This window comes from Tsukamurella paurometabola (assembly GCF_900631615.1).
GTDB lineage: Bacteria > Actinomycetota > Actinomycetes > Mycobacteriales > Mycobacteriaceae > Tsukamurella > Tsukamurella paurometabola_A.
Genome location: NZ_LR131273.1, coordinates 3,692,780 through 3,749,929, shown reverse-complemented (window position 1 = coordinate 3,749,929; position 57,150 = coordinate 3,692,780). Strand labels below are relative to the sequence as shown.

Annotated in this window: 51 protein-coding genes, 1 pseudogene and 2 riboswitches (2 of these 54 only partly in view); of the genes and pseudogenes, 34 read left to right on the top strand and 18 right to left on the bottom strand. The window is 72.4% G+C overall.

The features are described 5' to 3' along the window. Together ELY19_RS18730 and ELY19_RS18725 are read left to right on the top strand one after the other, a co-directional pair. Positions 1-601, top strand: partial view of an MFS transporter gene (locus ELY19_RS18730; protein WP_126197567.1) — the 3' end only. Its footprint begins 773 nt before the window's first position; the window shows 601 of its 1,374 coding nt (coding positions 774-1,374); its start codon lies off the left edge, out of view; its stop codon occupies positions 599-601. Then, complete coding sequence (locus ELY19_RS18725) at positions 591-1,007, top strand: MarR family winged helix-turn-helix transcriptional regulator (RefSeq protein ID WP_126197566.1); 417 nt, start codon at positions 591-593, stop codon at positions 1,005-1,007. The genes ELY19_RS18730 and ELY19_RS18725 overlap by 11 nt, the downstream gene beginning before the upstream one ends. Here ELY19_RS18725 and ELY19_RS18720 read toward each other — a convergent pair. Next, complete coding sequence (locus ELY19_RS18720; RefSeq protein ID WP_164711649.1) at positions 948-2,462, bottom strand: DUF4407 domain-containing protein; 1,515 nt, start codon at positions 2,460-2,462, stop codon at positions 948-950. The two genes, ELY19_RS18725 and ELY19_RS18720, sit on opposite strands and share 60 nt — an antisense overlap. A gap of 172 nt (positions 2,463-2,634) precedes the next feature. On the opposite strand from ELY19_RS18720, the pseudogene ELY19_RS18715 reads away from it, so the two are divergent. The 4 genes and pseudogenes from ELY19_RS18715 to ELY19_RS18700 all read left to right on the top strand — a co-directional run bounded on the left by ELY19_RS18715 (position 2,635) and on the right by ELY19_RS18700 (position 5,133). Beyond that, positions 2,635-2,924, top strand: a pseudogene (locus ELY19_RS18715) (YiaA/YiaB family inner membrane protein). A 66-nt stretch (positions 2,925-2,990) separates the two neighbouring features. Continuing rightward, a complete protein-coding gene (locus ELY19_RS18710) occupies positions 2,991-3,629 on the top strand; it encodes a TetR/AcrR family transcriptional regulator (protein WP_126197564.1) in 639 nt (212 codons plus the stop codon). Further along, on the top strand, positions 3,626-4,852 hold the full coding sequence (locus ELY19_RS18705) for a glycosyltransferase (protein ID WP_126197563.1): 1,227 nt from the start codon (positions 3,626-3,628) through the stop codon (positions 4,850-4,852). The genes ELY19_RS18710 and ELY19_RS18705 overlap by 4 nt, the downstream gene beginning before the upstream one ends. Positions 4,853-4,863: 11 nt before the next feature. Beyond that, the gene (locus ELY19_RS18700) at positions 4,864-5,133 is read left to right on the top strand and encodes a F0F1 ATP synthase subunit C (protein WP_126197562.1); all 270 of its coding nucleotides are present in this window, start codon (positions 4,864-4,866) and stop codon (positions 5,131-5,133) included. A 39-nt stretch (positions 5,134-5,172) separates the two neighbouring features. On the opposite strand, the gene ELY19_RS18695 is transcribed toward ELY19_RS18700, so the two are convergent. From ELY19_RS18695 to ELY19_RS18670, 6 genes are read right to left on the bottom strand one after another with little or no spacing between them, the layout of a single operon-like run. Beyond that, positions 5,173-6,021, bottom strand: a complete 849-nt coding sequence (locus ELY19_RS18695) for a hypothetical protein (protein ID WP_126197561.1) — start codon at positions 6,019-6,021, stop codon at positions 5,173-5,175. Between the two features lie 38 nt (positions 6,022-6,059). Next, a complete protein-coding gene (gene recD / locus ELY19_RS18690; RefSeq protein ID WP_126197560.1) occupies positions 6,060-7,877 on the bottom strand; it encodes an exodeoxyribonuclease V subunit alpha in 1,818 nt (605 codons plus the stop codon). After that, positions 7,874-11,224, bottom strand: a complete 3,351-nt coding sequence (locus ELY19_RS18685) for a UvrD-helicase domain-containing protein (RefSeq protein ID WP_126197559.1) — start codon at positions 11,222-11,224, stop codon at positions 7,874-7,876. The genes recD and ELY19_RS18685 overlap by 4 nt, the downstream gene beginning before the upstream one ends. Continuing rightward, the gene (gene recC / locus ELY19_RS18680; RefSeq protein WP_126197558.1) at positions 11,224-14,553 is read right to left on the bottom strand and encodes an exodeoxyribonuclease V subunit gamma; all 3,330 of its coding nucleotides are present in this window, start codon (positions 14,551-14,553) and stop codon (positions 11,224-11,226) included. The genes ELY19_RS18685 and recC overlap by 1 nt, the downstream gene beginning before the upstream one ends. 31 nt (positions 14,554-14,584) lie before the next feature. Further along, a complete protein-coding gene (locus tag ELY19_RS18675; RefSeq protein ID WP_126197557.1) occupies positions 14,585-15,391 on the bottom strand; it encodes an HAD family hydrolase in 807 nt (268 codons plus the stop codon). Between the two features lie 24 nt (positions 15,392-15,415). Then, positions 15,416-15,850 (bottom strand): type II toxin-antitoxin system Rv0910 family toxin, encoded by a 435-nt coding sequence (locus tag ELY19_RS18670; RefSeq protein WP_126197556.1) that lies wholly within the window; start codon positions 15,848-15,850, stop codon positions 15,416-15,418. An 83-nt stretch (positions 15,851-15,933) separates the two neighbouring features. Here ELY19_RS18670 and ELY19_RS18665 point away from each other — a divergent pair, with 83 nt between their 5' ends. Together ELY19_RS18665 and ELY19_RS18660 are read left to right on the top strand one after the other, a co-directional pair. Further along, complete coding sequence (locus ELY19_RS18665; RefSeq protein WP_126197555.1) at positions 15,934-16,782, top strand: DMT family transporter; 849 nt, start codon at positions 15,934-15,936, stop codon at positions 16,780-16,782. 19 nt (positions 16,783-16,801) lie between these two features. Next, a complete protein-coding gene (locus ELY19_RS18660) occupies positions 16,802-17,314 on the top strand; it encodes a DUF1990 domain-containing protein (RefSeq protein ID WP_126197554.1) in 513 nt (170 codons plus the stop codon). Here ELY19_RS18660 and ELY19_RS18655 read toward each other — a convergent pair. Continuing rightward, complete coding sequence (locus ELY19_RS18655; protein ID WP_126197553.1) at positions 17,311-17,745, bottom strand: acyl-CoA thioesterase; 435 nt, start codon at positions 17,743-17,745, stop codon at positions 17,311-17,313. The genes ELY19_RS18660 and ELY19_RS18655 overlap by 4 nt on opposite strands. A gap of 49 nt (positions 17,746-17,794) precedes the next feature. Between ELY19_RS18655 and modA the strand changes: the two genes are divergently transcribed. The 3 genes from modA to ELY19_RS18640 are packed head-to-tail and all read left to right on the top strand — an operon-like array spanning position 17,795 to position 20,354. Further along, a complete protein-coding gene (gene modA, locus ELY19_RS18650; protein WP_126197552.1) occupies positions 17,795-18,574 on the top strand; it encodes a molybdate ABC transporter substrate-binding protein in 780 nt (259 codons plus the stop codon). Then, positions 18,571-19,371: an ABC transporter permease gene (locus ELY19_RS18645; RefSeq protein ID WP_164711732.1), complete on the top strand. Its 801-nt coding sequence runs from the start codon at positions 18,571-18,573 to the stop codon at positions 19,369-19,371. Before modA ends, ELY19_RS18645 begins: the two co-directional genes overlap by 4 nt. Then, the gene (locus ELY19_RS18640) at positions 19,359-20,354 is read left to right on the top strand and encodes a sulfate/molybdate ABC transporter ATP-binding protein (RefSeq protein ID WP_197715929.1); all 996 of its coding nucleotides are present in this window, start codon (positions 19,359-19,361) and stop codon (positions 20,352-20,354) included. Before ELY19_RS18645 ends, ELY19_RS18640 begins: the two co-directional genes overlap by 13 nt. On the opposite strand, the gene ELY19_RS18635 is transcribed toward ELY19_RS18640, so the two are convergent. Continuing rightward, entirely contained in the window at positions 20,320-21,030 is a 711-nt protein-coding gene (locus ELY19_RS18635; protein ID WP_197715928.1) for a PadR family transcriptional regulator, read from the bottom strand. The two genes, ELY19_RS18640 and ELY19_RS18635, sit on opposite strands and share 35 nt — an antisense overlap. Before the next feature lie 165 nt (positions 21,031-21,195). After that, positions 21,196-22,068, bottom strand: coding sequence for an ATP-grasp domain-containing protein (locus ELY19_RS18630; RefSeq protein ID WP_126197550.1), 873 nt, complete (start codon positions 22,066-22,068; stop codon positions 21,196-21,198). 92 nt (positions 22,069-22,160) lie between these two features. Here ELY19_RS18630 and ELY19_RS18625 point away from each other — a divergent pair, with 92 nt between their 5' ends. Further along, positions 22,161-22,679, top strand: a complete 519-nt coding sequence (locus tag ELY19_RS18625; protein WP_126197549.1) for a GNAT family N-acetyltransferase — start codon at positions 22,161-22,163, stop codon at positions 22,677-22,679. Here the strand turns inward: ELY19_RS18625 and ELY19_RS18620 are convergent. Continuing rightward, positions 22,579-23,598: an EamA family transporter gene (locus tag ELY19_RS18620; RefSeq protein ID WP_126197548.1), complete on the bottom strand. Its 1,020-nt coding sequence runs from the start codon at positions 23,596-23,598 to the stop codon at positions 22,579-22,581. The genes ELY19_RS18625 and ELY19_RS18620 overlap by 101 nt on opposite strands. 84 nt (positions 23,599-23,682) lie before the next feature. Here ELY19_RS18620 and ELY19_RS18615 point away from each other — a divergent pair, with 84 nt between their 5' ends. The 3 genes from ELY19_RS18615 (at position 23,683) to ELY19_RS18605 (ending at position 26,956) form a co-directional block, all read left to right on the top strand. After that, a complete protein-coding gene (locus ELY19_RS18615; protein WP_126197547.1) occupies positions 23,683-24,252 on the top strand; it encodes a CGNR zinc finger domain-containing protein in 570 nt (189 codons plus the stop codon). A 71-nt stretch (positions 24,253-24,323) separates the two neighbouring features. Further along, positions 24,324-25,784 (top strand): NAD(P)/FAD-dependent oxidoreductase, encoded by a 1,461-nt coding sequence (locus tag ELY19_RS18610; RefSeq protein WP_126197546.1) that lies wholly within the window; start codon positions 24,324-24,326, stop codon positions 25,782-25,784. Positions 25,785-25,879: 95 nt separating this feature from the next. Beyond that, entirely contained in the window at positions 25,880-26,956 is a 1,077-nt protein-coding gene (locus ELY19_RS18605; protein ID WP_126197545.1) for a DUF2330 domain-containing protein, read from the top strand. Positions 26,957-26,982: 26 nt separating this feature from the next. Here ELY19_RS18605 and ELY19_RS18600 read toward each other — a convergent pair whose 3' ends face one another. Beyond that, positions 26,983-27,408, bottom strand: coding sequence for a PaaI family thioesterase (locus ELY19_RS18600; RefSeq protein ID WP_126197544.1), 426 nt, complete (start codon positions 27,406-27,408; stop codon positions 26,983-26,985). A gap of 112 nt (positions 27,409-27,520) precedes the next feature. On the opposite strand from ELY19_RS18600, the gene ELY19_RS18595 reads away from it, so the two are divergent. The 11 genes from ELY19_RS18595 (at position 27,521) to ELY19_RS18545 (ending at position 37,846) form a co-directional block, all read left to right on the top strand. Then, on the top strand, positions 27,521-27,748 hold the full coding sequence (locus ELY19_RS18595) for a PspC domain-containing protein (protein WP_126197543.1): 228 nt from the start codon (positions 27,521-27,523) through the stop codon (positions 27,746-27,748). Positions 27,749-27,996: 248 nt separating this feature from the next. Then, on the top strand, positions 27,997-28,383 hold the full coding sequence (locus ELY19_RS18590) for a BlaI/MecI/CopY family transcriptional regulator (protein ID WP_126197542.1): 387 nt from the start codon (positions 27,997-27,999) through the stop codon (positions 28,381-28,383). 21 nt (positions 28,384-28,404) lie between these two features. Next, a complete protein-coding gene (locus ELY19_RS18585) occupies positions 28,405-29,346 on the top strand; it encodes a M56 family metallopeptidase (protein WP_126197541.1) in 942 nt (313 codons plus the stop codon). A gap of 54 nt (positions 29,347-29,400) precedes the next feature. Continuing rightward, positions 29,401-29,901: a TM2 domain-containing protein gene (locus tag ELY19_RS18580; RefSeq protein WP_126197540.1), complete on the top strand. Its 501-nt coding sequence runs from the start codon at positions 29,401-29,403 to the stop codon at positions 29,899-29,901. A gap of 65 nt (positions 29,902-29,966) precedes the next feature. After that, the gene (gene guaB1, locus ELY19_RS18575) at positions 29,967-31,406 is read left to right on the top strand and encodes a GMP reductase (RefSeq protein ID WP_126197539.1); all 1,440 of its coding nucleotides are present in this window, start codon (positions 29,967-29,969) and stop codon (positions 31,404-31,406) included. A 139-nt stretch (positions 31,407-31,545) separates the two neighbouring features. Then, a complete protein-coding gene (locus tag ELY19_RS18570; RefSeq protein ID WP_126197538.1) occupies positions 31,546-32,889 on the top strand; it encodes a hemolysin family protein in 1,344 nt (447 codons plus the stop codon). Beyond that, positions 32,882-33,955: a hemolysin family protein gene (locus ELY19_RS18565; RefSeq protein WP_126197537.1), complete on the top strand. Its 1,074-nt coding sequence runs from the start codon at positions 32,882-32,884 to the stop codon at positions 33,953-33,955. The genes ELY19_RS18570 and ELY19_RS18565 overlap by 8 nt, the downstream gene beginning before the upstream one ends. 11 nt (positions 33,956-33,966) lie before the next feature. Continuing rightward, positions 33,967-34,860, top strand: coding sequence for a 3-methyladenine DNA glycosylase (locus tag ELY19_RS18560; protein ID WP_126198927.1), 894 nt, complete (start codon positions 33,967-33,969; stop codon positions 34,858-34,860). Further along, a riboswitch (cobalamin riboswitch) is annotated at positions 34,858-34,993 on the top strand. It overlaps the preceding gene by 3 nt. A gap of 36 nt (positions 34,994-35,029) precedes the next feature. Next, positions 35,030-36,070: a FecCD family ABC transporter permease gene (locus tag ELY19_RS18555; protein WP_456045526.1), complete on the top strand. Its 1,041-nt coding sequence runs from the start codon at positions 35,030-35,032 to the stop codon at positions 36,068-36,070. Further along, entirely contained in the window at positions 36,070-36,846 is a 777-nt protein-coding gene (locus tag ELY19_RS18550) for an ABC transporter ATP-binding protein (protein WP_126197536.1), read from the top strand. Before ELY19_RS18555 ends, ELY19_RS18550 begins: the two co-directional genes overlap by 1 nt. Before the next feature lies 1 nt (position 36,847). Beyond that, a complete protein-coding gene (locus ELY19_RS18545; protein ID WP_126197535.1) occupies positions 36,848-37,846 on the top strand; it encodes an ABC transporter substrate-binding protein in 999 nt (332 codons plus the stop codon). 58 nt (positions 37,847-37,904) lie between these two features. Here ELY19_RS18545 and ELY19_RS18540 read toward each other — a convergent pair whose 3' ends face one another. Next, complete coding sequence (locus tag ELY19_RS18540) at positions 37,905-38,726, bottom strand: LppX_LprAFG lipoprotein (protein WP_126197534.1); 822 nt, start codon at positions 38,724-38,726, stop codon at positions 37,905-37,907. Between the two features lie 458 nt (positions 38,727-39,184). On the opposite strand from ELY19_RS18540, the gene ELY19_RS18535 reads away from it, so the two are divergent. The 7 genes from ELY19_RS18535 to ELY19_RS18505 all read left to right on the top strand — a co-directional run bounded on the left by ELY19_RS18535 (position 39,185) and on the right by ELY19_RS18505 (position 48,231). Beyond that, the gene (locus ELY19_RS18535) at positions 39,185-40,615 is read left to right on the top strand and encodes a fatty acid desaturase (RefSeq protein WP_126198925.1); all 1,431 of its coding nucleotides are present in this window, start codon (positions 39,185-39,187) and stop codon (positions 40,613-40,615) included. An 11-nt stretch (positions 40,616-40,626) separates the two neighbouring features. Continuing rightward, positions 40,627-41,844, top strand: a complete 1,218-nt coding sequence (locus tag ELY19_RS18530; protein WP_126197533.1) for a type III polyketide synthase — start codon at positions 40,627-40,629, stop codon at positions 41,842-41,844. Between the two features lie 7 nt (positions 41,845-41,851). Then, the gene (locus ELY19_RS18525; protein ID WP_126197532.1) at positions 41,852-43,576 is read left to right on the top strand and encodes an ATP-binding cassette domain-containing protein; all 1,725 of its coding nucleotides are present in this window, start codon (positions 41,852-41,854) and stop codon (positions 43,574-43,576) included. A 40-nt stretch (positions 43,577-43,616) separates the two neighbouring features. Further along, entirely contained in the window at positions 43,617-45,782 is a 2,166-nt protein-coding gene (locus ELY19_RS18520; protein ID WP_126197531.1) for a malate synthase G, read from the top strand. 32 nt (positions 45,783-45,814) lie between these two features. Continuing rightward, positions 45,815-46,606 (top strand): spermidine synthase, encoded by a 792-nt coding sequence (locus ELY19_RS18515; RefSeq protein ID WP_227966954.1) that lies wholly within the window; start codon positions 45,815-45,817, stop codon positions 46,604-46,606. A 10-nt stretch (positions 46,607-46,616) separates the two neighbouring features. Beyond that, entirely contained in the window at positions 46,617-47,720 is a 1,104-nt protein-coding gene (locus tag ELY19_RS18510) for a type 2 periplasmic-binding domain-containing protein (protein ID WP_126197529.1), read from the top strand. Between the two features lie 124 nt (positions 47,721-47,844). Then, positions 47,845-48,231 carry a DUF2510 domain-containing protein gene (locus ELY19_RS18505; RefSeq protein ID WP_126197528.1) on the top strand — a complete coding sequence of 129 codons (387 nt, stop codon included), beginning with the start codon at positions 47,845-47,847 and terminating at the stop codon, positions 48,229-48,231. Positions 48,232-48,239: 8 nt separating this feature from the next. Here ELY19_RS18505 and ELY19_RS18500 read toward each other — a convergent pair whose 3' ends face one another. Further along, positions 48,240-50,411: an HNH endonuclease signature motif containing protein gene (locus tag ELY19_RS18500; RefSeq protein ID WP_164711648.1), complete on the bottom strand. Its 2,172-nt coding sequence runs from the start codon at positions 50,409-50,411 to the stop codon at positions 48,240-48,242. A gap of 246 nt (positions 50,412-50,657) precedes the next feature. Between ELY19_RS18500 and ELY19_RS18495 the strand changes: the two genes are divergently transcribed. Beyond that, positions 50,658-50,894 carry an antitoxin gene (locus ELY19_RS18495; protein ID WP_126197526.1) on the top strand — a complete coding sequence of 79 codons (237 nt, stop codon included), beginning with the start codon at positions 50,658-50,660 and terminating at the stop codon, positions 50,892-50,894. Between the two features lie 65 nt (positions 50,895-50,959). On the opposite strand, the gene ELY19_RS18490 is transcribed toward ELY19_RS18495, so the two are convergent. The 4 genes from ELY19_RS18490 to ELY19_RS18475 form a co-directional block, all read right to left on the bottom strand. Continuing rightward, the gene (locus ELY19_RS18490; protein ID WP_126197525.1) at positions 50,960-52,273 is read right to left on the bottom strand and encodes a hypothetical protein; all 1,314 of its coding nucleotides are present in this window, start codon (positions 52,271-52,273) and stop codon (positions 50,960-50,962) included. A gap of 108 nt (positions 52,274-52,381) precedes the next feature. After that, entirely contained in the window at positions 52,382-55,210 is a 2,829-nt protein-coding gene (gene gcvP / locus ELY19_RS18485) for an aminomethyl-transferring glycine dehydrogenase (protein WP_126197524.1), read from the bottom strand. 74 nt (positions 55,211-55,284) lie between these two features. Then, positions 55,285-55,392, bottom strand: a riboswitch (glycine riboswitch). Between the two features lie 50 nt (positions 55,393-55,442). Beyond that, positions 55,443-56,630: a macrolide family glycosyltransferase gene (locus ELY19_RS18480; protein ID WP_227966952.1), complete on the bottom strand. Its 1,188-nt coding sequence runs from the start codon at positions 56,628-56,630 to the stop codon at positions 55,443-55,445. Positions 56,631-56,671: 41 nt separating this feature from the next. After that, positions 56,672-57,150: the 3' portion of a MerR family transcriptional regulator gene (locus tag ELY19_RS18475; protein ID WP_126197523.1), read on the bottom strand. It continues 136 nt past the right edge of the window; only the last 479 of its 615 coding nucleotides appear in the window; the start codon falls outside the window, past its right edge — the gene reads right to left on this strand; it ends in the stop codon at positions 56,672-56,674.

The window sequence follows — 57,150 nt, the reverse complement described above, 5'->3', positions numbered from 1 at the left end:
CCCGTTCGCGGCGGCCACCCTCACCGCCGTCTCCGCGTTCGCGGGATTCGGCGCCTTCCTGTTCACGATGTCGCTGTACCTGCAGAACACGCGGCACTTCTCCGCCGTGCAGACGGGGCTGATGTTCCTGCCCATGGCGCTGTCCGTGCTCGTCGCCTCCCCCGTGTCCGGGCGACTCGTGGCACGGTTCGGGCCGCGCCCGTCGCTGCTCGGCGCGGGTCTGCTGATGACGTGCGCCGCACTCGCGCTGACCACCGTCGACGCGGGCACGCCCGTACCCGAACTGGGGATCGTGTTCGCGGTCTTCGGCATCGGCTTCGGACTCGTCAACGCGCCCATCACGAACTCCGCGGTCAGCGGAATGCCACTGGACCGGGCCGGCGCCGCGGCCGCCGTCGCCAGCACGAGCCGGCAGCTCGGCGTCAGCCTGGGCGTGGCGCTCTCGGGGCTCATCGCAGGCGCCCCGCTGTGGTGGTCCGTCGCGGGCTTCGCCCTGGTCGTCGTGGCGCTCGCCGTCGTGTCGACGGGTGCGCGCGCCGAACGCTCGCGCGCGCGGATCGCCCCGCTGCTCGCGTCGAAGGAGACGGCCGATGTCCACTGAGACCCCGGACGAGGTGTGGAGCCTGCTGGTGCACGCCGTCATCGACAGTCGCTCGGACTGGCGCCGCGCGGTCGCCGAGCGCACCGGCCTCCCCTTCAGCCGGCTCCGCGTCCTCAAGCGGCTCCACCGCTACGGGCCGCTCACCCTCAAGGAGGTGGCCGCGCTGGCCGACATGGACGCGCCGGCGGCCACCGTCGCCGTCAACGACCTCCAGGCGCGCGGGCACGTCGAGCGGTCCGTCTCCCCCGCGGACCGGCGGGTCAAGGTCGTGACGATCACCGACGCCGGCCGCGCCGTCGTCGACGCCATGGCGTCGGTCGAGGACCCGGCGCCGCCGGCCATCCGGTCACTGGCTCCTGCGGAGCTGGCCCGGCTGGCCGAGCTCGCGCGCTCCCTGGCCGGGTAGCGCGTCGACGCTCTCGTGCGCCACGTCGAGCGGCTCCTCGGCGGCCGGCGCGGTCGCATCCCGCTGGACGGCATCGCCCGACGGTGCCGGCACGCTCTGCTCGACGGTGCCGACGACCACCTTGCGCGTGCGGCGCATCGCGAAGGTGACCTCCTCGACCTCCTCGTACGACTGCTGCACCGTCCGGGTCGCACCGCCGGGCAGGACGCGCGCGACGATCGGCGGCATCAGCGGCCGGACGAAACCCGCGATCGTGCGCGCGGCCCCGTCGATGACGGGCGGCACGAACGGGTTCGGCTTGTGCTCGGCCGCGCGGGCCGGCACCGCCGGGGCCGCCTCGGCGACCCGCGCGGGCAGGGTGTTCTCGTCGCTCACGGCGGGCTCCTCGGCGGGCTCGGGGGTCTCGTCGGTCGCGCCGACGACGGGCAGCGGCCCGGTCGGCGTCTCGTCGGCCGGGGGCTGGCCGGGGGCGCGCAGGCTCGCCGCCTCCGCGGCGGCGGCGATGGGCAGGAAGTCGTCGTGCACGGCCGGGATCTCCTGTCGGTAGAGTCGCGCGGTCACCGCGACCGGTTCGAATCCGGCGGCCTCCAGCGCCGCGGCGCCGGCCGCCGCGCCGTGGGCCGGAAGCATCTCGGTGGGCGGGTCGTCCGCGAGGGCGAGCTCGACCCGGCGCTCGTGCTCGCGGCGCTCGATGGCCAGCCGGGCCGCGGAGGCGAGTCGCTCGCTCTCCAGGTCGCGACGGTGCCGGATGTCGCGAGCGGTCTCCCCGCGCCACAGGCGCAGCAGCAGGGGTAGGAGCGCGATCAGGATGGACACCAGGTCGATCCCGATCCGGAGTGCCGCGGCCGAGAGCGACTGCGCCGTCACGCCGTTCAGCGCGATCCAGCGTGCGCCCACGCCGTCGTCGACGCGCGCCGCCGTCGTCCGGGCGGCGGCGACCTCGGTCCGCGCGGACGCGATGCGCGCGTCGCGGCCGGGCGCGTCCTTCGCTCGCGCCGCGGTCGCACGGTCGAGGTCCGCCTGGGCGGAGGCGAGCCGCTCGTTGGCGGACCGGCTCTCGGGGCCGCGGCCGGGCACACCGGTGATCGACGTCTGCGGACAGGCGGGGCCGGGACGATACTCACAGCGGGCGACGACCAGCGCCTGGTCGCGCCGGCCGGAAGCCTCGGCGACCGCCGCGTCGAGCGCGGCGCGGTCGGCGCGGGCGGCGTCGAGCTCCGCCTGCGCGGCGCGGACCTCGGGGGCCGCGACAGCACCCCGGTCGGCGTCCGTCCGCAGCCGATCCTCGATCGCGCCGTTCAGCGCGAGCATCGACACGAGCTCCCCCACGACGAGTCCCACCACGACGCAGACCAGGAAACGGCTCGGCAGCGCTGCGCGACGGCCAGGAGCGGCGACGGTCACGCAGACCGCGGCGCCGACCAGGAAGGCGAGCACAGCGAGAGCCGGGATCATCGTCGTGCCGCCTCCCTCTGCGATAGAACTCCGTCGAACTCCTCTCACAGAGAATCGCAGCCGGGAACCCCTCGCGCCCAATCGTGTGGCCGCTTTCACAGGATCAACTACCTCCTCGGGTCGGGTAGTTCTACTCATCCGCCACCGCCACGCGGGGCGGCACGCTGACACCATGAACACGATCACCCCGTCGCCCAAGCCGACCACCGCATTCTTCGTCCAGTCCGCGATCGCCTTCGCCGTCTCCTCCGGAAGCCTCCTCATCGGCGCCTTCTACCTGCCCGTCGACACGTGGCAGCGCGGCTTCCTCCTGGTGGGGCCCTGTTCCTCATCACCAGCACCTTCAACCTCGCGAAGGTCATCCGCGACCAGCAGGAGGCGAACAGCGTCCGCGTGCGCGTCGACGAGGCGCGGATCGACAAGCTGATGGCCGAGCACGACCCCCTCCGAGGCGTCGCCTGACGTCCGCACCGGGACCGATCACGGAGGAGCTGGACATCTCTAGACCGGTCGGTCTATGTTTAGACCATGCGGTCTAGAGATACGTTCACATCCGAGCAGCGCCGCGCCCAGCTCGTCGACGCGGCCATCACCGTCATCGCCGAGAACGGCTATCCGGCGGCGTCGGTCGCGAAGATCGCCGACCACGTCGGCATCGCGAAGTCCGTTGCGCTCTACCACTTCCGCACCAAGGACGAGCTCGTCGCCGCCGTCACGACGGCGGTTTTCACCGCGGCGGCCGGGTACATCGTGCCCGCGATCGCCGCGGCGGAGACGGCCGCCGGCAAGCTCACCGCCTACATCCGCAGCAACGCCGCCTTCCTCGCCGAGCACCGGGCGGAGACCGTCGCGCTGCGCGAGATCGCGACCACCTACCGCTCGGCCGAGGGCCGCCGGTTCGACGACGCCGTCACCGCGGACGCCGCCGCGAACCCGCCGCAGGGCGACCTCGCGCTGCTCGATCCCGCCGCGATCTTCGCGCTGGGCGTCGAGACCGGCGAGTTCCGCGCGGACCTCGACCCCGTCCGGGCGGGTTCCGCCCTGCGCGGCGCCCTCGACGGCGCCGCCACCGACCTCGCGCGCCTGACGGCGATCGGCGTCGCCTACGACCCGGTCGCGTACGGCGAGACCCTGGTCGAGATCTTCACCCGCGGGGTGCGGGCGTGAGGACCGCGATCCTGGCCTTCGGCACCCGCGGCGACGTCGCCCCGCTCACCGGCCTCGCCCGGCGGCTCCGGTCAGACGGGCACGACGTGGTCCTCGCAGCACAGGAACCGTACCGGGCCGAGATCACCGGAGCGGGCGGCGCATACGCACCGCTGCCCGGGGACATCCGCGAGGCGACGCTCGCCTCGCCCACCGCGCAGGCCCTTGTCGACGGCACGAGGATGCGCCCGTCGAAGGACACCCTCGAGGAGATGCGCGAGGAACTGCGCGGAGTGGGGCAGGCCATGGCCGCGGCCGGCGACGGCAGCGACCTCGTGCTGCTCGAGGGCCCCGTCGGCGCACTGCTGGGGCGGCACGTCGCGGCCGCAATGGGGGTGCCCAGCGCCGGCGTGATGTTCCAGCCCGCCTCCCCCACCGGAGATTTCAGCCCGCCCGCGCTCGGGATCCGTTCGTACGGACGGCTCGGGAACCGCCTCGTCTGGTGGGCCGGCGGCTTCGCCGAGCGCGTCTACGCGCCCGTGATCGCCGAGCTGCGACGCGACCTCGGCCTGCCGGCGAAGCCCGGACGGGCCGAGCGAGCGCGGCACTGGCCGGTGCTCTATCCGTTCAGCGAGCACGTCCTCCCGCGACCCACCGACTGGCCCGCACACCTGCGCGTCACCGGCTACCTGCGCCCCGAGCCGGTGGGCCCGCTCGCGCCGGACCTCGACTCCTTTCTCACCGACGGTCCGCCGCCCGTCGCCGTCACCCTCGGCAGCACTGCGACGGCGAACGGCGCGGCGCTCTCGCGGATCCTCGCCGAGGCCACGGCGGCGGCCGGCGTGCGCGCCGTCGTCCAGCGCGGCTGGGCGGAGCTCGAGCCCTCGGGCGAGCACCTATTCGTCGTCGATGACGTGCCGCACGCGCTGTTGTTCCCGCGCTGCGCCGCCGTGATCCACCACTGCGGCGCCGGGACCACCGCCGCGGCGCTGCACGCGGGGGCACCGTCGATCCCGGTACCCGGGATCATGGACCAGCCCTTCTGGGCCCGCCGCTTGCACCTCCTCGGCGCGGGCACCGAGCCGATCCCCCGGCACGCGCTCACCACCGACGCGCTGGCGGACGCGCTCCGCACCGTCGGGCGGCACCGACCGGCGGCCGAGCGCCTGGGCGCGGACCTGCGCGCGGAGGACGGCGCCGCCCGCGCCGCCACGGCGATCACCGACCTGTTCCACCGCAGTTGAGGAGAACCGTCATGGCCGATCAGAACCTCGCGAACGCGATCATCACCGCCGGGGCGCTCGCCGGGGGCGGGCTCATCATGGCCGGCGGAGCGATCGGCGCCGGCATCGGCAACGGCACCGCCGGGGCGAAGCTGGTGGAGGGCATCGCACGCCAGCCCGAGGCGGCGTCCCGCCTGCTCCAGCCCTTCTTCATCAGCGTGAGCCTCGTCGAGGCCGCGTACTTCATCAACCTGGCGTTCATGGCGCTGTTCGTCTTCGCGACACCGGTCTTCGCGGGCTGAATCCGCGCCATGAGCCCCGCGCGAGCTGCGGCGCTCCGGCTACAGGACGGCGGCGAGGTCCGCGCGGAGCGAGTCCAGCGCTGGGGTCGCACGCGGGGTCATCGCGCGCCAGGAGTCGAGGATGCGCAGGCTCTGCCCGGCGTGCCGGACGAAGTGGTTGCCCGCGAACTTGGGGAAGTCGAAGGGGACGCGCCGGCACAGCTGCCGGAGTGCAGCCCGGGCGACGAGAGGCGGCGGCGCGAACGCCGGGACGCCGACGTCCGCGCGCATCGCCTCCGCCATCGCCCGCCCCGGGCGTTGCAGCCGCCGCAGGAACGTCGGCCAGTCGCCGCCGACGATCGCCAGCTCCGCGGCGTACGGCACCATCGCCGCCCCGACGGCCGCGACGGTCTTCGCCGGCGCGCGCCCGATCACCTTCGGATGCTCGGCGGCGAGCCGGCGCGGCAGGTCGCGCGCGGACCCCTCCACCGCGACCGCGGCGAACGGGGGTGCGAGCGGCGGCACCCAGAACTCCGCTCGGGTCTCCGTGCCGCGCGATGTCGCGAACGACAGGAGGCCCGGCGCCAGCGTCGCCACCTCCGCGCCGGCGAACATCCGCTGCGCGATCGCCGCGTCACCGATCACGGGGCTCGTCACCCCGATCGCGGCGGGGCGCGCGGCGACCAGCGCCGCCGCCACCTCGTCGTCCAGGTCGCCCGGCGCGGACGTCAGGATCAGCAGGTCGACGGTGCCGGGCTCGACGTCGGCGTACCGGACGACCGGCACGTGCGAGACCACGCCGCGGGGATCGACCGCGGTGAGGATCACGTCGTCGCGACGGGACGCGGCGCGGACCTCGGCCCGCCCGTCACCGGTGCCCGCGAGGAGCGCGCCGGCCGCGGCGGACACGGCCCCTGCTCCTTGGATGAGGACGCGCCCGCGATCGGTCATACCCCAGCGTCACCCCGGAGGCCGCTCGCCCGCAACACCTGCCGCTCGACGCCGGCGCGCAGAGCGTCCTCCCCTCCGACGAGCCGGACGCGTTGCCGGGCACGCGTGATCGCCGTGTACAACAGCTCCCGCGTGAGCAGCCGCGAATCGGCGGGCGGGATCACCACGGACACCGCCTCGTACTGGCTGCCCTGGCTGCGGTGGATCGTCATGGCGTAGACGGTGCGCACGGCGACCAACTGGTTCGGGTACAGCAGGGCCACGTCGCCGCCGCGGGCGAACGCGGCCCGCAGGTCCGACGCATCGCCGTCGTGCGCGATCACGACGCCCACGTCGCCGTTGTAGACCTTGGTGTCGTAGTCGTTCGCGGTCACGAGCAGGGGCTGACCCGCGTACCAGCCGGCCGAGCCGCCGCGGACGCCCGCCCACTCCTCCGCCAGCTGCGCCCAGCGCGTGACGCCCGACGGCCCCTCGGAATGAGCGCACAGCACCCGGTGCAGCTGCACCCCCGTCGCCGCCTCCGCGGCGAGACCCCGTTGCGCCGCGCCGACGGTGACCGCGCTCGCCCGCTCCACGTCGGCGCGCAGGCCCGCGAGATCGTCGGGCTCGCACCACTCGATCGCGCCGTCTCCGCCGGCGCGGGCCAGCTCGACGACCCGGTCGGCGTCGCCGCGGCGCACCGCGTCGGCCAGCTCGCCGAGCGCGCCCGTGAACCGGCGCCCCCGCCGCAACCGCACGACGCCCCGGCGAGCGTCCGCGAGCTCCGCGTCGTCGATGCCCGCCTCGTCGCCGCCGGGCCGGGCGGTCTCGTCCGCCAGCAGCGCCTCCAACTCGGGCGACGGCGCCGTCGTCACCCCGCGCGCGACCAGGTCGCCGAGAACCGCGCCCGCGTCGACCGAGGCCAGCTGGTCCGGGTCGCCGACCAGGATGAGGCGCGCTTCGGGGCGCAGTGCCTCGAGCAGCCGACACATGATCGTGAGCGAGACCATGGACGTCTCGTCGACCACCACCACGTCGTAGGGCAGGTGGTTGGTCGCGTCGTGCCGGAACCGGCTGGCGTTGCCGGGCTTGAAGCCGAGCATCCGGTGGATCGTCTGGGCGGGAATCTCCCGCGGCAGGCCGAGCGTCGCGCCCTGCGCGCGGACCTCGCCCGCGAGCTGCGCCGCCGCGCGGCCGGTGGGCGCGGCGAGACCGACCCGCAGCTCGGGTCCGTGCTGGTCGAAGAGCAGCGCGAGGATCCGGGCGACGGTGTAGGTCTTGCCCGTACCCGGGCCGCCCGCGAGCACGGTGGTCTGGCCGAGCACCGAGGCTGCGGCGGCGAGCCGCTGCCGGTCCGGCCCGGGCTCGGGGAACCGTGCGAGCAGGCCCGCGCGCAGCCGCGCGGCGTCGACGCCGGGGGCGGCCCCGGCCCGGGCGTCGAGGATCGCGCGGACGGTCTCCTCCTGCCGGTGGTACCGGTCGAGGTAGAGCAGCTCGTCGCCCACGAGGCGCAGCGGCCGGAGTGGGCCCGACGCGGCTCCCACCACGAGCGGGCTGCGCCGCAGGCCGTCGAGCACCGCCGCATCGTCGGGCCAGGGCAGCGCCGCCACGTCGACCTCGCCCTCGCCGTCGACCGCCACGTCCCGCAGGCGCGAGAGTTCGAGGCACACCGAGCCCAGCCGGACGGCACGGGTGGCGAGCGCGGCGGCGAGCAGCACGGCCTCATCGGACTCGCCGCCCAGCCGCCCCAGCGTGGCGGCGACGTGCACGTCGGCCGGGCCGAGCACCCCCGCCGCGGCGAACGTCTCCAGCAGCGTCGGCTCCGTCGTGGTCATCGCGTGCCTCCCGCCAGCGCGTCGGACACCTCGACGACCAACTCCGCCGGGGGGTGCCACTCGAAGACTCCGGCGCCGGGCGGCGTCTCGGGGCCGATCATGGCCCGCACGAAGTGGTACTGCACCACCCCGAGGTGGGTCCGCGGCGCGTACCCCGGCACGCGCCAGGACAGGAACCGATGCAGCGCCACCGAGTACAGCAGCGCCTGCAGTACGTAGTGCGAGGAGATCATCTCCCGTGCCATGGCCTCCGCGGTGTAGTCGGCGGTGGTGAGGTCGCCCCGCGCGAGCCGGTTGGTCTTGTAGTCGACCACGGTGAACCGGGGGCCGTCGGGCGTCGCGATGCGCAGGACCGAATCGATGCTGCCCGTGAGGTAGCCGCGCAACGCGGCGCCCGGTACCTCCCGCAGCCGTTCCGCGTACGGGGCGAGCGGGTCCCCCGGCGGCAGGTGCTCGTCGAGCAGGTCCGCGATCGTCGACAGCGTGGCCGCGGGCCCGTCGCCGCCGAGCGGCAGCTCGAAGTCGAGCTCGGCGAGGTGATCGCCCGGTGCCACCTCGGCGAGCGTCAGGTGCGCGAGGTCGCCGGTGCCGAGCGGCGTGTGCAGCACCGCGACGAGCGCCGCGGCCACTTCCTCCGGATCGTCCGCGGTGGCGCCGTACTCGGCGGCCTCGCGGCACCGGGTGAGCACCTCGGCCGCGAGGTCGGGGGCGCCGGTGTCGACGTGCTCGAGGATCTCGTGCACGAGGGTGCCGAAGACCGCACCGCCCGACAGGCCGTTCATCCGGGACGACGGTGCGCCCCCCGCATCTGCGGGGGCGTCCATCGGCTCCTCGGTCGGCTCGTCGTCGGTGGCCGGTTGTTCCGGTTCGCTTCCGGTGTCGGGCGCGGCCTCCGCCGGGCCGTGGGCGGCGTCGGCGACCAACGCCGAGTAGCTCGTGCGCCGCCACGTGGGATCGATGCGGCGGCTCGCGCGGGCGAGCTCGAGCGCCGGGTACGCGACATCCTGCGGGCGCCAGGCCGCGGGCCGCGGCGCGGCGAGGTCGACCGCCTCGATCGAGACGGCCGCTGCGATCGGCGCCGCCCATTCCCGCAGCTTCGGGCCCACGTCGGCGTCGCGTGGGATCGGTGCCTGGGCGGCGGGGACCCGTCCGCCGCCCACGTCGGAGAACAGGAGGCGGTGCAGCGGCGAACTCCGCGTGGTGGTGCCGGGCGCCCACCACAGCACCAGGCGGGACTGCGCGCGGGTCGCACCGACGTAGAGCAGGCGCAGTTCCTCGCCCGCCGCCTCCTGCTGCGAGACGGCGTACCGCTCCGCGAACCCGGGCGCGTACTCGCCGCCGACGTCGATGAGACGATCGCCCTTCTGGTCGTGGAAGACGAAGGTCTTCTTGCCGCCGAAGGAGCCGTCGTCCCAGCCGAAGGGCAGGTAGACGACCGGGAACTGCAGTCCCTTGCTCGCGTGCACGGTCATGAGCTGGACCGCGGCGGTGTCGGTGGCCAGGCGCCGTGCGGGGTCGGCGGTGCCGCCGAGGCCGGGATCGGCGATCCGGTCGGCGAGCCACCGGGTGGCGGCGGCGAGGCCGAGCCCGAGGGTGACGGTGGCGTGCTGCACCAGTTCGGCGACGTGCCGCAGATCCGTGAGCATCCGCTCGCCGCCGGCGCGGCCGAGCAGCCGCTCGTCGAACCGGGAGCGGGTCGCGAGCGCATCGAACATCGCCGCGAAGCCGGAGCGCGCGAAGATCCCGGCGAGCGTGCGCAGCCGCCCGCTGATCGCGGAGACCAGCTCGTCGCCGCGCTCGTCGAGATCACGCGCGGTGAACTCGAACAGCGGCGTGAGCGCGGCGAGCCGGGCGCGATCGCTACGGCCGGGGTTCTCGAGCGCTTGCAGCACCCGCAGCCAGTCGACGGCCGCCGCCGTGGTGAACACGCTGGCGCCGCCCGCGGCCACGGCGGGCACGTCGTACTCCTGCAGCAAGGACTGCAGCTCGGCGACGTGCGCGTTCTTGCGCACGAGCACCGCCACATCGCCGGGCCGCAGCGCGCGGCTCTCCCCGGGCGCCGTCTCCAGCTGCTCGCCCGCGGTGAGGGTGCGGGTGATATCGGCGGCGACGTCGCGGAGAACGACCGGCCGCACGTTCCGCACGTACGGGATCCCGGACTGGGTCTTGGGCCCCACACCGTTCGAGCCGAGGTACCGCAACCGCAGAGGTGCGCCGCCCGCGAGCCGGGACGTCGCGCGATGCGCCTCCACGGATCCCGCGACGATGAGCGGGTCCCCGAACGCCACATCCCCGTAGAGGTGCTGCAGCGCCCGTACGAGGGGCGCGTCCGACCGCCGGTTCACGTCCAGTTCCCGCTTGACCGTTCCGTCCAGTCGGACGGCCCTGAGGTAGCTGGTCACCTCCGCGCCGCGGAACGCGTAGATCGCCTGTTTCGGGTCGCCGACCAGGACGAGCGTGCTCGCGCCGTGGAAGGCGTCGTGCAGGATGTCCCACTGCACGGGGTCCGTGTCCTGGAACTCGTCCACGAGGACCACCGAGTAGAGGGCCTGCAGCCGGGCCCGCGCCCGGTGCCCGTGCACGAGGTCGGTGAGGGCGTCCCGCAGGAGGCCCTGCAGGTCGTCGTAGTCGCGGAGCCGGCCCATGCGCTTGCGGCGGTCCACCTCGCGGCGCACGATCCGCGCGTACTCGACCCGGAGCCCGGTATCGGAGCCGGGCTCCGCCTCGGCCGGGGTGATCGCGGCCCGCGGGTTGGCGACCACGGTGCGCGCGTAGATCAGTGCATCGGGGAGCGGGAAGGGTGCGCGCTCGCGGCCGGCGAACATGCCGAGGTAGACGTCCTCGGCGACCTCCTGCACCAGGTCGTCGACGTCCTCGACGAAGACGGCGCCGGGCTCGAGATCGCCCGCGAGGCCGAGGGCGTCGAGCATCCGCTGGCAGAAGCCGTGCGTGGTGGTGATCGTGGCCGCGTCGAAGTCGGAGAGGGCGGTCACCAGCCGGCGGTGACGGACGGCGACCTCGGCGGCGTCGCCGGTCGCGAGGTGTCGGATCAACTCGTCGTCCGACGCCGCGGCCGCTGCGGGATCGCGGAGTGCCCGCTCGACGGACAGCAGCCGGGACCGGGCGCGCTCGCGCAGCTCCTGGGTGGCCGCGCGGGAGAAGGTGATGAGCAGCATCTCCCCGAGTTCGGCGACGCCCTCGGCGACGTACCGGGCCAGCAGCCCGACGATCGCGTAGGTCTTGCCGGTACCCGCACTCGCCTCGAGCACGGTGGTGGTGGGCCCGGCCGGGAGCGGGCCGGTCAGCTCGAACGGAGCGGCACCCAGGACCGGTTCGCGCGGGCTCATCAGGTCATCTCCTCGTGCGTGACGATGGGGACCCACAACCGGGCGGCGAGCGCACCGAACCGGGTGTTCGCGCGGGAGAACGCCGCCTCGTCCCCCACCGGTGGCGTGAGTGCGTCCTCGAAGGCGTTCTCCCCCAGGGCGTACCGGATCGATCTGTCCTGGCCGTCGCCGAACGTCCCCTCGAACTCGGCGCGCGCCGCATCCAGCGCCTGGTGCGCCGGGGCGCCGGCCGCGCCGCGTTCGACGTACACCGCCGATGCCGTGGGGAACAGCGGCAGCGGCTCGCGCAGCCCGCGGTCCCGCAGGTCCACGAGCGTGCGGAGCACCGCTGCGGGGTCCGGCGGCACCCGCAGCCGGGATGTGAGCACGCCGCGGAACCGGGCGCGACCGATCGCGACGGCGGACGCGCCGTCGTGGCCGGCCCCCGCGAGCGCCAGCAGCGCGATCCACGCGGCCACCCGGTGTTTCGGGGCGAGACGGGAGAAGGAGGCGCGCACCACCCCGTCGGGCCGGACGGACGGCACCGAACCGACCAGCCTGCGCCCGTCGCCCACGTCCACCGCGACGTCGACGGTCGTCGCGGCGCCCGTCATGAGCGGACCCGCGACGCGGGCGAGCTCATCGACGGTGGCGCCGATATCGCCCAGCACCGCCGAGCCGAGTGCGAACGGAGGGAGGGTGCCGCGCCGGACCTCGGCGGCGGCGAACTTCTCCGGCGGCACACCGGCCAGCGCGGAGGCGAGCATGCGCTCCCCGATGTCCCACTTCTGCAGGCCGTCGGGCGCGATGGTCAGCGCCTCGGCGAGGTCGTCGTCCGCGTCGGGAACGCTGAAGCCGAGGCGCTGCCGCAGGAAGGCCTTGACCGGGTGCTCGCAGAACCGGACCAGTGCGTCGAGGTCCACATCCTCGGTCGCCGCGGCGAGCAGCGGCGCAGCCAGGAAGGGTTCCGGCGGGTCCGGCGGAGTGAGGGCGGCGACGGCGCCCGCATACGCCGCCGGGTCGAAGGAGAAGGGTGCGCCCCGGCCGAACGCGTCCGGGTCGAAGTTCACCGGGTCGAAGGGCTGCAGCGGATGCCGGAACTCCAGGCCGGCGGCGGCCTGGTCGGCGAGCAGCGCCCGCGCGGCGTCCCGCAGCTCCGAGGCGGGCACCGCGGGGGGCCGCCGCGTGCCCTTGACCGGGTCCGCGCCCGTGTAGAAGACGAGTAGCCGGTCGGTCGCGCTGGTGACGGCGTCGAGGAAGAGCTCGCGGTCCTCGGCACGCGGATCCCGCTCCCCGGCGCAGGGCGTCCGGCCCAGGACGTCGTCGCCGGAGTAGCGGGTGGATCGCGGGAAGACCTCGTCGTCGAGGCCGAGCAGCACGACCACCCGGTGCGGTACCGAGCGCATCGGCACCAGCGTGCACACCGTGAGCTCACCCGTGCGGAAGTTCGCCCGGGTCGGCTTGGCGGCGAGCCGCGCGGCGAGCATCGCCCGGACCTCGGTGAGCGTCAGGTCCCGGTCGGCGCCGTCGCGCAGCGCGGCGGTCAGTTCACGGCCCGCCTGGGTCACCTGCCAGGAATCGGCGGCGGGCACCGCGCCCACCTCGCCGACCAGCCGCTGCAGCGACTCGGCCCACGCACGGGCGGGCCGCCGCCCGCGGCTGTCGGCCGCCGCGCGGGTCAGCACGGCCTGGAACTCGGCGAACCGGCCCACGAGGTCGATGTCGGTCGAGTCCACGTCGTCGAGCGGCAGCCCGAGACCGAGCCACTCCCCCGACGATTCGTCGGCGACCACGCCGAGGACGATGCGGTCGAGGGCCGCGGCGAGCGTGTTCTGGGGGAATCCGCCCAGCCCGTACCGCTCGCGGCCGGCCGCATCGAGACCCCAGCGGGCGCCCGACGGACCGGCCCACGCGCGCAGCCGCTCGATGTCGGAGTCCCCGAACCGGTACCGCCGGCGCACCGGTTCCGTCGCAGCGAGGTCGAGCACCTGCGCGACCGTGGCGCGCCCGTCGGCGATCTCCAGCACGGTGACCAGGGCGTCGAGCAGCGGGTTGGTGAACCGCAGCGCCCGGTCCGCGAGCCGCACCCGCAGCCGCTGCCCCGGATGCACCTGCTCGCCCGCGGCGAGCGGCTCCGGCGCCGCGGCCCCCGCGGCGGCCTGCCCGAAGGCGGAACGGATCAACGGCGCGTAGGTCTCGATGTCCGGACAGCTCACGAGCACGTCACGGGGCTCCAGCGTGCGATCGTCCTCGAACAGCCGCACCAATCGCTCGCGCAGCACCTCGATCATGCGGGCCGCGCCGTGGCAGGCGTGGAACTCGAGCGTCCCGTCGGGCACGTGGTCCCCGATCAGCGGCGCGTCGTCGGCGATCGAGGCCTGCAGGGCGCCCAGCAACGTCGGGGGCCGGGCGGGGGCGGGGTGGTGCACGTCGGCGTCCGCGATCGGGGCGACGCGCTGTTGCAGCTCGCGGGCCTCGCGCCCGAGCGAGGCCAGAAGCGGGTTCGCCGCCGCGCCGGCAGCGGTACGGGGTGTAGGCGCGGGGACCACGTCCGCCCGCGGCGCCGCCCCCGCGGAGCGCGCGGACCAGAGCGCCGGGCTGGGGTGCGGCAGCCACAGGTGCACCGCGCGCCCTGCGGCCAGTGCCGAGAACACCGCGATCTGGTCCGTGGGGAGCCGGGTGGCACCGTAGACGGACAGCCTGCCGGGCAGGTCGACGAGGCCCGGCTCGTCGCGCAGCCGCGCGCACGCCCCGTCCAGGCGCTCCGCGGGGCTGGGCACACCGGCGAGGTCGCGGACGCGTCGGAACAGCTCGGCCTGCCAGCGAAGGTCCTCGGGCAGCTCGCCGCCCAGGCCGTCGGTGTCCCTGCCGACCGCCCAGTCGGCCAGCATCCCGGGCCGGTTCGCGCCGTACGCACGCAGCAGCCCCGCCAACAGGTCGGCCGTCGGGTACCGGCGGCGCGGACGGTGTCCGGGCTGCTCGGCCCACCCGCCCGGCCGGGTCACGCCCAGGTGCCGGGCCAGGACCGCCCCGCCGGGTTCGAAGGCGAGCGCATCGATCGCGGTGAGCACCAGCCACACGAGACGCTCACCGCGCCACGGATCCTCGTCGGGTGCGATGCCCGAGGCGGCGCCCACCGCGTCGGCGACGAGCGCTGCGGGCGTGGGGAAGTCGATGTTCGCGGCGATCCCGAGCCGCGATGCCAATCCCTGGACGATCCACCGTTCGACGCCGCGGGCCGGGACCGCGATCAGGTCCGGGACGAACGGATCGGCGTCGGGCACCGCGAGGACCTCCGCGAGCGCGTCCAGGAGGACGTCGCCGCGCTCGGAGCGGTGCACGGTGAGCATGGGGGCAGTTCTAACACGGGGCACCGACAGCTCAGACCGCCCGGGTCAGGGCCGCCGGCAGTTCGGCGAGCGAACGGATCGCCGGCGGCTCCCCGCCGGTTCCGCGCCCGGTCCGGTCGAGCCAGAGGCCCCGCATCCCGGCCGCGCGTGCGGCCGCGACGTCGTTGCGGAAGTTGTCCCCCACCGCGACGCACACCTCGGGGGCGGCGCCGGCGAGCTCGCAGGCGTGCAGGAAGACGCTCGGGTCCGGCTTGCCGATGCCGAGGGTGTCCGTGGTGACCACGCGCTCGAAGCGATCGGAGACCCCGAGCACCTGGAGCTTCATGCGGGTCGCGGGCGACGACGAATTGGTGAGCAGCACAACGGAGATCCCCCAGCGCTCCGCGGCCTCCACGGCGGGCATCGCGTCGGGGAAGAGACGTTGGGCCGCCGCGAACGCCGGGTCGAAGCCGCTGCAGAAGCGCCGGTACCGCCGCGCCTCCCACACGAGGCCGGAGCGCTCGGCGGCGACCGCGATCCGCGCCTTCCGCATCTCGTGGAAGCGCAGCTCGCCCACCGTGTACCGCCCGAAGACACCCTCGGGGTCGGTGAGGAAGAGTTCCGCGAACGCCTCGCGCACCGCCGCCGTGGACGTGGGCCACACCTCCAGCGCGGCCGCGCGGGCCGCCGAGCGCAACGCCGCGTCGGTGTCGACCAAGGTGTCGTCGATGTCGAGGATCAGGCCGTCACAGGGGCGCGGGCCGTCGAAACCGGCGCGCTGCCGCAGCCGGGCCACCGTGTCCGCACCCCAGCTCAGGCCACCGCGGACCGCGGCACCGACCAGGTCCGTGAGTTCCACGCGCCCGCCCTCCCGTGTCCGTCGTCAGTGCTCGTACATCCGCTTGTAGGTGGCGAGGGACGAGGCGATGTCGCCCTTGAGCGCGCGCGCCACCGTCGCGCCGATGGGACCGAACAGCGGCGGCCCGCCGAGGTCGGCGCGCAGCTTGATGGTCGATCCGGCGGACGACGGGGCGATGCTCACCGTCAGCGTGTACTTGGTACCGGCGACGCCGCGACCGTCCAGCACGAGGGCACGCGGCGGGTCGTAGGTGGTGATCGTCCAGTCGACGCGGTTGCGGAAGTTCTTCACCTTCACCACGCAGGAGAGCTTCACCCCCTTCGCGAGGTCCGCCGGCAGCGGGCTCCGCCAGCCGTCGTGCAGGCTCACCCACTGCGGCAGCGTCTCCAGGTCGGACGCCTTCGCCCAGGCCTCCTCCGGCGGGAGCGCCACCTCGATCGTGCTCTCGACCTTCGCCACGTCCTCCACACTCCTTCGCGCATCGCTGCTGTCGAACTTAGCCTGTGCCGGGACGGCCGCCCGTCCGAGCGTAGATTTCACGCGTGTCCGCCACCACGGCCTCGGTCGTCCTCGCCCTCGTCGCCGCGTTCCTGTTCGCGTGCGGATCCGCTGCGCAGCAGGCCGAGGCGGCGAGCGTGGACGAGGACGGCTCGCTCATCGCCGCGCTGGTCCGTAGGCCGCGCTGGTGGCTCGGACTGCTCGGCGACCTCGGCGGGTACGCCTTCCAGGCGTGGGCCCTGGCGCTCGGCCCGGTGTTGGTCGTGCAGCCGCTGATCGTGGCGGCCCTGCTGTTCGCGCTGCCCGTCTCGGCGCTGCTCAACCACACCCGGGTCACCGCGCGCGAGTGGGCGTACGCGGCGGTCCTCGCGGTCGCGCTGGCGGTGTTCCTCATCGCGGGGCGGCCCTCCGACGGCGTTCCCGACGCAGCGGGGGCGACCTGGCTGCCCGCCCTCCTGGTCGTGGGCGCGGTCGCGGCGGCCGCGACCGGCATCGGTCTGGTGCGGGCGCTCCCCGGACCGGCGCGGGCCCTCTCCTTCGGCGTGGCCTCCGGCGTGCTCTTCGGCGTGGCGACGGTACTGACGAAGCCGGTTCTCACGTCCTACGAGCACGCGGAGTTCCTCGCGAACACGCTGCGGCTGCTCACCGACTGGCGGCTCTTCGTCCTCATCCTGTGCGGACTCGGCGCGATGTACCTGCAACAGCGGGCCTTCCAACCGGCCCCGATCTCCGCGTCGCTGCCCGCGATCACGCTCGCGGAGCCGGTGTGCGCGGCGGCGCTCGGCGCCGTCGTGCTCGGCGAGACCGTGACGATGAGCGGAGCGCACGGCGTTGCTGTGGTCGCCTCGGGCGTCGTCGGTGCGGTCGCGGCGGCCCGCCTCGCCGGACGGTGACGGCGTACCGTCGGGCGGTATGACGGACCTCGCGGCGCTCGCGGACGCACCCTTCACGTACGCCGAGGTCGGCGCGACCCGCGGGACGCCGCCCGGCGACGCGCACATCGTGCGCGCCGAGCGCGTCGTGGGCCGCGGTCCGGAGGACTTCGCGGCCGTCCGGGACGCGATCCTCGCGTACGGCATGCAGCGCGGCGCGGGGCTCCGCGTCCGCGCGAGCACGCCGACCGCCGCAGAAGGCGCCGTGCTGGTGCTGACGGCGCCGCTGTTCGGACCGATCCGCATCCCGTGCCGGGTGGTCTACGTCGTCGACGAGCCCGACCGCGCCGGCTTCGCCTACGGCACACTGTCCGGCCACCCCGAGAGCGGCGAGGAGCTGTTCTCCGTCGAACTCCGCCCCGACGGAGCCGTCGTGGCCGTGGTGGCCGCGTTCTCCCGGCCCGGCCGCTGGTACAGCCGCCTCGGCGGTCCCGTCGCCCGCACCGTGCAGGCGGCGATGACGCGGCGCTACCTGGCGGCGATGGTCCGTTAGACGGAGACGCGGCGCCGGCGGAACGGCACCGGCTCACCGACCAGCCCGGCGAGCTCCGTCCGCAGCTCGGCGGGGAGCGGTGCCGGGCGACCGGCACCGTCGACCACGACCATGGAGGTCTCCGCGATCGCGGCGACGGCGCCGCCGGTCCCGATCACCGAGTAGCCGAGGTCGAACCCGGAGCGGCCGATCCGCGTGACGTGCAGGACGATCCGCACCGGCTCGGGCGAGTACAGGAGCGGCGTCAGGTAGTCGATCTCCTGGTGCGCCACGAACATCGTCACCTTCGTATCGCCGGACTGCGCGACGTTCTCGCTGAGGAACCGGATACGCGCCTCCTCCAGCAGCCGCAGCATCGCGACGTTGTTGATGTGCTGGAGCGCGTCCATGTCGGACCACCGCATCGGGACCGCCACCTCGTGTGTTGCCATGGGGATAGTGTCGACCATCGGAAACCGTCCATCGTCACCGGGAGTTGCCATGCGCACCGTCCGTGCCCTCACCGCCGTCGCGCTGGCGGCGGGCCTCGCCGCCTGCTCCACGTCGAATACGCCCGAGGGGGCCACGTCGTCGACGGCCGCCGGATCCGGCGCCGTCGTCGTGTACGCGGCGGCGAGCCTGCAGGCGACGTTCGAGAAGCTCGGCGCGCAGTTCGGGCAACGGCATCCGGGTACCGCGGTGAAGTTCTCGTTCGGCGGTTCCTCGGGCCTGCTGACCCAGCTGACGCAGGGCGCGCCCGCGGACGTCTTCGCGACCGCCGACACGCCCACGATGGACAAGGCCGGGGCGGCGGGCCTGGTCGACGACCCGCGGCCGTTCGCGACCAACGTGCTGACCATCGCGACCGCGCCGGGGAATCCGAAGGGAATCGGCTCGCTCGCCGACCTGACCCGGCCCGGGGTCTCGGTCGTCGTGTGCGCGCAGCCCGTGCCCTGCGGCACCGCCACCGCGAAGGTCACCACGGCCGCCGGCGTGCGCCTCGCTCCGGTCAGCGAGGAGGACGCCGTCTCCAGCGTGCTCGCCAAGGTGCGGCACGGTCAGGCGGACGCCGGCCTGGTGTACCGGACCGATGTCAAGGGCGCGAAGGGCGCGGTCGACGCCGTGGACTTCCCGCAGGCCGACGGGGCGGTCAACGTCTACCCCATCGCGCCGCTGACGGCCGCGAGGAACGCCGACGGCGCGCAGCGTTTCGTCGAGTTCGTCCGCGGGCCCGAGGGCCGGGCCGCCCTCGCGGAGGCCGGATTCGGAGCACCGAACTGACCGCGGCCGCGCGCACCGCGCCGCTGGCGGGCTACCCGCGGTGGGTCGTCGCTCCCGCGGCGGTCGGCGCCGCCTTCGTGCTGATCCCCCTCGTCGCGATCGTGGCGAAGGTGGACTGGCCGCGGTTCGGCGAGCTGGTGACCTCGGCGGACTCGCGGACCGCGCTCGCGCTGTCGCTCGAGACCTCGTCCGCCGCGACCGTCGTCTGCGTCCTGCTCGGAGTGCCGTTGGGAGTGATCCTGGCGCGCAGCCGATCCCGATTCGTGGGCGTGCTGCGCCCCCTCGTGCTGCTGCCGCTCGTGCTGCCGCCGGTCGTGGGCGGTATCGCGTTGCTGTACGCCTTCGGCCGGCGCGGGCTGGTGGGCCAGTGGGGCGGCATCGGCGGGCACATCGCGTTCACCACCGTGGCCGTGGTGCTCGCGCAGGCGTTCGTCGCACTGCCCTTCCTGGTGCTGGCGGTCGAGGGCGCGTTGCGCACCCTGGGCACGGACTTCGAGCACACGGCGGCCACCCTCGGCGCGCCCCCGTCGGTCGTGCTGCGCCGGATCACGCTGCCGCTGGTGCTGCCGTCGATCGCGTCGGGCGTCGTCCTGACCTTCGCCCGCGCCCTCGGCGAGTTCGGCGCGACGCTCACGTTCGCGGGCTCCCTCGCCGGGACCACGCGCACGCTCCCACTGGAGATCTACCTGCGCAACGAGACCGACCCGGAAGCGGCGGTCGCGCTCTCCCTGGTCCTGCTCGCGGCGGCCGCGGTGATCGTCTCGCTGGTGTACGGGGTGCGCGCGTGGCGCCGGTGACCACGGGCCTGGAGGTCGACGTCACCGTCGCGGACCGCGGCGTCGATGCGGCCTTCGCCGTGCCGGAGGGACGGACGCTCGCGCTCCTCGGCCCCAACGGCACGGGCAAATCGACGGTGGCGGGCGCCGTCGCCGGGCTGGTGCGGCCCGGCTCCGGCCGGATCGCCGTCGGCGGGCGGACGGTCTTCGACCGCGCGACGTGGGTGCCGGCGCACCGCCGGCGGGTGGCGCTGCTCGGCCAGACCGCGCGACTCTTCCCGCACCTGCGGGTCCGCGCGAACGTGGCCTTCGCGCCCCGCAGCGCGGGCGCCGACCGTCGGGCCGCGGCGGCCGCGGCCGACCACTGGCTCGAGGCCGTGGGGGCCGCCCACCTCGCGGACCGGCGGCCGACGGAGCTGAGCGGGGGCCAGGCGCAGCGCGTCGCCCTGGCCCGGGCCCTCGCCGCGGAACCGCGGGTGCTGTTGCTCGACGAGCCGCTGTCGGCGCTCGACGTCTCCGCGCGCGCCGAGGTGCGCACCCTGCTGCGTGCGCTGCTGCGGGACCGGACCTGCGTGCTCATCACGCACGACGCGGCGGATGTGGTGGCCCTCGCGGACGAGGCCGCGGTCCTGGAGGGCGGCCTCGTGGCCGATCACCGCCCGGCGGCCGAGTTGCTGCTCTCCCCCGCGACGCCGTTCGCCGCCCGGCTGGCGGGGATGAACCTGCTGCCGGACGGCGACGGGATGTGGGTGTTCCCCCCGGACGCGGTGCGCGTCGGCGGGCCCGACGGGGACGGGCGGCCCGGCACCGTGCTCGAAGTGACGGTGGCAGGAGGGCACTGCCGCGTGACCGCCGCTGTGGCGGACGGGACCGCGCTGGTCGCGGAGCTTCCGGCGGAGTGCTACCGGGATCTGCACCCCGGCGACGCCGTGCGGCTGCTGCCCGATCCGGCGCGGATGCGGCGGGCGGCTACTGCTCGCCCGGCCGGTCCGACTCCTCCGTAGGCGACGGGGGCGTCCGGTCGACGCCGGCGAGGAGCAGGTAGACCTGCTTGATCGCGTCGCCGAGGATGGTGTCGACCGCCGCGGTCTGCTCGGCGGTGCCGGTGCGCGCGACCCGTCGGGTGACCTCGTGCAGCTCGCGGAGCGTCTCGCGGAGGTGGCCGCGCTCGGCCGAGCCGCCGTCGAACCCGGCGAACGGGTCCGGCGCGTCGGCGAGGGCGGTCTCGATGTACTCGCGTCCCGCGTCGGTGAGCGTGGCGACCTTGCGGCCGTTCTCCCGCTCGATGGTGATCAGCCCCTCGTCCTCGAGCTGGCTGAGCGTGGGGTAGATGGCGCCCGGGCTCGGCTTCCAGGCCCCGGCGGTGCGCTCCTCGATGGAGGAGACGATCTGGTAGCCGTGCATGGGCTCCGCCTCCAGCAGCTTGAGCACCGCGATCCGGACGTCGCCGCGCTGCACGCCGCGGCGCCCGCGGCCGCGGTGGCCGCCGCGCCCGTGGCCGGGTCCGCCGTGGGGTCCGCCGGGACCGAAGGGGCCCGGGCCACCCGGACCGAAGCCGGGCCCGCCGGGAAAGCCTCCCTGCCGGAACCGGCCGTCGAAGCGGCCCTCGAACCGGTCGTCGCAGGTGCGGCGGTCACCGCGGCCGTCGAATCGCTGATCGTCGTGAGTGTGCCTACGCATGGTGGCACTCCTTTCGGTAGGGGGTCGCATGTTCGCAACCCGATGCGTTCACGATATATCGCGATGCGTTCTTCGGCAATCCCTTGGATCTTCCGACAGCCCCCGGAGACGACGAAGTCCCCGCCCGGATTCCGGGCGGGGACTTCGAGGAACGGTGCCTGCTGGTCAGGCCTTCGCAGCGGCGACGCGGGCGACAACGGCCTGCGCGAACTTCTCCGCGCCACCGTCGATCCGCTCGAGGTGCAGGTCGGGCTGAACGACCTGGACCTCGAGGATCACCGGGTCGCCGCCCGGCGTCCGGACGATGTCGATCCGCACGTACAGCGGCGGGTTCGCCGGGTCGATCGGCTTGAGCGCGGCCTCCGCGACCGCACGCTCGGCGTCCGTGGGCTCGGCGTCGACGAGGACCTCGACGGGACGCCCCTCGACGGGCTCCGCATTGACCTCCGCGGCCAGGTCCCGGCCGAAGGCGTGGCTGTACTCGCCCCCGATGTAGACCAGCGAGATGCCGCCGGCCTCCACCGAGTACGGGAAGACCATCACACTGCTGCCGGTGGCCTTGATCTCCTCGAGCTTGGCGCGACTGGCGTCGTCGTCGCCGGGGCCGAAGCGGAACGACTCCGCGAGACCACCGCTGATCGACGGGCGCACGACGTGCTCGGTGCCGAGGTAGTCGTGATCGAGCGTCGCGTCGTGGACGGTGATGAACTGGGTCGGCACGATCGGGATGCCCTCGGACTCGTAGTCCCGGAGGTAGCGCTTGTCCGCGTACCAGCGGACCAGCGGCTCGGGGTTGAGCACGAGCGTCTGGGCGGCGGCGCGCCAGGCCCAGCCGAGGAAGTCGTCGTAGCGCTGCGCGTAGTCCCAGGCGCCGGCGATCACGACCGCGTCGAACTGCTCCCAGTCGACGGCGGAATCGGACCACACGGCGGCCTCGGCCTCGTGACCGGCGGCGCGCAGGGCGGCGAGGATCTCCTGGCCGCGGTCGTCGGTGTCCGGCTGCGCCGCGGAAGTGGCAAGAGCGATTCGGTACGTCACGCCGGACAGTATGGCAGCCATTCGCGCGCCACCGTCGCGACACCCGCGCGAACTGCGCCGTACACCGGCCGGAAAACGATACGCTGTGCGCTGTGAGGGGTGATTTGCACATGCACATCGAGACGGCGCGGCTGCACCTCTCCCCTGCGACCGGCACGACGGGCGACGCCGACGGCCGGTTCCACATCGTCGACCGGCACAGCAGGCGCACCCTCGGCCGGATCGCACTGCGCGCCTCCCGGCACAGTCGCGCCCGCGGACTCGAGCTGAGCTACTCGGTCGCACACGCGCACCGCCGGCGCGGATTCTGCGCCGAGGCGGCGCACGCGATCGTGGACCACGCCTTCGAACTCGGCCTCACGAGCCGCGTCTACGCGTCCACCGCGTGGTCGAACCTCGCGTCACGGCGGGTTCTCGCGGGACTCGGCATGCACCAGCTGGACATCGCGATGCTCGACTGGGAGTCCTTGCAGGGCGAGGTGGACCTCGGCGACGAGGCCGACGCCGATCTCACGCCGTACGCGCGGGTGGAGTACGAGCTCCATCGTGCGGATTGGTTGGCGCGACGGGCCGCCGCCCGTCCTGCGTTCCACGCTGCTCACCCCGCTTGACGGCGATCACGCCCACGACGATCGCGACCGCACCGGCGATCTGCACCGGGGTGAGCGCCTCCCCCAGCATCACCCACGCGACCACACCCGATGCGACCACCTCGGAGAAGCCGAGGAACGACGCCAGGGTGGGGCCCACCATGTTGATGGCCAGAATGCCCGCGACGTACGCCAGGCCGGTGGCGACGGCGCCGATCACGACGGCGGGCACCCACCACGGGGTCGTGCCGAGTCCGCCGAGCACGACGGGCTCGGTGGAGATGCGCACCGGGGTGAGCCCGGCGAGCGCCGTCAGCGAGAGCACCACGGCGCCGACGACGAGTCCGCCGACGGCCAGCGCGAGCTGGTCGATCGCGGGCTCGACGCCCTCGGCCTCCGCGACGTCGATGTCGTCCGCCCGGGTGCCGTCCTCGGCGAGCAGGAAGTACGCCGCGAGGCCGACCAGCGAGACGAAGGCCCAGGCCAGCCCCACCGGCGTGACGACGGCTCCGCCGGAGGCCGCGCCGACGACGGCGACGAGGCCCGCGACGGCCAGCGCCGCGCCGAGCGTGGTGCGCAGCGTCGGGCGGCGCCCGAATCGCGCCCACAGGTACACGAGCACCAGGAGGGGTGCGGAGAACTCGATGAGCAGCGCGACCGTGACCGACATGTGGGCGATGGCGTTGAAGTACGCGAGCTGCACGCCGATCACGGCGAGCAGGCCGTACGCCAGCACCGTGAACGGCGCGCGCCGCAGCGTCGCCAGGCGGGCCCGCCCGACGATCAGCATCGGGACGAGCGTGACGATCGCGGCGATCCAGATCCGCACGAGCACCACCCCGGCCGGACTCCACCCCGCGGCGAGCAGCGGCTTACCGAACGGGCCGGACATCGCGAAGGCGAACCCCGACAGTAGTGCGATTGCGATACCCCGACCCATGCGTCACCTCCATGTATGCGCGATTCGTAAGGAGTCAAGTGAAGTACACTAGTGACAGTAGCGGCCACCGCCGTAAGGAGTCAAATGAAATTCGCACATGACACGGAGCCGTCCCTGCTCATGGCGGCCGATCTGGTCAACACCGACCACGGCGACGAGGAGCGCCTCGGCACCGTCGAAGCGCTCAAGGAGTACCTGCGCCGGCACGAGTTCACCGGATGGAGCAGCGCCGCGGCGCGGGACGTCGCCCCGATCCACGAACTGCGCACCGAGCTGGCGCGGGTCTTCGCCGCGGGGCACCCCGACGCCGTGGCCGGCATCGTGAACGAGATGCTCGCCGCCACGCCCCAGCAGCCGCGACTCACCCGGCACGGCAGCTGGGACTGGCATCTGCACTTCATCGACGACGACGCGCCCATCCCGGTGCGCGTGCGGGTGGAATGCGCGATGGCCCTGGTCGACCTGGTGCGCAGCGGCAACGTCGACCGGCTCAAGACCTGCGCCGCGGACGACTGTGACCGAGTTCTCGTGGACCTGTCGAAGAACCGTTCCCGTCGCTTCTGCACCGAGGGGAACTGCGGCAATCGGACACACGTCGCCGCCTACCGGGAGCGCCGGGCCACCAGTTCCGGTATGCGGCGCGACGAGAATTGAGCAGGCGACTACGGTAGGACTGCACACGCCGGTGATCCCGGCTTCGACGCGAACCAGGAGCGACGAGAGTAATGAGCGAGGCAGCGCACCGCCACAAGGTGGTCGTCATCGGATCGGGCTTCGGCGGCCTCTTCGGCACGCGCGCCCTCAAGCGCACGGACGTGGACGTGACGATGATCGCGAAGACGACCCACCACCTGTTCCAGCCGCTGCTGTACCAGGTCGCGACCGGCATCCTCTCCGAGGGCGAGATCGCCCCGGCCACCCGCATGATCCTGCGCAAGCAGCGCAACGCGGAGGTGCTGCTGGGCGAGGTCACCGACATCGACCTCGAGAACCGGACGGTCACGAGCCACCTGCTCGAGCGCACCACGGTCACGCCCTTCGACAGCCTCATCGTGGCGGCCGGCGCCGACCAGTCGTACTTCGGCAACGATCAGTTCGCCGAGTTCGCGCCCGGCATGAAGACCATCGACGACGCGCTCGAGCTGCGCGGCCGTATCCTCGGCGCCTTCGAGCAGGCCGAGCTGTCGCACGACCACGAGGAGCGCATGCGCCTGCTCACCTTCGTGGTGATCGGCGCCGGCCCCACCGGCGTCGAGCTGGCCGGTCAGATCGCCGAGATGTCGGACAACACGCTCAAGGGCGCGTTCCGCAACATCGACCCCACCGAGGCGCGCGTGATCCTCCTCGACGCCGCGCCCGCCGTGCTGCCGCCGATGGGCGAGAAGCTGGGCACCATGGCGCGCAAGCGACTCGAGAAGATGGGCGTCGAGATCCAGCTCAACGCGATGGTGGTCGACGTCGATGCCGACGGCCTCGTGGTGAAGGAGAAGGACGGCACCGAGCGGCGCATCGAGGCGCAGTGCAAGGTGTGGTCCGCCGGCGTCGCCGCGAGCAAGCTCGGCGCGATCCTGGCCGAGCAGTCCGGCGCGGAGACCGACCGCGCAGGCCGGGTCCGAGTGCTGCCCGACCTCACCATCCCGGGCAACCCGAACGTCTTCGTCGTCGGCGACATGATGCTGGTCGACGGTGTCCCGGGCATGGCGCAGGGCGCCATCCAGGGCGCGACGTACGCCGCGAAGGCGATCAAGGCCGGCCTCGAGGGCCAGTCCCCCGCCGATCGCAAGCCCTTCAAGTACTTCGACAAGGGTTCCATGGCGACCGTCTCGCGCGCCAGCGCCGTGGCGAAGGTCGGCAAGCTCGAGTTCGGCGGCTTCCTGGCGTGGCTCGGCTGGCTGGCCCTGCACCTCTGGTACATCGTGGGCTACCAGAACCGCGTGATCACGCTGACGTCGTGGGCGATCACCTTCCTCACCAACAAGCGCGGCCAGATGACGATCACCGAGCAGCAGGTGTACGCGCGCACCGCGCTCGACGCCCTGCAGACCGGCGCGAAGAAGGCGATCCCGCCGGTGCACACGAGCTCGCCGACGAAGGCGCTGCCGAAGTCCGCGCCGAAGCCGGACGTCCAGGCCCAGGCTCCGGGCGCGCCGTCGGCGGAGAAGGACAAGGCCGAGAAGGCGGGCTGACGCCCGCCCCGCGACGAGATCGACGAGCGCGCCATCCCGATACCGGGGTGGCGCGCTTCTCGTCTCTCCCGCCCCGGACGCACTAACATGTATGAATGGCGCACTATTCTGAATCACGAGGGAGCCGAGCGATCCGCCGGCTCCTGGCGCTGAGCGCCGCCCTGCTCGTGGCGGTCGCGCTCCCCGTCGCGGCCCCCGCCTCGCACGCCTGCGCCTGCGGCGCGCCCGCGATGCCCGACGGGATCGACGCGACGGCGACGCAGGAGCTCGCGCTGCTCTCGTGGGACGGCCGGACCGAGACCATCGAGATGTCCCTCGACCTGCATTCCGCCGGTGACCACGGGGCGCTGGTCGTGCCGACGCCGGCACCCGCGACGATCACCTCCGGGTCCCGAACGACGTTCCAGGAGCTCGCGCGGACCACGGCCCCACGTCGGGAGACCCGGCGGCGGATCTTCGGCGTCCCGAGCCTGCCCCTGATGTCCGCCACCCCGTTCGGGGACGGCACGCCGCTCGTGCTCGCACGCATGCGACTCGGCGCCGTGGAGGCCGTCACCCTCCAGGCCGGCAGTACCGCGGGGCTGCAGAAGTGGTTGCGCGAGAACGGCTTCACGCTCCGCCCGGAGGTCGCTGCCACCTTGGGCGGCTACGTGGCGGACGGCTGGTCGTTCACCGCCCTGCGCCTCGTGGGCGAGGACCTGCGCGGCGCGCTGCAACCGCTCCGGATGACGTTCGCCAGCACCGCCCTCGTGTATCCGATGCGCATGTCGCGGGCCGCCAGGACGCAACAACGGGTCACGCTGTATTTCATGGGGCCGCACCGCGTGGCCCGGACGGACGCCGACCGATCGGCCCAGACCGAGCGTGTCGACTTCGCCGGCCGCGTGCGCCCGCAGGACCCGCGCCTGGCGGAGCTCGCCCGCGGCGGCGACTACCTGACCGCCCTGACGTACGCGGCCGATCCGGCGCGGATCACCCGCGACTTCACCTTCGGCCGCGCGCCCTCGGACGAGCCGCATCAGCGGGTGATCGTCGAGTACGTCTCCGACGGCAGGTCCATGATGACGACCCTCGCGGTCATCACCGGTGCCGCGGCCGCCCTGGGGATCCTGACGGGCCTGGCGGCACGGGCGGACCGCCGCCGGCGGCGGATCCGCGGCGAGTGGCGATAGCCGACCGCGAGTGGGTCGGCCGGCGGTCAGGCCTCGATGTTCTGGAGCCGCACCTGACCGCGCGCGACGGCCTTGCCGTCCTCCGAATCGATCTCCACGAGCCACAACTGCTGGCGGCGCCCGCGGTGGATCGGGGTGGAGCGGATGGACAGCACGCCACTGGAGAGCGCGCGCAGGAAGTCGGTGTTGTTGTTGACGCCGACGACGTGGCCGGTACCGCCGAGCCACACCACACCCGAGACGCTGGCCACGGACTCGACGATCGCGCAGTAGACGCCGCCGTGGGTGATGCCGAAGGGCTGGTGCAGCTCCGGCCGCAGCGTGAGGGTGGCCTCCACGCCGTCGGGTGTGACGGCCGTGTACTCGAGGCCCAGGAGCTTGTCGAATCCGGCGGTGCCACCGGCGACGATCTGGTCGATGGCCTGCTGCTGTCCGGGTGTCGGTTGCGTCATGGAATCACCCTAGAACCGGGCATCGCCGGCGCCGCCCCCGGGCCGCAAGATCCGGGGCGGTGTCCGGGTAGACCCCGATGCGCGGCGGGCGGCGCGCGGGCACTGTGGAGTCATGACCGAGAACTCGCCCTTCACCCAGAATCCGTACACCCCCGCACCGCAGAAGCGTTTCGCCCGCGACCTCCAGAACAACTGGATCGGCGGCGTGTGCGCGGGCATCGCCCGCTACTTCGGCATCGACGCAACGCTCGTGCGCGTGCTCTTCGTGGTGTCCTGCCTGCTACCCGGCCCGCAGTTCCTGCTGTACCTGCTGCTGTGGCTCGTGATGCCCAAGGACTGATCCGCGCTGCGGAGAAAGAAGTCGGCGGGTCCGGGGGCTCAGCCATCCCCCGGACCCGCCGTGGCACAGACCGGCGGATTACTGCAGCCCTCAGTTCGCGTCACGGTCCGATGTGGTTCGTTGGTCGCTCTCGGCGACGACACCCACTCTAGGACAGGCTCCCCTAACTAAGCAAGCCCTAATCGATGTGGCGTGGATTACGACAGGCCGTCGTAGCGATGTGGGCCATGCCGAGTAGAATCAGAGCAATGGCGGCATTGGGAGATCTCGAACGCGCGGTCATGGACCACCTGTGGGCGTCCACTGAACCGCAGACCGTGCGACAGGTGCACGAGTCGCTCGCCGCTGACCGCGAGCTGGCGTACACGACGGTGATGACGGTCCTGCAGCGGCTCGCGAAGAAGAAGCTCGTCAGCCAGATCCGCACCGACCGTGCGCATCGCTACGCCGCGAGCTTCGGTCGCGAGGAGCTCGTGGCCGACCTGATGTTCGACGCGCTGGCACAGGCCGAGAGTTCGCGCGAGGCCGCACTGGTGCACTTCGTGGAGCGCGTGGGCGCCGACGAGGCGCAGGCCCTGCGGCGCGCCCTCGCCAAGCTCGAGGCCGGCGAAGCAGCTCGTCGCGCCGAGCCCTGATGAACCAGTAGGCTCGTCCTCATGGCGGCCTTCATCTTCGGAGCGCTGGCCCTGCTACTCGCCGGGCCAGTGCCCGCCTGGCTCTCCCGCGCCGCCTGGCCGTTGCGCGCGCCCCGCGCAGCACTCGTGCTCTGGCAGGCGATCGCCCTGGCCGCGGTGCTCTCCGCCTTCAGCGCCGGCCTCGTGATCGCGAGCCGCCTGCTCGTTCCCGGTGCGGACGGCCGGCCCACCACGAATCCGATCGACGAGATCCGCCAGCTCGGGCTCGTCCCGTGGATCGTGGCCGTGGTCGCGTTCGCGCTGACCCTGCTCATCGGTGCCCGGCTCATCACCTCCACCGTCCGGCTCGCGATCCGCACCCGGCGGCGCCGCGCGCGCCATCGCACGGTCGTCGACATCCTGTCCCAGGCGGTCGACGGTGACCACCCCGTCTCCGCCGCCGATCTGCGCGTGCTCGGCGTCGACCAGCCGCTCGCCTACTGCCTTCCCGGGCTACGGCACCGGGTCGTACTCAGCGTCGGGACGATCAACCAGCTCAGCCACGAGGAACTCACGGCCGTGCTCGCCCACGAGCGCGCGCACCTGCGGTCCCGGCACGACCTGGTGCTCGAGGCGTTCACCGCCGTCCATCACGCCTTCCCGAAGGTCGTGCGCTCGTCCGCGGCGCTCGACTCCGTGAAACTGCTGGTCGAACTACTCGCCGACGACGAGGCCGTCGCCGCCGCCGGTCCGGTCCCCCTCGCCAACGCCCTCGTCACGTGTGCGCAGAGCCCCGCGCCGCGCGGCGCCCTCGCAGTCGGCGCGACGGGCACCGTCGTACGGGTCGAGCGGCTGTCGATGCCGCCGGCCAGCAACCTGTTCAGCGCGTCCGTGTACCTCCTCGCCGGCCTGATCCTCGTGGTGCCGACCGTCGCCGTGGCCGTACCGTGGCTCACCGAGCTCTCCCGCCTCCTGCTGCACTGATGCCGCGCCGGTAGGCTGGGCGCTCCACAAGGGGGAAACCGAGGGAGGACCAGCATGACCGATCCGCAGCAGCCGTACGGGCAGCCCTACGACCCGTACGCGAAGCAGGGCTACGACCCGCAGCCGTACCAGCAGCCCTACGGTCAGCCGCAGCCGTACCAGTCCTACGGTCAGCAGCCCGGGTACGGCCAGCAACCCTACGGCCAGCAGCCCGCCGGGCAGCCCGGGTATCCGTACGGGCCGCCCTTCGGGCCGGATCCGTCCGCGCCGTACGGTCGCGACCCGCAGACCGGCGAGCCCTACTCGGACAAGTCGAAGCTCGCCGCGGGCCTCCTGCAGATCTTCCTCGGCCAATTCGGCATCGGCCGGTTCTACCTGGGGCACACCTCGATCGCCGTGACCCAGCTGGTGCTGACACTGATCGGCTACGTTCTCGCGATCGTGATCGTGGGCGTCTTCATCGTGATCGGCGTCGGCATCTGGGCGCTCGTCGACGGGATCATGATCCTCACCGGCAGCGTCCGCGATCCGCAGGGCCGCCCGCTGCGCCCCTGACCGGGTGCGCCCACCGGGTGCGACCGTGACGGGGACCACCGCGACGTCGGGTAGACTGCCCACACGTGCAGTTCCTTCCTGATAGCCGCCCGCAGTACGACCTGACCTACGACGACGTCTTCCTCGTCCCGAACCGGTCGGACGTGACCTCCCGATTCGACGTGGACCTCTCGTCGGTCGACGGGACCGGCACCACCATCCCCCTCGTCGTCGCCAACATGACGGCGGTCGCCGGCCGTCGCATGGCGGAGACGGTCGCGCGCCGCGGCGGCATCGTCGTGCTCCCCCAGGATCTGCCGCTGACCGCGGCCGCCGACACCATCTCGTACGTCAAGAGCCGTGACCTGGTCGCGGACACGCCCGTCACCCTCGGCGCCGACGACTCCGTGAGCGACGCCGTCGCGCTGCTGCCCAAGCGCGCGCACGGAGCCGTCGTGATCGTCGACGCGGAGAACCGCCCCGTCGGGCTGGTCACCGCCGGTGCGTGCGAGGGCGTCGACCGCTTCGCCCGCCTGCGCGACGTCATGACCACGTCGTTCGTGTGCGCCGCAGCGGGCACCGCGCCCGAGGCCGTCTTCGACATGCTGGACAAGGACCACTCGGATCTGGCGGTCCTCATCGATGGCGACGACCGCCTGCACGGCGTGCTCACCCGCACGGCGACCGTGCGCGCCGGCATCTACACCCCGGCCGTCGACGCCGCGGGCAAGCTCCGGATCGCCGCTGCCGTCGGCATCAACGGCGACGTGGCCGCGAAGGCCCGCGCCCTCGCCGAGGCCGGGGCCGACGTGCTGGTCGTGGACACCGCGCACGGCCACCAGGCCAAGATGTTCGATGCGCTCGAGGCCGTCGCGGCGCTGGACCTCGGCCTGCCGCTGGCAGCGGGCAACGTGGTCTCCGCAGCCGGTGCGCGCGACCTGGTCAACGCCGGCGCCACCATCGTCAAGGTCGGCGTGGGCCCCGGCGCGATGTGCACCACGCGCATGATGACGGGCGTCGGCCGGCCCCAGTTCAGCGCGGTGCTCGACTGCGCCGCCGCCGCCCGCGAGCTGGGCGCCCACGTGTGGGCCGACGGCGGCGTGCGCCACCCGCGCGACGTCGCGCTGGCACTCGCCGCCGGTGCGTCGAACGTCATGGTGGGTTCCTGGTTCGCCGGCACCTACGAGTCCCCCGGTGACATGAAGTACGCCACCGACGGTTCCGCCTACAAGGAGAGCTTCGGCATGGCGTCCAAGCGGGCCGTGGCCGCGCGCACCGCCGGCGAGGGCGCCTTCGACCGGGCCCGCAAGTCACTGTTCGAGGAGGGCATCTCCAGCTCGCGGATCCGCGTCGATCCCGAGGCGCCCAGCGTCGAGGACCTCCTCGACCGCATCACCTCGGGCGTCCGGAGTTCCTTCACCTACGCGGGTGCCCGCACCGTGCCGGAGTTCCACGCGAAGGCCACCGTCGGCGTGCAGAGCGCAGCGGGCTTCGCCGAGGGGCGGCCGCTCCCCGGGGGCTGGTGACCGGCCGGGGTGCCCGCGCCCCGCTACACTGCGATCACTGAGATCCCCGACTCACTGAGAAGGAACATGAAGGTCCGAAGACCGGGCAAGCGCCGCCGACGACAGGCACCACCGACGCCGGAACGGATGGTGTCCGTCGATGGCTAGCGCGCTGATCACGGTCGGCGCCATCGTCGGCTTCCTCGCGCTGACCGTGGGTACCGCGCTGTTCGTGGCGGCGGAGTTCTCGCTCACCGCGCTCGAGAAGTCGACGATCGACGCCGACGTGCGCGACCGCGGGGACCGCCGCTCCAAGCAGGTCCAGCACGCGCACCGCACGCTCTCCTTCCAACTGTCGGGCGCGCAGCTGGGCATCACGATCACCACCCTGGTCACGGGCTACCTGGCCGAGCCGGTGCTGTCGAAGTTCCTACGCCCCGCGCTGGAGTGGACGGGTATGCCGGAGGTGTGGTCGGCGGCGCTCACGCTGATCCTGGCCCTGGTCATCGCGACATCGCTGTCGATGGTGCTCGGTGAGCTCGCGCCGAAGAACCTCGCGATCGCCCGGCCCCTGCAGACCGCGCGGCTGACCGCGGGCGCGCAATCGCTGTTCTCGTCGACCTTCCGGTTCGCGATCTCCTTCCTCAACCGCTCCGCGAACGCGTTGGTGCGCAGGCTGGGCATCGAGCCCGCCGAGGAGCTGAGTTCGGCGCGCTCCGCGCAGGAACTCAGTGCGCTCGTGCGCAACTCGGCGGCGCAGGGCGCGATCGACGAGATGACCGCCGAGCTGGTGGGCCGCAGCCTCGAGTTCGGCGAACTCACCGCGGAGGAGCTCATGACGCCGCGGCAGCGGATCCACTCGCTGGACGCGGACGACACCGTCGCCGACCTGGTGGCGCTGTCGATCGAGTCCGGTCACTCCCGCTTCCCCGTGGTCCGCGGCGACCTGGACGACACGATCGGGCTGGTGCACGTGAAGCAGGCGCTGACGGTGCCGGCGGACCGTCGCGCGACGGTGGCGGTGTCGGACATCGCCACCGCGGCCCCCGTCGTGCCCGCCACGCTCGACGGGGACGCGTTGATGGAGCAGCTACGCGCCAACGGCCTGCAGATGGCCCTCGTCGTCGACGAGTACGGCGGGTCCGCCGGGATCGTCACCGTCGAGGACCTGATCGAGGAGATCGTGGGCGACGTGCGCGATGAGCACGACGCGAACGAACCCGTCGACGTGCAGCGCACGGACGACGGCTACCTGTGCTCGGGACTGCTCCGCGTGGACGAGCTCGAACGGGACACCGGCTACCGCGCCCCGGAGGGCGACTACGACACCCTCGGCGGGCTCGTCATGTTCCTGCTCGGCCGGGTGCCGGCGGTCGGCGACCGCGTCGCGCTGCCGCACCACCCGTCCGTCGAGGACGACGACGTCGCGCCGCCGCAGTGGTCGGCACGGGTCGCGCGGATGGACGGCCGGCGTGTCGACCTGGTGGAGCTGACTCATGAGTGACCTCCTGGGCGTCGCCCTCACCGTGCTGCTGCTGGCCGCGAACGCCTTCTTCGTCGCCGCCGAGTTCGCGCTCATCGCCGCGCGCCGGGACCGGCTCGAGGCCCTCGTCGAGCAGGGACGCTCCACCGCGAAGGCGGTGATCAAGGCGTCGGAGAACCTGTCGCTCATGCTGGCGGGCTGCCAGTTGGGCATCACGATCTGCTCGATCCTGCTCGGCAAGGTCGGCGAGCCGGCGATCGCGCACCTGCTGGAGAAACCGCTGGGCTGGGCGAACGTGCCCGACGCGCTGCTGCATCCCATCTCGTTCACGGTGTCCCTGGGCCTGGTGGTGGTGCTACACATCCTGCTCGGCGAGATGGTGCCCAAGAACATCGCGCTGGCCGGGCCGGAGGCGGCCGCCATGCTGCTGGTGCCTCCGCACGTCGCCTTCGTCCGGCTGATGCGCCCCCTCATCGCGGTCTACAACTGGCTGGCGATGCTGGTGCTCCGTGCCGGCGGCGTCGAGCCGCGCGACGAGCTCGACGGCACCGTCTCGGCCGGTGAGCTGAGTGTGCTCATCGCCGAGTCGCACGACGAGGGCCTGATCGACGCCGAGGAGCGCGTGCGGCTGACCCGCGCCCTGCAGACCTCGCGCCGGACGGTCGCCGACGTGGCGATCCCCCTCGCGAAGATCCGCGGGCTGCAGGCGGTGCAGGGCACCAACGGCGTGTGGGGCCCGACGCTCGGCGACATCGAGTCGGCCGTCGCCGAGACCGGGTACTCCCGCTACCCCGTGCGCAGCAGCTCCGGCGCGTTCACCGGATACCTGCACGTCAAGGACGTGCTTCCGGACATCATGGACGCCGCGGTGGGCCCCGAATCCGTGATCGGCGCGAGCCGGGTCCGGCCGCTCCCCGTGGTCGACGGGAGCCTGTCCCTCGACCAGGCGGCGGGCGATCTGCGCCGGCTCGGCGGGCACCTCGCCGCCGTCGCCGACGACCACGGCCGGACCATCGGCATCGTGGCGCTCGAGGACGTGGTGGAGGAGTTCGTCGGCACGGTCCGCGACGGGACGCACCGGGTGTGAGCAGCCCCGGCATCCGCACCCTGAGCGACGGGCAGTGGGAGCCCCTCGCGGCCGCCCACCGCGCCCGGCTGGAGCCGTTCGTCGCCGCGCACCGGGACCGCTCGGCGCGCGGGGAGAAGCACCCGGTGTGGGATTTCCTGTTCACCTACTACGGCCACCGGCCCGCGCATCTGCTGCGCTGGCACCCGGGGCTCGGCACCGAGCTCGACGGTCCGCGCGCCGCTCGGGAGTACGGCGGAGTCCGGGGCTACGAGGTCGCCGGGACACGCGTGACCCGGGATCCCGCCGTTCTCGTCAAGCGCGCCGGGACGGCCGCGTACGTGGCCCGGCTGCTGGAGGCCACCGCCTCCCGGGCCCCGGTGTTCGGCTGCTTCGGCCTGCACGAGTGGGCGATGGTCTACCGCGAGGCGGACCGGGCCCGGCATCCGGTGCCGCTGCGCCTCGGCGCGGACGGCACCGACGACGTGGTCCGCGCCGGCGCGCTGCGCTGCACGCACTACGACGCGTACCGCTTCTTCACCCCCGACGCGGCGCCGCGCAACGCGACCGTGCTCACCCGGGAGTCCCAGGTCGGCTCGGAACAGCCGGGGTGTCTGCACGCCGGGATGGACCTCTACAAGTGGGCCTTCAAGCTCACGCCGGGCGCACCGTCGGACCTGGTGGCGGACGCGTTCGACCTGGCCCGGGACGCACGGGAACTGGACATGCGGGCGAGCCCGTACGACCTTTCCGACTACGGATTCCGGCCCGTGGCCATCGAGACGCCCGAGGGCCGGCGCGAGTACGTGCGGCAGCAGGCCGCGCTCGCGGAGCGGGCGGCACCGATCCGTGAGCGGCTGCTCGCCGTCGTCCGGTCCTGGCCCGGCGCGCGGCCCGCCGACGATATGTCCGCATCCCCCGCCTAGACTCCTCCCAGCGACGGTCCACGGGCGCCTGCCCGTGGCGCAAGAGGGAACCCGGTGCGAATCCGGGGCTGCCCCGCAACGGTGATCGCACGCAGCGCGAGAGCCCGATACCTGCCCTCGCGACCGCCCGGAGCCGGGCGGTGCTCACCGACCCGAGGGGAGTCGCGGAGTGCGAGTGGTCTCGTCGCGCCGTGTGGCAGTGCTGGTGGCCTGCCTGCTCATCGCGCTGATCGCCGCGATGTGGCTGGGCGTGCTGCTCGGCACCGTCCGCATCCCCTGGCGGGAGTCGACCGGGTACGTCTGGGCGTTCCTCACCGGCGGCGTCATCGACGCCGACCACGCGACGCACTACCGGATCGTCGCGGACTCGCGGATCCCCCGGGTACTCAGCGCGGCGATCGTGGGCGCCGGTCTCAGCGCGATCGGCGTCGCCGTGCAGGCGATGGTGCGCAACGCCCTCGCGGATCCGTACGTGCTCGGCATCTCGTCGGGCGCCTCGGTCGGCGCGACGACGGTCGCGCTGTTCGGCGTCTTCGGCACGCTCGGGTTGTACGCGTTGCCGGCCGCGGCGTTCCTGGGGGCGCTCGGAGCGACGGCGATGGTGTACCTGATCGCGTACCGGGGCGGCGGGCTCACGCCGCTGCGCCTCGTCCTCACCGGCACCGCGCTGGCCTACGGGTTCTCGGCGGTGACCACCGTCCTCGTCTTCCTCGCCCCGCGCGGCGACGCCGCCCGCACCGTCATGTTCTGGCTGTTCGGCAGTCTGTCCCCCGCCACTTGGCGCACCACAGTGCTGCTCGCGGTCACGGTCGCGATCGGTCTCGTGGTCCTCCGGTACGGCGCGCGCCGCCTCAATGCGCTGGCGCTGGGCGACGAGGTGGCGATCTCGGTCGGGCTCTCGGCGTCCGGCTACCGCTCGGCACTGTTCGTACTCACCGCGGCCATGACCGGGATCATCGTCTCGGTGTGCGGCGCCATCGGTTTCGTCGGGCTGGTCGTGCCGCACGTCGCCCGGCTGCTGGTGGGCGCGGACCATCGCCGCGTCCTGGTGATCGCGCCCGCGCTCGGCGCGGTCTTCCTGGTCCTCGCGGACATCGCCGCCCGCACCGTCGCCCCGCCGCAGGAACTGCCGCTCGGCGCGATCACCGCGGCGGTGGGCGTGCCCCTGTTCGTCGTGCTCATGCGACGCAGGTCCGTGGGGAGCGCGTGATGCGGGTCGAATACAGCGGCGTGTCCGTCGAGCTGGGCGAACGACGGATCATCGAGAACCTGAGCCTCACGGCGGAGACCGGCGATTTCATCGGCGTCGTCGGCCCCAACGGGAGCGGCAAATCCACCCTGGTCCGCTGCGTCTACCGCGCACTGACCCCGGCGAGCGGCACCGTCGCCGTCGACGGGCGGGACGTCAGGGCCGTGGCGCTCGCGGAGAACGCGCGACAGGTGGCGGCGGTGATGCAGCACGCCCCCTTCGACATCGGCTTCACCGCGCGGGAGATCGTCGAGACCGGGCGCCTGCCGCACCGCCGACGGGGCGTGTCGCTCGCCGCGCACCGCCGCGCCGTCGACGGTGCGCTCGCCGCGGCGGGCGCCTCCGACCTCGCGCGGCGGGACTTCGGCACCCTCTCCGGCGGCGAGGCGCAGCGGGTGCTCATCGCGCGTGCGTTCGCGCAGGAACCGCGGGTCCTGGTCCTCGACGAGCCCACCAACCACCTCGACGTGCGGCACCAGTTCGCGGTGCTCAGCGCTGCCCGCGACCTGGGCGTCACCGTCATCGCGGTGCTGCACGACCTCAACCTCGCGGCGCAGTACTGCGACCGCCTGTACGTGCTGTCCGAGGGCGTTCTCGCCTGCTCCGGTACGCCGGCGGAGATCGTCACGCCCGCGGTGCTCCGGCGGTACTTCGGTATCGGGGCGCACGTCGTGCCCCACCCCCGCCTGGGAGTCCCCCAGGTGATCTTCGACAGCGGTCTGACGGAAGGGACCTGAGATGAGACGACTCCCCCTGGTGTTGCTGACGGGCGTCCTGGTCGCCGGGTGCGGCGCGACCGTCGAGGACGCATCGCCGTCCCGCACCGCGGGCGCACCCGCCACCGTCACCAACTGCGGCGCGCCGCTCACCGTCCCGAGGGCGCCGGACCGCATCGTGGTCAACGACACCGGCACCGCGGAGATCCTGTTCGCACTGGGCCTCACCGACCGGATCGCGGGATACACCACCTACGACGGCAAGCACGTCGACTACGCGACCTCGCCCTGGAAGGCGGACTTCGACCGCGCCCCGAATCTGGGGACCGCCTTCACCCGGGAGACGATCCAGGCCGCCCGGCCCGACTTCGTCTTCGCGGGCTGGAACTACGGCTTCAAGGAGACCACCGGCGTCACGCCCGAGTGGATCCGGGAGATCGGCGCCGTGCCCTACCAGCTCACCGAGGCGTGCCGGCAGGCCGGGAGCACCCGGCGCGGCGTGATGCCGCCGCTCGACGCCATCTTCACCGACCTGACGAATCTCGGCACCCTGTTCGGGGTCCGCGAGCGCGCCGACCGGCTCGTCGCCGCGTATCGCGCCCGCATCGAGGCGGTGCGGACCGGTGCGCCGTCGGGGCGCAGGGCGCGGGTCCTCCTGTTCGACAGCGCCTCTCCCGACCCGTTCACCTCGGGCCGCACCGGCACCCCGCAGGCGATCATCGAGAACGCGGGCGGGGAGAACGTCTTCGCCGACCTCGACGACTCGTGGACCACCGCGTCCTGGGAGGCCGCGGCGCAGCGGGATCCGGAGGTGATCGCGATCGTCGACTACGGCGTCGGCGCGGCGAACACCCCGGACGCGAAGATCGCACAGGTGCGCTCGCAGCCCCTCATGGCGAACACCACCGCCGTTCGCGAGGGGAACTTCGTGGTGATCCCGTACGCGGGCTGGGTCGAGGGCCCGCGCACCCCGGGCAGCGTGGAAACCCTCGGCTCCTACCTCCGCTCGAAGGGCCGCTGACGACGGAAAGCCGGACCTCCCCCCGAAGGTCCGGCTCTCCTGGAGCGCTGTTCCCGTTCTACGTCGCGGGCTTGGTGATCTTCACGTCCTTGCCGAACTCGGTGAGGTTCAGCGTGATGGGCGATTCCTTCAGCTTGACCTCCATCCGGGTCACGTTCGGCTTCGGCTGCGGGTCGGCCGACGGGTCGAAGACGATCCACAGCGTGATGGGCAGCGTGGTACCCGCGTTGCCGCGCGTCGCGATGTCGGTGATCTGCGGCAGCAGCGGATCCAGGACCTGGGTGGCGACGGTACCGGTCACCTTCACGGTCTTGAGTCCGTTGGCGGTGTCCTTCCCGTCGACCTTGGGGTTCTGCACCGAGTCGAGGATCTTCGCGAGCCCCTTGTCGAGGTCCAGAATGATCGCCGGGTCGTAGACGCCCTTCTCGCCGGTCTTGCCCATCGGCTGGTACTTGGCGCCGCCGAGGTTGGCGTACATCACGCCGTCGATCACGACGAACTTCGTCTGCACGTAGTTGTCCTGGACGCGCACGTTGGCGTCGCCCTGCGCGGCGACGCGCTTGGTGTCCTTGAACGAGATGATGTCACCGTTCACGCTGGTCACGGGCAGTCCCTGGATCGCCTTGTCGACGTTCAGCGTCAGGTGCTCGGAGTAGGTCTCCCGGGTCGCCAGCGCGGCGTCCTGCACGATCTGGACGGTGGGCAGGCCGCTGGCGTCGACCGACGGTGCGGCGGTCGGCGAGCCCGATGCGCCGCTCGCGGCGGCCGCGGTCGCCGCGGTGGTGGCGCCGTCGTCGGACTTCTTGTCCGCGCAACCGGTGAGCACCAGCGCGCCGGCGGCGAGCAGCGCGACAGCCGCCCGCGATGCCTTGAGGTTCATGGGTTCCCCCCTGGAAATCTGTCCGGGCGGAACCGCCCGGGGCCGAATGAAAGGGCGGAAGTCCCGCCCTCACGGAAGAAGTATGCATGAATTCCGGAGTCGATCGGAGCATTCTTCTGTCTCGTTTCCCGACAAACCGGACACTGGAAGGTAGCGGCAAGCGCACCTTCAGCGATCCATTAGCGTGACCGGAGACGGTCTACTCGACCGCCGAATCCGGCAGTGCTCAGGAGGAACGAGAAGTGTCGATCAATCCCACCCCGCCCCCGGCCCCCGCCGAGCGCGGCGCGGCCGACCCCGGCCCCCGCGATCTCGACCGCGGCCCCGGCCCGGGCCAGCGCGGCGACGCTGCTCAGGAGGGCGCTTCCGGCCCCGATCCGCGTGACCCCGGGCGGCGCCCCGCAGGCCCCCGCGGTCGCGACTTCGACAGTGATGACGGCGACCCCGGACCCCGCGATCTGGGCCGCGAGCCGGGCCCCGGAGGCGGACCACAGTTGTCCAATGTGTGGGTTTACAAGGGCCGCGCCTACGACCTCTCGGAATGGATCAACAAACACCCCGGCGGAGAATTCTTCATCGGCCGGTCCAAGAATCGCGACATCACGTCGATCATCGGTTCCTATCACGCGAATCCCGAGAAGATCGAGAAGATGCTGGAACGGTTCGCGCTGGATCGCGACGCCCGTGTCGAGGACGTGCACCCGAAGAACAATGCGCCGGCGTTCCTCTTCAAGGATGGATTCGACAGTTGGCGCGACACCCCGCGCTACCGGTTCGACGATCCGAAGGACCTGCTGCACGCGGTGAAGGCCCGGCTGCGCGAGCCCGCGATGCGGGCGCGCGTCCAGCGGATGGACCGCTGGTTCAACATCGTCGCCGCAGCCCTGGCCGTGGCGTACGTCGCGGTGATCGCCACGCGGCTCGGCGTCCCGTCCTGGATGCCGATCTGGCTGTTCGTCGTGCTCATGGTGGTCCTGCGCAGCTCGCTCGCGGGATTCGGGCACTACGCGATCCACCGCGCGCAGAAGGGCGCGACGAAGGTGCTGGTGAACGCCTTCGACATCAACTACGTCGCACTGTCGTTCGTCACTGCCGACGGGCACGCGCTGCTGCACCACCCGCACACCCAGAGCGAGGTGGACATCAAGAAGAACGTCTTCACCATGATGATGGACATCCCGCGCTGGTACCGGATCCCGATCCACACGCTGCACAAGTTCGGGCACACCGCCACGGGCATGACGATGCGCCTGTTCGAGATCGTCAAGCTCACCCGCCAGGTGGGCGTCGCCGACATGTACGGCTCGCTGCGCGGCGCCCTCCCCCACTTCATCGGCGCCTTCGCCATGCGCGCCCTCCTGATCGGCGAGTTCTTCCTGTTCCTCCTGCTCGGCGACGTCTGGGCGTGGGTCGCGCAGTTCGTCGCCGTGCTCTGGGTGAGCACCTTCCTGGTGGTCGCGAGCCACGACTTCGAGACCGACGTGGAGGAGCTCCCCGAGCCCGACACCGAGGACTGGGCCGTGAACCAGCTCAACCAGGCCTACGACCTGTGGATCTCGGGCAACCGCTACGTCGACTGCTTCCTGTCCGCGGGCCTGTCCAGCCACCGCGTGCACCACGTGCTGCCCTACCAGCGCAGCGGCTTCGCCAACATCGCGACCGAGGACCTCATGGCCGAGGAGGCGGCGAAGTTCGGGGTCGAGTGGCTGCCGCGCCGCAGCTTCTTCTTCGACCGCCTGCCCGACCAGGTCCGCACCTTCCTCGGCAGCAAGGCCCGCCCCGCGCAGGAGCAGGGGCACGGCTTCTTCCGCGAGCACTTCTCGCCCCAGGCGCTCAAGACCTCGGGCTCGTACGTCGTCGCCGGTTTCACCGGCATCGGCACGGTGTAAGGAGATCACCCATGGATACCACCGGAGAGGGCACCGTCGCCCCCGTCCTTCCCGCACCCGGGACCTGGCTGGGCGCTCCGCCGGCGCCCCCGACCTCGGTCGCGGTGATCGAGTCCCTCGCCACGGGTTCACCCGAGCAGGTCCACGACCAGGCCGGGTCCGCCGAACGCGTCGCCGCGCGGTTCGACGATCCGCAGCAGGCCGAGCGGATCCGCCGGGTCTACGCCAAGACGCGGGTGGCCGAGCGGCACCTCGCGATCGACCCGCTCACCCCGGAGTTCGCGGAGTTCAGCACCCGCCCGGACACCGTCCGCGAGCGCATGGACCTGTTCTACGAGCACGCCGCGCCGCTCGCGATCGACACCGCCCGCCGCGCCCTCGGCATGGGCACCGAGCACGCGGTCGACCCCGCCGACATCGGCCAGCTGGTCTTCGTCACCAGCACCGGCTTCCTCGCCCCGGGAGTCGACGTCGCGGTGATCCGCGCGCTCGGCCTGGCACCGCAGACCAGCCGGGTGGTCATCAACTTCATGGGCTGCGCCGCCGCGATGAACGCGCTGCGCGTGTCCACCGACTACGTGCGCGCCCACCCGGACCGCAAGTCGCTCATGATCTGCCTGGAGCTGAGCTCGGTGAACGCCGTCTTCTCCGGCGACCCGAACGACGTGGTGATCTCCAGCCTGTTCGCCGACGGCTGCGGTGCCGCGCTCATCGGCGCGAGCGAGGTCGGGCATCCGCTGCCGGCCGGCCGGATCGTCGTGCGCGACACGTTCACCCATCTGCTCGACGGTGCCGAGGACGGGATCGTGCTCGGGGTCAACGCGAACGGCATCACGTGCGAGCTCGCGGAGTCCCTGCCGCGGTACATCGTGAACGGCGTGGCGCCGGTGGTCGACGCGGTGCTGCACCGCAACGACCTGAGCCGGGAGGCCGTCGCGCACTGGGCGATCCACCCCGGTGGCCCGAAGATCATCGAGTCCGCGGCCGCGGCACTGGGCCTGCCGGACGAGGCCTCGCGCACCAGCTGGGACGTCCTCGCCGCGCACGGCAACATGCTCAGCGTCTCACTGCTGTTCGTCCTCGAGCGCCTCCTGGCGCAGGTGTCCGACGGTGCCTCCGGTCGGCCCGACGGGACGCCGACCACCGGTATGGCGTTCTCCTTCGCCCCTGGCGTGACCGTGGAGGGCTTCCTGTTCGACGTCGTCACCGGCGACCGGCCCGGCGAATGAGCGCGTCATGAAGCTCCTGAAGTTCCTGTTCTCGATCTCCCCGGCGGCGATCGCCGCCGCCGTGGTCGCGGGCCTGCTCGCGGGCGGCGCGAACGCGTACCTCCTCACGCTCATCAACGGCCTGGTCGCACCGGGCCCGATGCCGACGGTCACGGTCACCCAGTTCGTCCTGACCGCCGTCGTCGTGGTGGTCGCGGGCGTCGCCTCGCAGCTGATCCTGCTGCACCTCGCGCAGGCGGCGGTCTACCGGCTCCGGGCGCGCCTGTCGCAGCGCGTGCTGGCGGCACCCCTGGAGCACATCGAGCGGCTCGGCGATCACCGCCTACTCGCGACCCTCACGGAGGACGTCCGGTCGCTCTCGATGGCGGTCTCGGGCATCCCCGGGCTGTGCATCGACCTGGCGACGATCATCGGCGCGCTGACCTATCTCGCGACCGTCTCGGGCACGCTGTTCGCGGTGTCCGTGGCGGGCACGCTCATCGGCATCGCCTGCGTGGAGACGGTGCTCCGCCGCGTCCGCGAGACCTACCGCCGGGCCCGCGAGCTCGACGACGCCCTCATCGGCTCGTTCCAAGAGGTCACGCACGGCATCAAGGAGCTCAAGCTGCATCGTGCGCGCCGGGCCGACTTCCTGGACCGCAAGCTCCTGGGCACCGCCGAGGACCTGCGCCGCAAGCACGTCGCCGCGGGCACCCGGTTCGCCGGCGGGCAGGCGCTGGGCCAGGTGTTGCAGCTCGGGACGATGGTCCTGATCCTGTTCGTCCTCGCCCGCGCGCTGGAACTGCCGCGGGAGACGATGATCGGCTACGTGCTGGTCACGACGTTCCTGTCGATGCCCATGCAGAGCCTCATGCATCGCATCCCCGACCTGTTGCGCGGCGATGTCGCGCTGGCGAAGATCCGCGGCCTCGACCTGTCGCTGGAGACCCCGCGCGACGAGTCGGTGCTCCCCTACGACGGGCGGCCCGTCGGCGACGGCACCGTCGAACTGCGGGGCGTCGGCTACGAGTACCTCCCCGAGCCCCCACCCGGCGGGCCCGGTCACCGGCCGCCCGGCCCCGGGGGGCTCGGAGGCCCGCCGCCGCACCCTCCTCAGGGACCACCGCCCGGCGCCCCGCACGGCTTCCGCCTCGGCCCCGTCGACCTGACGCTGCGGCCCGGCGAGGTGACCTTCGTCGTCGGCGGCAACGGCAGCGGCAAGTCGACGCTGGCGAAGCTGATCTGCGGGCTGTACGCACCGCGGATCGGTGAGATCCGCGCGGGCGGCGAGCCGATCGGCCCGCACAACACCGAGTGGTTCCGGCAGCACACCACGGCGGTGTTCTCCGACTTCCACCTGTTCGACGACTACCTGGGGCTCGCCGCCGACGATCTCGACGACCGCGTCCGCGGGTTGCTGCACGACCTGGAGCTGGCGCACGCGGTCACGGTCGAGGACGGGAAGCTCTCGACGCTCGCGCTGTCGACGGGGCAGCGCAAGCGGCTCGCACTGTTGACCGCGCTGCTCGAGGACCGGCCCGTGTACCTGTTCGACGAGTGGGCCGCCGATCAGGACCCGCGGTTCCGCGCGATCTTCTACGACCGGATCGTCGCCGACCTCAAGGCGCGCGGGAAGGCCGTGGTCGTGATCACACACGACGACCGGTACTTCGACCGCGCCGACCAGCTGGTCAAACTGGACTTCGGCCAGGTGGTCCCGGCGTCGGCGGCGATCACGCGCGGAGTAACCTGATGGGCACATAGACAGTGCTACGAAGGGGTTGAAGAACTTCATGGTTGACACCGCCCGGACATCCGTCGCCGGCCTCGAGGTCGCAACGGTCCTCTACGACTTCATCAACGACGAGGCGCTTCCGGGGACCGGTGTAGACCAGAAGACCTTCTGGGAGGGCGCCGCGAAGCTCATCGCCGACCTGGTCCCGAAGAACAAGGCGCTGCTCGCCACCCGCGACGAGCTGCAGGCCAAGATCGACGAGTTCCACGCCGCCGCGCCCGGCCCGGTCGATTTCCCCTCGTACAAGCAGTTCCTCACCGACATCGGCTACCTGGTGCCGGTCCCCGAGGACCGCGAGATCACCACGGCAGGAGTGGACACCGAGATCACCTCGACCGCCGGCCCGCAGCTCGTGGTGCCGATCCTCAACGCGCGCTTCGCGATCAACGCCGCAAACGCCCGGTGGGGCTCGCTGTACGACGCGCTGTACGGCACGGACGCCATCCCGGAGACCGACGGCGCCGAGAAGGGCAAGGGCTACAACAAGGTCCGCGGCGACAAGGTGATCGCCTTCGCCAAGGACTTCCTCGACAAGGCCGTGCCGCTCGAGGCCGGTTCCTGGGCGGACGTCACGGGACTGTCGGTGGCCGAGGGCAAGCTGGTGATCACCGAGGGCGAGAAGACCTGCGCTCTCGCCGACCCGGCGGCGTTCGCCGGCTACACGGGCGAGCAGGGTGCACCGTCGGGCGTCCTGCTGCGCCACAACGGCCTCCACCTGGAGATCCAGATCGACCCCGCGTCCCCGATCGGCTCGACCGACCCCGCAGGCATCAAGGACGTGCTCGTCGAGTCCGCCGTCACCACGATCATGGACTTCGAGGACTCGGTCGCGGCCGTCGACGCGGACGACAAGGTCGTCGGCTACCGGAACTGGCTGGGCCTGAACAAGGGCGACCTCGCGGAGGAGGTCACCAAGAACGGCAAGACCTTCACCCGCACCCTGAACCCGGACCGCGTGTACACCGCGCCGGACGGCTCGGAGCTGGTGCTGCACGGCCGCTCGCTGCTGTTCGTGCGCAACGTGGGCCACCTGATGACCACCGATGCGATCCTGCTGAACGGCGACGAGATCGGCGAGGGCATCCTCGACGGCATCGTCACCTCGCTCATCGCGATCCACGGCCTGTCGGGCGAGCTCACCAACTCCCGCACCGGCTCGGTGTACATCGTCAAGCCCAAGATGCACGGCCCCGAGGAGGTGGCCTTCGCCGCGGAGATCTTCGCCCGCGTCGAGCAGCTCCTGGGCCTGCCCGCGCTCACGCTCAAGATGGGCATCATGGACGAGGAGCGCCGCACGTCGGTGAACCTCAAGGCCGCCATCGCCGCGGCGAACGACCGGGTGGTGTTCATCAACACCGGCTTCCTGGACCGCACGGGCGACGAGATCCACACCTCGATGGTCGCGGGCCCGTTCGTCCGCAAGGGTCAGCTCAAGGGGCAGACCTGGTACCCCGCGTACGAGGACAGCAACGTCGACATCGGCCTGCACGCGGGCCTGCAGCACAAGGCGCAGGTCGGCAAGGGCATGTGGGCCATGCCCGACCTGATGGCCGCGATGCTCGAGCAGAAGATCGCGCAGCCCAAGGCCGGCGCGACCACCGCGTGGGTGCCCTCGCCGACCGCCGCGACCCTGCACGCCCTGCACTACCACCTGGTGGACGTGTTCGAGGTGCAGAACGAGATCGCCAAGCGCGATCCGGCGTCGGTGGACGACATCCTCACCATCCCGCTCGCGAAGAACGCGAACTGGTCGGAGGAGGAGAAGCGCGAGGAGCTGGACGAGAGCGCGCAGTCGATCCTCGGCTACGTGGTCCGCTGGATCGACGCCGGCGTCGGCTGCTCGAAGGTTCCGGACATCCACGACGTCGCCCTCATGGAGGACCGCGCGACGCTGCGCATCTCCTCGCAGCTGCTCGCGAACTGGCTGCGCCACGGGGTCGTCACCGAGGACGAGGTCATCGATGCGCTCAAGCGCATGGCGCCGGTCGTCGACCAGCAGAACGCCGGTGATCCGGACTACCGTCCGCTGGCGCCGGACTTCGACACCAACATCGCCTTCCAGGCCGCGAAGGACCTGATCCTCCTCGGCGGCACGCAGCCGAACGGCTACACCGAGCCGATCCTGCACGCGCGCCGTCGCGAGTACAAGGCCGCGAACAGCTGAGCAGCGCAACCGAACCCGACACCGGGCCGGTCGTGGTCGAAGCCGATCGCGACCGGCCCGGTGCGTTCACCGTCCTGCTCGACGGGACGCCGCAGAGCTACATCGACACGGGCGACCCTACGAACCTCGTCTTCGAGTACGTGCGCCGGATCGGGCACGTCATCGACCTGGCGCGGCCGGCCGGCGAGCCGGTGACCGCCGTGCACCTCGGCGGCGGCGGCTTCACGCTGCCCCGCTACATCGCCGCCACCCGTCCCGGCTCGCGCCAACAGGTGCTGGAGAACGATCGCGGACTGATCGACGCGGTCCGCGCCGCCGCCCCGCTGCCGAAGCGTGAGCAGATCAAGATCCGCTGCGCCGACGCCACGCAGGCCGCATCCGTGCTGCCCGCGGGCATGCACGGCACCGTCGATGTGCTGATCGTCGACGTCTTCGCCGGCGCGCGCACCCCGGCCGCACTGACCACCACGGAGTTCTTCGCCTCCCTGCTTCCGCTCCTCGCGGCCGGCGCGGTGGTGGCGCTCAACGTCGCCGACGGTGCGCCCCTCGCGTTCGCCCGGTCCGTGACCGCGACGGTCGCCGGGGTCTTCGGCGACGTGGCGATCGCGGCCGAGCCGGCGGTCCTGAAGGGCCGCCGGTTCGGCAACCTGGTGCTGGTGGCCGGCGCCGTGCCGGACCGGCTGGCGCGCAGGCTGGCCGGCGATCCGTTCCCGGGAACGCTGCTGGCGGGCCCCGACGCCACCCGATTCGTCGGCGGCGCGAAGCCCTTCACCAGCGCGAACACACAGGACTCCCCGATGCCGCCGCGCGGCGTCTTCGGGTAGGTTGCTCTCGATGGGATCACATCGTTCTGGAACCGGTTCCCGCGGCGTCGCCCGCTGGCTGATCGCCGCGATCGTGGTGGTCGTGGTGGTGGCCGCGGTCGCCGGCGCGATGGTCTGGCTGTCGGGCCGCTCGGAGCAGGAGGGCCGTGACGCGGCCGCCTCGTGCGTGCGCGGCGACCTCGCGGTGCAGGTGGCGGCGGCGCCCGCACTCGTCGGCCCGCTGCGCCGCATCGCGGAGAGCTTCAACGCGAGCGGCACCGTCTCCGCGGACTACTGCGCGAAGATCGAGGTGACGGGGATCGACTCCCCCGTCGCGCTGGACGCCCTCTCCGGCGCGTGGGACCCGAAGCTCGGGCCGGCGCCGTCGCTGTGGATCCCCGAGAGCACGGTGTGGACGGCGCGCCTCGCGGCGGCCAAGCCCGCCGAGTTGTCGGGGCAGCCGACCTCGATCGCGTCGTCGCCCGTGGTCCTGGCCGTGCGCGGCTCCGCGCGGAAGACCTTCGACGAGGTGCGCTGGCTGGATCTGCCCGCCCGTCAGGATCAGCTGCGGATCGCGCTGCCGACGGGCGCCGAGGCCGACGGCACCTACCTCGCGGCGCAGACCGTGGGTGCCGCCGTCGCCCGTACCGCGGGGGCCGCGCTGTCCGACGAGGCCGCGAAGAGCCCGGTGGTCACCGGCTCGCTCGCGCGCTGGGCGAAGGATGCACCGAAGTCGACGACGGCGGGGGCCGCGCTCGACGCGTTGACCAAGCCAGGCGACGCCGTGCGCGCCGTGCCCGTCACGGAGCAGCAGCTCGCCGCGTTCGCGCGCGGCCGGGGCGAGGCGGCGCCGGTCGCCGTGTACCCCGCGGGCCCGACCGCATCCGCGACGTACCCCGCCGCGGTCCTCGACCGGGAGGACACCACGGACGCCCATGAGCGTGCAGCCGCGGACTTCGTCTCCTTCGTGACCCAGCAGGGGAACGCGAAGCCGCTGGCGGAGGCCGGTTTCCGGGTGGTCGGTGAACCCGCTCCGGCGAAGACGGCGTCCGTCGCGTTCGGCACGGTCGAGCCGCTGGCTCCCGCCTCCAACGCGACCGTCATCTCCCTCGCGGACACGCTGAAGGGTCGCTAGCCGTCGCAGTTCGGGCGCGGCAACTGGATTCCAGGGCGATGCCGGCTCCCACACGAAATCCTCTCGCTACGATCCGTGCACTGCGCGAAACGTGTGGTGCCTGACATCCAGTAGCGAGGTGGATATGACGAACTCGACCCCCGGTTGGTACGACGACGGCTCGGGAACCCAGCGCTGGTGGGATGGCCAGCGCTGGACGGACCAGACTCAACAGCCACCGCAACAGCAAGGCCTGACCGGGTTGGTGAACCGAATCGAGGCGGAAGCGACTGCTGGCGCCCGTCCGAGGCCAGCGGCGAACAACATGAGCTACGTGGTGCTTCAGGTGATTCTCAAGGAGAAGCTGTGGGGCACGGGATCGGGCAACCTTGTCGAGCTCGAGAAGGCGATCAATCAGCAGGCCGCCCTCGGCTACCGGCTCCATACCATCACCACCGCGTCGTCGGGAAGCAAAGGGCTCGGCGGCGGCGACCGGATCCAGGCGACGATGGTCTTCGAGAAGCTGACCTGAACGCTGGCTCAGAACGGCGGCGGACCGTCGAACGACGGTGCGGGGCGCGGGGGTCGGGGCGCCGCGAGCGCGGCGGCGAGGTGCTCCTCGACGGTGCTGGCAGGGGTTCTCGCGCGATCCAGCTCAGCCTCCATCGCGGCGATGTTGCGCTGCCGCAGACGTTCGCGGCGCGCATGCTCGCGCTGTAGGCGCGTTCGGCCGCCCGGAGGCGCGGTGTCCCGGCACGGAATCGACTGTGCCGCAGCCTCCGGGACGATCCAGCGCACCCGTTGTAGATCGGGAAACAGGGCGAACACGGTGCCACTGGGATCGACGATGTAGCGCCGTCCGTCGGGCGACGTCCAGAGGATCCGTCCGTCGGGCAGCCGCGCGTCGATCCACTCACCGGCTGTCTTGAGCTGATGGTGCGCCACGCACAGCGGTTGGATCTGCTCGACCGTGGTGCCCCCGCCCAGCGCCGGGTCGGCGTGATCGTATTCGCGCCGGTGGTCGAGCTGCGCCCGCGAAGCCGGCCGGGTGCAGTACGGAAACACGCACCGCGGAAACACCAGGCGCACGTACCGCCGCAGATCCGCCGACGGCCGGTATCCACTGCTCCCCCGCGCGGTCACCACGGCACCGGGATCGCCCGCGTCGGCGCGCGCCGGGTTACTCGTGGGGGTGCGCCCGTCATCGTGGGCGGCGCAACCACCCGTCGGGTCACGATCCGTCGGACCTCCACCAGGCGGGCCATCACCCGCACCATCCGTCGGATCACCACCGGACGGACCGTCACCGGGCGGGACATCGTCGAATGCCCCACCGTCACCGGGCCCCTCGTGCCCTTCGAGACGGACCACGATCTCGGCCCACACCGCTGCGACGTCCAGTCGCCCCCGCGGGTCGCCGTCGCCGAGGTCCGTTCGGCGGTCTCCTTCCGCATCCGCTGCCGCGCGAGGTTCCGCGCCGCCGATACCCGAGTGGCGGGCAACGGCTGCCGGCACGGGGTCGTCGTGGATCCGTTGCCCGAAGGGCTGGATCTTCGCATCGTCACGGGCCGCGAGCTCCCGCGCGTGCTCGCCGGTGATCAGACCGTGCCCGACCAGGTACCCCCACCCCGACCGGTCGCCGGTCGACGCCGAAGCCGACGCATCCGCCGGCAGATCACGCGTGTCCGTTCCCGACGCGACCTCGATGTCCGCCTCCGCATCGTCCGCTGAGGGCGGATCGAACTCGGTCGACGACCGCGCAGAGCACGTGGGCTGATCGCCGCCGTCGCGGACCATGTCCCGCTCGTTGATCACCACGTTGACCAGCGTGACGAAGCGAGTGATCACCCCGTCCGCATCCGGCTCGCCCTGGCAGCGTGCCTCGCGGTACCGGCAGTCCGGCGCCTCGCACCGGCAACCGAGGGTGCTGAATCCGCGAGCCAGCTGCAACCAACCATCCGCACGACGCTGCGGCGGCGTCCGCGGATCCGCGTCACAGACCGTGCCCGCCATGTGCTCGACCCGCGCCTGTACCTCAGACACGTCTTCAGCCGGCATCAGGGCGAACACCGCGGCCATGCCGTCCTGCTCCGGGCGGAACGTGACCCGCCGATCCTCGACCGCGGCTCGCCGCCGTCGCTCCGCCGCCTCCGCATCGATCCGCCCGACGATCTCGTCCGCCGCCTCCCGCAGCGCGGGCAGTGACAGCACCTCGTACTCCACCGTCAGTCGTTCGGCGAGGAGGGCATCGAACCGACGCGCCTGCTCCCCGTCGAGCGCTCGGGAACGGTGCAGCGCCACCTCCCCCGCCTTCGGCGAGATCACGTTCTCGCCGATCAAGGCGAACACCCTCGGCAGTCGCTCCACGAATCCGATCGCGGTCTCGATCGCGAGCCGCGCGGCCGTCGACCCCAACCGGAGCAGCGTGGACACCTGCGCCTCCAACGCCGCACCCGCCGCCGTGAGGCTTCGTCGCGCCTCGACCGCCCCCGCCAGATCGCCCGGCCGGGCCAGATACTCGGCCTCATCGTCGGCGTACATCACCCTGTGCAGCGCGTAGACCGCAGTCATCGTCCTGCAATACGCAAGCCCCTCACACCGTCGTTGTTCGAATAGAATCGCCGCGATCGCACGCTCCTGACCACCGGCGCCGACGAGCCCGGGAGGGAGCAACTCCCCCGGTAGATCGCAGATCGCGCTCGGTAGCCCCATACCATGACGATACACGTGTTCGATACATCTCACCAGGGTTGTTCGAATACACTCAAGGCCTGTGCAGGGCGCCCCCGCGGCGAAGCACATTTGCCGCATTCGTCCGGCACGATCCGGAATCGGCCCGATCGGGATCTCGGCGGCGGCCCCGATCTCGGATACGGTGAACGAGGAACACAGCCGCGGGCCGTCGCGGTGAAGCAGAAGCGACGGCGGTCAGCGAAGAGTCCACCGGAAGGTTGCATCATGGCGCTTCTCGACAAGATCAAGGAACTGCTCGGCAAGAACCCCGATCAGGTGAACAAGGTGATCGACAAGGCCGGCAGTGCGGCGAAGGGCAAGTTCGCCGGGCACGAGGACAAGATCGATCTGGCCGTGAACAAGGTCAAGGACGTCACGGGCGGCGGTCAGGCCTCCGGCGAGACCCCGCCCGCCGGCGGTGAGGCGAACCCCGGCACGCCGCCCCCGAACCCTCAGGGCTGATACCCCGACGAAACGACGTGCCCACTCCGCTAGCCCGGGGTGGGCACGCTCGTTCCCCGGCACGATCACGCGTACCGGTCGTTCAGATACGTCGCCAGGTCGGAGCGGATGCAGGCGAGTTGCTCGGGAACGTCGAATCCGTAGATCGCGTGCACGTCGAGGAACTCCCGGAACACAGCGGGTACCCGATCGTCGAGCCCCTTCTCCCACAAGGGACCGCCCTGCCCCTTCACGTCGTCGTCGACGACCGCGCGATACGCGGCCATCTCGACGATCGCGACCGACTCGTCGCTCTCGTCCGCGTCGTAGCCGATCTCGGCGGCGGCCCGGTCCACGATCGGGTCGAGGTCCGAGCGCCACACGTCGTTCGGTGCCATCGCGAGTTCCGTCCAGGCCTCCCCCGCACCGGGCAGGTCGACGAAGAACTCCGCCGCAGCGCTCGGCATGTCGCCGGCGCGGATCAGCTCGTGCCGGTAGCCGGCGATGAGGTGCCGGGCGCGCACCGTCGGATCCTCGAACCGCCGGCGCACCGCCTCCGCGACCGGGGCCTCGTAGCGCGCGTTGTACGCGTCCGCGATCGTGGCCCGGAGCTCCACCGCACGTTCCCAGCGGTCGTACCGACGCGGGTCCGCCTCGCCGAGCGCGGCCACGAGCGGCCCCAGTGGTGGTGTCAGAAGCTCGGCCGTCGCCCGTCGGGCCGCGGGGTCCGAGCCGCTCATCGCCATGTAGACCAGCCGCTCGACCGCGTCGGCCCACTCCTGTTCCGGGGTGACGATGTAATCGATCGCGCGCGCCGCGCGGTCGACGAGTTCGTCGTCCAGTCCGTCACCGTCGTGCTCGGCGAGCGCACGCCAGGCGGGCGCGCCGTAGAAGGGCAGGAGCGGCGCCAACTCCGCCGCGAGGCCCGGCACGTACCGCGCGGGCAGCAGGCCCCGACGGTACGCCGCGACGACGTACCGAGCTCGGGCCTCGGGAGCCGACATGCGGCGATGCACCGCCTCCGAGAAGACCGCCGGCACCACGAACCACCCCGGCCGCTCCCCGCGGCCGGCTCGCGTCACCAGCGGGGTCGACCCCGACGGGGCGGCCTCGTGCCCGCGAATGCGCGCGATCAGCGTCTCGGCGCCGAACACGACGGCGAGGCCGGCACCGAATCCCAGTTTGTCGACGAACTCCGACGGATCGCCGACCAGGCTCCTCACCACGCCGGTGAACACGACGATGGCGACCACGCCCACGATGAACCCGATGACCTTGTCACCCCGGGTCGGGGCGGCGGTGTCGCTGCCCGGTACCGCGGCCAGCACGCACGCCAGGATCACCGACGTCACGATCATGCCGACCATCGAGCCGGCGAGACCCCACAGGAAGTCGATCATGCCGGCACCGGCCGGCGGCGCCGCGCCGCATGCGAGCCCAGAACGAACCGGTGATCCATGATCACGAGTTTAGATCATCAAATACCGGAACGAGGTCGCGGTTGCGCGCTACTCCGCGAACGCCTCGATCGGCGGGCACGAGCAGACCAGGTTGCGGTCGCCGTACACACCGTCGATCCGTCGCACGGACGGCCACACCTTGGCGCGGGCGCCGCCGGACGGCAGGCCCTGCGGATACACCGCGACCTCCCGCGAGTACGGATGCTCCCACTCGCCCACCAGGCACTCCGCGGTGTGCGGGGCGCCGCGCAGCGGGTTGTCGTCGACCGGCCACTCCCCCGACGCCACGCGGGCGATCTCGGCGCGGATGGCGATCATCGCGTCGCAGAACTCGTCGATCTCGCCGAGCGACTCGCTCTCCGTGGGCTCGACCATGAGCGTGCCCGCGACGGGGAAGCTCATCGTCGGCGCGTGGAAACCGTAGTCGGCCAGGCGCTTCGCGACGTCGTCGATGGAGACGCCGGTCTCCTTCGAGATGCCGCGCACGTCGAGGATGCACTCGTGCGCCACGCGACCGTTCTCGCCGGTGTAGAGCACCGGGAAGGAGTCGTTCAGGCGCGCCGCGATGTAGTTCGCCGACGCGATGGCGGTCAGCGTCGCGCGACGCAGGCCCGAGGCGCCCATCATGCGGATGTACGCCCAGGTGATCGGGAGGATCGAGGCGCTGCCGAAGGGGGCCGCGGAGATCGTGGGTCCGGTGCCGAGCGACGGCTCGAGCGGGTGCCCCGGCAGGAACGGCGCGAGGTGGCTGCGGACGCCGATCGGGCCCACGCCGGGGCCGCCTCCGCCGTGCGGGATGCAGAAGGTCTTGTGCAGGTTCAGGTGCGAGACGTCGCCGCCGAACTTGCCGGGCCGGGCGAGCCCGACCAGGGCATTCATATTGGCACCGTCGACGTAGACCTGCCCGCCGGCCTCGTGGACCGCGCCGCAGATCTCGCGCACCTCGTGCTCGTACACGCCGTGTGTGGACGGGTAGGTGATCATGATCGCCGCGAGCTCGTCGGCGTGCTTGGCGATCTTCTCCTTGAGGTCCGCGGTGTCCACGTCGCCGGACTCGCGCGAGGCGACCACGACGACCTTGAGGCCCGCCATCACGGCCGACGCCGCGTTCGTGCCGTGCGCCGACGACGGGATCAGGCAGACGGTGCGGTGCGCATCTCCGCGCGAGAGGTGGTAGTTGCGGATCGCGAGCAGGCCCGCGTACTCGCCCTGCGAGCCGGCGTTCGGCTGCAGCGAGACGTTGTCGTAGCCGGTGATCGCGACCAGCCACTCCTCGAGCTGCGCGATCAGTGCGCGGATGCCCTCGCTGTCCGCGGCGGGCGCGAACGGGTGCAGCCGCGAGAACTCGGGCCAGGTGATGGACTCCATCTCGGCGGTCGCATTGAGCTTCATGGTGCACGAGCCCAGCGGGATCATCGAGCGGTCGAGCGCGATGTCCTTGTCGGACAGTTTGCGCAGGTAGCGCAGCATCGCCGTCTCGGTGCGGTAGGCGTGGAACGCCGGGTGCGTCAGGAACTCGGAGGTCCGGTTCTCGATGTTCGACGGTGCGCCGTCGTCGTACAGTCCACCGGCATTCGTGATGCCGAACGCGACGCCGAGCTGGGCGACGTCCATGATCGTGCTGGTCTCGTCGAAGGCGACGGAGACGTGGTCGTCGTCGACGCGCCACAGGTTGTAACCGGCGGCCTTGGCGGCGGCGAGCACGTCGTCCGCGCGGCCGGGAACGTTCACGAGCACGGTGTCGAAGAACGCCGTGTGCACCACGGCGTCGCCCAGGGCCTCGGCGAACAGCTTCGCGCGATTGTGCACGCGGCGCGCGATGGCCTTCAGCCCCTCGGGGCCGTGGTAGCTCGCGTACATCGCGGCGAGGACGGCCAGGAGCACCTGCGCGGTACAGATGTTGCTGGTGGCCTTCTCGCGGCGGATGTGCTGCTCGCGCGTCTGCAGTGCCAGCCGGTAGGCGAGGTTGCCGTCCGCGTCGACGGAGACGCCCACGAGACGGCCGGGGATCTGGCGGGCGTGCTTGGCATGCACCGCGAGGTAGCCGGCGTGGGGACCGCCGAAGCCGAGCGGCACGCCGAAGCGCTGCGTCGTGCCGAAGCAGGCATCGGCGCCCTGCTCGCCGGGAGGCGTCAGCAGGGTCATCGCCAGCAGGTCGGCGCCGACGGCCACGAGCGCGCCCCGCTCGTGGGCACCGTCGATGACGGCCCGGACATCGGCGATCCGGCCCGACGCGCCGGGGGTCTGCAGGATCACGCCGAAGAACTCGCCCTCGGGCAGCCCAGCGCTCAGGTCGTGGACGAGCACCTCGATGCCGAGCGGTTCGGCGCGGGTCTCGATCACCGCGAGGGTCTGCGGGAAGACATCGCGGTCGACGACGAGCCGCGGGCTCTTGGACTTGCCGGCGCGGCGCAGCAGGGTCATGGCCTCGGCGGCGGCGGTGGCCTCGTCGAGCATGGAGCTGTTCGCGATCTCCATGCCGGTGAGGTCGGAGACCATGGTCTGGAAGTTGAGGAGGGCCTCGAGGCGGCCCTGGCTGATCTCCGGCTGGTACGGCGTGTAGGCGGTGTACCAGGCCGGGTTCTCGATGATGTTGCGCAGCAGCACCGGCGGGGTCAGCGTGTCGTAGTAGCCGAGACCGATCATGGAGCGGTCCACGGTGTTGCGGTCGGCGAGGGCGCGCAGCTCGGCGAGGGCCTCGTGCTCGTCGACGGGGGCGGGCAGGGCACCGAGGCCGTTGTCGCCCTCCGGGTCGAGGATCGCCGACGGGACCGCCGCGCGGGCCAGGTCGTCGAGGCTGTCGACGCCGATGACGCGCAGGATCTGCTCGAGCTCGCTCGCGTCCGGGCCGATGTGGCGCGCGGGGAAGTTGCTCACGGGACTGGTGTCGGACACTGGGGACCTCCGGGCCGGGTGCCCTCTCCCTCAGTCGCCGGCGGCTCCAGAGGCGCCCAACCCACGCGGTCCTGGTGCCTGAGAGATTGACGGAGAGGTGTTGCTCCTTCGGCGCCCTGGGCCCGTGCTCGACGGTGCCCGCTGGGCTCTCCCACGCGGTGTTGCGACGCACGGAGATTCTAACGCATTTCAACAAGACGCCCGTACGGTGACGTCAGGCGGGGAGGCGCGCCTCGACGACCTCGACGGCCCGCGGGAGTCCGCCCAGCTCGGCGAGCTCGGCCGCGAGTTCTCGCGCCCGCCCGGTGAGCGCGAGCGCTGCGTCACAGGCGGCGCCCAGCGCCTCGCCCGACACCTCGTCGGGGATCGGGACCGCGATCCCGGCCGTCTCGAGCATCGACGCGTTGTCGAACTGGTCGACGGCCTGCGGCGCGGTGATCACCGGCGTCCCCGTGAGCAGCGCCTCCGTGCTGCCGCCCATCCCGGCGTGGGTGAGGAAGACGTCCGTCTCGGCCAGCAGCTCGAACTGCCGCACCCACGGATGGACCTCGACGTTCGCGGCGCGGGCACCGTCGGCCCCGACGACGGATTCCCGGTCGGTCCGGCCGCCCACCTGGAGGATCACCCGCCAGTCGGGCCGCAATGCGGCGAGATCGCACGCGGCCCGGTAGACCTCCGGCTGGTCGGTGAACGCGGAGCCGAAGGACACCAGGAGCGTCGTCCTGCGGTCGGCGTCGCCCGACGGTGCCTCGGGCACCCGCCGGGCCGGTCCGGTGAAGGTGTAGACGGCGCGGTCCACGCGGTCGGCGTTCGGCTGCATCGACGGAGCGATCAGCACGAGCGACCGCTCGGGGCTGCCGAGGAATCGCAGCGGGTCCTCCTCGACGCCGTACCGCGCGAGCAGCGCGCGCTCCTGCTCGAGCATCGCGACGCCGCGCGGGTCGGTCCGGAGCATGGTGTGGAAGTCCGCCATGTCCTCGTCGTAGCCCTCCCACGCCACGTAGGTCGGCGAGACCTGCAGGGTGGGGATCCCCCAGGTCCGGGCGAGGACGACGCTCATCGCACCGGCGATGTCGTAGAGGATCAGGTCGGGGCGGTCGTCCTCGTACAGGTCGAACCACTGCGGGAGCTGCGTCTCGTACTCGTCGGCGAAGATCCGCAGCTGGTCGATGACGTCGCCGGCGAACGCCTCCTGGTGCTCCGCGCCCGCCGCCTCACCGAGCGCGGGCAGCGACGAGCGGTAGGGCTTGAGCTCGGCACCGGTGGCTTCGATCGACGTCCGCATGAGCGGGTCGTTCGCGTAGGTCACCCGGTGCCCGCGGCGCACCAGCTCCGCGAGCAGATCCAACGACGGGAACACGTGCCCCGGCGCGGGGATGGAGAACATCGCGATGTGGGCCATACCGCCCAAACTAGGCGGCGGCCCGGGGGGCGTCGAACGAATTATCCGGTGGCGCGGGCGCGGTTGCGACGCCGTGAGGCCAGCTCGTCCTCGGGAGCGGCCTCGGCCGCCACGCCGTCGGCGCGCTCACCCGGGAAGTCGGCGATGGTGCCGGTGAGCTCACGCATGGCGCCGGAGACGGCGATACCGAAGACGCCCTGGCCGTGTTGCAGGAGGTCGACGACCTCCTCGGCGCTCGTGCACTCATAGACCGTGGTGCCGTCGGAGAAGAGCGTGATGCGCGCCAGGTCCTCGACGCCGCGCTGGCGGAGGTGGTCGACGGCGACGCGGATGTTCTGCAGGGAGATGCCGGTGTCGAGCAGGCGCTTGACGATCTTCAGGACGAGGACGTCCTTGAAGGAGTACAGCCGCTGGGTGCCGGAGCCGCCCGCGCTGCGGATGGAGGGCACGACGAGCGAGGTGCGGGCCCAGTAGTCGAGCTGCCGGTACGTGATGCCGGCGATCTGGCAGGCGCTGGGGC

Bases quoted from the DNA above. Each gene is read 5' to 3' on its own strand.
- ELY19_RS18720 (WP_164711649.1), bottom strand. From the start codon at position 2,462: ATGATCCCGGCTCTCGCTGTGCTCGCCTTCCTGGTCGGCGCCGCGGTC.
- ELY19_RS18495 (WP_126197526.1), top strand. From the start codon at position 50,658: ATGGCGCTTCTCGACAAGATCAAGGAACTGCTCGGCAAGAACCCCGAT.
- ELY19_RS18725 (WP_126197566.1), top strand. From the start codon at position 591: ATGTCCACTGAGACCCCGGACGAGGTGTGGAGCCTGCTGGTGCACGCC.
- ELY19_RS18500 (WP_164711648.1), bottom strand. From the start codon at position 50,411: ATGGGGCTACCGAGCGCGATCTGCGATCTACCGGGGGAGTTGCTCCCT.
- ELY19_RS18505 (WP_126197528.1), top strand. From the start codon at position 47,845: ATGACGAACTCGACCCCCGGTTGGTACGACGACGGCTCGGGAACCCAG.
- ELY19_RS18525 (WP_126197532.1), top strand. From the start codon at position 41,852: ATGAAGCTCCTGAAGTTCCTGTTCTCGATCTCCCCGGCGGCGATCGCC.
- modA (WP_126197552.1), top strand. From the start codon at position 17,795: ATGCGCACCGTCCGTGCCCTCACCGCCGTCGCGCTGGCGGCGGGCCTC.
- ELY19_RS18595 (WP_126197543.1), top strand. From the start codon at position 27,521: ATGACCGAGAACTCGCCCTTCACCCAGAATCCGTACACCCCCGCACCG.
- ELY19_RS18530 (WP_126197533.1), top strand. From the start codon at position 40,627: ATGGATACCACCGGAGAGGGCACCGTCGCCCCCGTCCTTCCCGCACCC.
- ELY19_RS18510 (WP_126197529.1), top strand. From the start codon at position 46,617: ATGGGATCACATCGTTCTGGAACCGGTTCCCGCGGCGTCGCCCGCTGG.
- recC (WP_126197558.1), bottom strand. From the start codon at position 14,553: ATGCTCACCGTGCACCGCTCCGAGCGCGGCGACGTCCTCCTGGACGCG.
- ELY19_RS18615 (WP_126197547.1), top strand. From the start codon at position 23,683: ATGAAATTCGCACATGACACGGAGCCGTCCCTGCTCATGGCGGCCGAT.
- ELY19_RS18570 (WP_126197538.1), top strand. From the start codon at position 31,546: ATGGCTAGCGCGCTGATCACGGTCGGCGCCATCGTCGGCTTCCTCGCG.
- ELY19_RS18700 (WP_126197562.1), top strand. From the start codon at position 4,864: ATGGCCGATCAGAACCTCGCGAACGCGATCATCACCGCCGGGGCGCTC.
- ELY19_RS18605 (WP_126197545.1), top strand. From the start codon at position 25,880: ATGGCGCACTATTCTGAATCACGAGGGAGCCGAGCGATCCGCCGGCTC.
- ELY19_RS18710 (WP_126197564.1), top strand. From the start codon at position 2,991: ATGCGGTCTAGAGATACGTTCACATCCGAGCAGCGCCGCGCCCAGCTC.
- recD (WP_126197560.1), bottom strand. From the start codon at position 7,877: ATGACCACGACGGAGCCGACGCTGCTGGAGACGTTCGCCGCGGCGGGG.
- ELY19_RS18590 (WP_126197542.1), top strand. From the start codon at position 27,997: ATGGCGGCATTGGGAGATCTCGAACGCGCGGTCATGGACCACCTGTGG.
- ELY19_RS18490 (WP_126197525.1), bottom strand. From the start codon at position 52,273: ATGATCGACTTCCTGTGGGGTCTCGCCGGCTCGATGGTCGGCATGATC.
- ELY19_RS18545 (WP_126197535.1), top strand. From the start codon at position 36,848: ATGAGACGACTCCCCCTGGTGTTGCTGACGGGCGTCCTGGTCGCCGGG.
- ELY19_RS18550 (WP_126197536.1), top strand. From the start codon at position 36,070: ATGCGGGTCGAATACAGCGGCGTGTCCGTCGAGCTGGGCGAACGACGG.
- ELY19_RS18565 (WP_126197537.1), top strand. From the start codon at position 32,882: ATGAGTGACCTCCTGGGCGTCGCCCTCACCGTGCTGCTGCTGGCCGCG.
- ELY19_RS18600 (WP_126197544.1), bottom strand. From the start codon at position 27,408: ATGACGCAACCGACACCCGGACAGCAGCAGGCCATCGACCAGATCGTC.
- ELY19_RS18685 (WP_126197559.1), bottom strand. From the start codon at position 11,224: ATGAGCCCGCGCGAACCGGTCCTGGGTGCCGCTCCGTTCGAGCTGACC.
- ELY19_RS18580 (WP_126197540.1), top strand. From the start codon at position 29,401: ATGACCGATCCGCAGCAGCCGTACGGGCAGCCCTACGACCCGTACGCG.
- ELY19_RS18655 (WP_126197553.1), bottom strand. From the start codon at position 17,745: ATGGCAACACACGAGGTGGCGGTCCCGATGCGGTGGTCCGACATGGAC.
- ELY19_RS18480 (WP_227966952.1), bottom strand. From the start codon at position 56,630: ATGGCCCACATCGCGATGTTCTCCATCCCCGCGCCGGGGCACGTGTTC.
- ELY19_RS18660 (WP_126197554.1), top strand. From the start codon at position 16,802: ATGACGGACCTCGCGGCGCTCGCGGACGCACCCTTCACGTACGCCGAG.
- ELY19_RS18540 (WP_126197534.1), bottom strand. From the start codon at position 38,726: ATGAACCTCAAGGCATCGCGGGCGGCTGTCGCGCTGCTCGCCGCCGGC.
- ELY19_RS18635 (WP_197715928.1), bottom strand. From the start codon at position 21,030: ATGCGTAGGCACACTCACGACGATCAGCGATTCGACGGCCGCGGTGAC.
- ELY19_RS18620 (WP_126197548.1), bottom strand. From the start codon at position 23,598: ATGGGTCGGGGTATCGCAATCGCACTACTGTCGGGGTTCGCCTTCGCG.
- ELY19_RS18520 (WP_126197531.1), top strand. From the start codon at position 43,617: ATGGTTGACACCGCCCGGACATCCGTCGCCGGCCTCGAGGTCGCAACG.
- ELY19_RS18585 (WP_126197541.1), top strand. From the start codon at position 28,405: ATGGCGGCCTTCATCTTCGGAGCGCTGGCCCTGCTACTCGCCGGGCCA.
- ELY19_RS18610 (WP_126197546.1), top strand. From the start codon at position 24,324: ATGAGCGAGGCAGCGCACCGCCACAAGGTGGTCGTCATCGGATCGGGC.